At 73.1% G+C, this 57031-nt stretch carries 51 protein-coding genes (1 of these 51 only partly in view); 32 read left to right on the top strand and 19 right to left on the bottom strand.

The window, feature by feature from the left end; translation table 11 throughout:
• Positions 1–249 precede the first annotated feature (249 nt).
• On the top strand, positions 250–1713 hold the full coding sequence (locus tag ACF08W_RS07660) for a hypothetical protein (protein WP_392278750.1): 1464 nt from the start codon (positions 250–252) through the stop codon (positions 1711–1713).
• A gap of 92 nt (positions 1714–1805) precedes the next feature.
• On the opposite strand, the gene erpA is transcribed toward ACF08W_RS07660, so the two are convergent.
• Positions 1806–2162, bottom strand: a complete 357-nt coding sequence (gene erpA / locus ACF08W_RS07655; RefSeq protein ID WP_189540679.1) for an iron-sulfur cluster insertion protein ErpA — start codon at positions 2160–2162, stop codon at positions 1806–1808.
• A gap of 269 nt (positions 2163–2431) precedes the next feature.
• Here erpA and nadA point away from each other — a divergent pair, with 269 nt between their 5' ends.
• The gene (gene nadA, locus ACF08W_RS07650; RefSeq protein ID WP_352280372.1) at positions 2432–3640 is read left to right on the top strand and encodes a quinolinate synthase NadA; all 1209 of its coding nucleotides are present in this window, start codon (positions 2432–2434) and stop codon (positions 3638–3640) included.
• 167 nt (positions 3641–3807) lie between these two features.
• A complete protein-coding gene (locus ACF08W_RS07645) occupies positions 3808–5958 on the top strand; it encodes a tetratricopeptide repeat protein (RefSeq protein ID WP_392278749.1) in 2151 nt (716 codons plus the stop codon).
• A 177-nt stretch (positions 5959–6135) separates the two neighbouring features.
• Here the strand turns inward: ACF08W_RS07645 and ACF08W_RS07640 are convergent, their stop codons facing one another.
• The 5 genes from ACF08W_RS07640 to ACF08W_RS07620 form a co-directional block, all read right to left on the bottom strand.
• Positions 6136–9282 (bottom strand): efflux RND transporter permease subunit, encoded by a 3147-nt coding sequence (locus ACF08W_RS07640; RefSeq protein ID WP_392278748.1) that lies wholly within the window; start codon positions 9280–9282, stop codon positions 6136–6138.
• Positions 9283–9537: 255 nt separating this feature from the next.
• Positions 9538–10251 (bottom strand): response regulator transcription factor, encoded by a 714-nt coding sequence (locus tag ACF08W_RS07635; RefSeq protein ID WP_352280375.1) that lies wholly within the window; start codon positions 10249–10251, stop codon positions 9538–9540.
• The gene (locus tag ACF08W_RS07630) at positions 10248–11516 is read right to left on the bottom strand and encodes a sensor histidine kinase (RefSeq protein ID WP_385205141.1); all 1269 of its coding nucleotides are present in this window, start codon (positions 11514–11516) and stop codon (positions 10248–10250) included. The genes ACF08W_RS07635 and ACF08W_RS07630 overlap by 4 nt, the downstream gene beginning before the upstream one ends.
• A 146-nt stretch (positions 11517–11662) precedes the next feature.
• Positions 11663–11941, bottom strand: coding sequence for a hypothetical protein (locus ACF08W_RS07625; protein ID WP_352280377.1), 279 nt, complete (start codon positions 11939–11941; stop codon positions 11663–11665).
• A 10-nt stretch (positions 11942–11951) separates the two neighbouring features.
• Positions 11952–12734 (bottom strand): PspA/IM30 family protein, encoded by a 783-nt coding sequence (locus ACF08W_RS07620; RefSeq protein WP_352280378.1) that lies wholly within the window; start codon positions 12732–12734, stop codon positions 11952–11954.
• Between the two features lie 272 nt (positions 12735–13006).
• Between ACF08W_RS07620 and ACF08W_RS07615 the strand changes: the two genes are divergently transcribed.
• From ACF08W_RS07615 to ACF08W_RS07605, 3 genes are all read left to right on the top strand, one after another.
• The gene (locus ACF08W_RS07615; RefSeq protein ID WP_352280379.1) at positions 13007–13606 is read left to right on the top strand and encodes a DUF3043 domain-containing protein; all 600 of its coding nucleotides are present in this window, start codon (positions 13007–13009) and stop codon (positions 13604–13606) included.
• 146 nt (positions 13607–13752) lie between these two features.
• Positions 13753–14460 (top strand): methyltransferase domain-containing protein, encoded by a 708-nt coding sequence (locus ACF08W_RS07610; RefSeq protein WP_352280406.1) that lies wholly within the window; start codon positions 13753–13755, stop codon positions 14458–14460.
• A 115-nt stretch (positions 14461–14575) separates the two neighbouring features.
• A complete protein-coding gene (locus tag ACF08W_RS07605) occupies positions 14576–15706 on the top strand; it encodes a S1C family serine protease (protein ID WP_385205134.1) in 1131 nt (376 codons plus the stop codon).
• A 48-nt stretch (positions 15707–15754) separates the two neighbouring features.
• Here the strand turns inward: ACF08W_RS07605 and ACF08W_RS07600 are convergent, their stop codons facing one another.
• Positions 15755–15964 carry a hypothetical protein gene (locus ACF08W_RS07600; protein WP_352280381.1) on the bottom strand — a complete coding sequence of 70 codons (210 nt, stop codon included), beginning with the start codon at positions 15962–15964 and terminating at the stop codon, positions 15755–15757.
• 126 nt (positions 15965–16090) lie between these two features.
• Between ACF08W_RS07600 and ACF08W_RS07595 the strand changes: the two genes are divergently transcribed.
• The 4 genes from ACF08W_RS07595 to ACF08W_RS07580 all read left to right on the top strand — a co-directional run bounded on the left by ACF08W_RS07595 (position 16091) and on the right by ACF08W_RS07580 (position 21190).
• Positions 16091–17293, top strand: coding sequence for a bifunctional adenosylcobinamide kinase/adenosylcobinamide-phosphate guanylyltransferase (locus tag ACF08W_RS07595; RefSeq protein ID WP_392278747.1), 1203 nt, complete (start codon positions 16091–16093; stop codon positions 17291–17293).
• Between the two features lie 143 nt (positions 17294–17436).
• Positions 17437–18522, top strand: coding sequence for a nicotinate-nucleotide--dimethylbenzimidazole phosphoribosyltransferase (cobT, locus tag ACF08W_RS07590; protein ID WP_392278746.1), 1086 nt, complete (start codon positions 17437–17439; stop codon positions 18520–18522).
• 149 nt (positions 18523–18671) lie between these two features.
• Positions 18672–20474: a phosphatidylglycerol lysyltransferase domain-containing protein gene (locus tag ACF08W_RS07585; protein WP_385205125.1), complete on the top strand. Its 1803-nt coding sequence runs from the start codon at positions 18672–18674 to the stop codon at positions 20472–20474.
• The gene (locus ACF08W_RS07580; RefSeq protein WP_385205123.1) at positions 20471–21190 is read left to right on the top strand and encodes a resistance to Congo red protein; all 720 of its coding nucleotides are present in this window, start codon (positions 20471–20473) and stop codon (positions 21188–21190) included. The genes ACF08W_RS07585 and ACF08W_RS07580 overlap by 4 nt, the downstream gene beginning before the upstream one ends.
• Here ACF08W_RS07580 and ACF08W_RS07575 read toward each other — a convergent pair.
• Positions 21133–21894, bottom strand: coding sequence for a hypothetical protein (locus ACF08W_RS07575; protein ID WP_385205121.1), 762 nt, complete (start codon positions 21892–21894; stop codon positions 21133–21135). The two genes, ACF08W_RS07580 and ACF08W_RS07575, sit on opposite strands and share 58 nt — an antisense overlap.
• An 88-nt stretch (positions 21895–21982) precedes the next feature.
• On the opposite strand from ACF08W_RS07575, the gene ACF08W_RS07570 reads away from it, so the two are divergent.
• Complete coding sequence (locus ACF08W_RS07570) at positions 21983–22762, top strand: adenosylcobinamide-GDP ribazoletransferase (RefSeq protein ID WP_392278745.1); 780 nt, start codon at positions 21983–21985, stop codon at positions 22760–22762.
• Positions 22763–22777: 15 nt separating this feature from the next.
• Here ACF08W_RS07570 and ACF08W_RS07565 read toward each other — a convergent pair whose 3' ends face one another.
• On the bottom strand, positions 22778–23620 hold the full coding sequence (locus ACF08W_RS07565; protein WP_392278744.1) for an endo alpha-1,4 polygalactosaminidase: 843 nt from the start codon (positions 23618–23620) through the stop codon (positions 22778–22780).
• A gap of 239 nt (positions 23621–23859) precedes the next feature.
• Between ACF08W_RS07565 and ACF08W_RS07560 the strand changes: the two genes are divergently transcribed.
• From ACF08W_RS07560 to ACF08W_RS07530, 7 genes are all read left to right on the top strand, one after another.
• Entirely contained in the window at positions 23860–25416 is a 1557-nt protein-coding gene (locus tag ACF08W_RS07560) for a leucyl aminopeptidase (RefSeq protein WP_392278743.1), read from the top strand.
• 401 nt (positions 25417–25817) lie between these two features.
• On the top strand, positions 25818–27206 hold the full coding sequence (gene lpdA / locus ACF08W_RS07555) for a dihydrolipoyl dehydrogenase (protein ID WP_352280390.1): 1389 nt from the start codon (positions 25818–25820) through the stop codon (positions 27204–27206).
• Positions 27207–27267: 61 nt separating this feature from the next.
• A complete protein-coding gene (sucB, locus tag ACF08W_RS07550) occupies positions 27268–29067 on the top strand; it encodes a 2-oxoglutarate dehydrogenase, E2 component, dihydrolipoamide succinyltransferase (protein WP_392278742.1) in 1800 nt (599 codons plus the stop codon).
• A 154-nt stretch (positions 29068–29221) separates the two neighbouring features.
• Positions 29222–29845, top strand: a complete 624-nt coding sequence (locus tag ACF08W_RS07545) for a GntR family transcriptional regulator (protein ID WP_352280392.1) — start codon at positions 29222–29224, stop codon at positions 29843–29845.
• A gap of 280 nt (positions 29846–30125) precedes the next feature.
• Positions 30126–32795, top strand: a complete 2670-nt coding sequence (gene aceE / locus ACF08W_RS07540) for a pyruvate dehydrogenase (acetyl-transferring), homodimeric type (RefSeq protein WP_352280393.1) — start codon at positions 30126–30128, stop codon at positions 32793–32795.
• A gap of 43 nt (positions 32796–32838) precedes the next feature.
• On the top strand, positions 32839–33810 hold the full coding sequence (locus tag ACF08W_RS07535; protein ID WP_392278741.1) for a helix-turn-helix transcriptional regulator: 972 nt from the start codon (positions 32839–32841) through the stop codon (positions 33808–33810).
• Between the two features lie 61 nt (positions 33811–33871).
• A complete protein-coding gene (locus tag ACF08W_RS07530; RefSeq protein ID WP_392278861.1) occupies positions 33872–34390 on the top strand; it encodes a DUF4240 domain-containing protein in 519 nt (172 codons plus the stop codon).
• 209 nt (positions 34391–34599) lie between these two features.
• Here the strand turns inward: ACF08W_RS07530 and ACF08W_RS07525 are convergent, their stop codons facing one another.
• Positions 34600–35370 (bottom strand): SDR family oxidoreductase, encoded by a 771-nt coding sequence (locus ACF08W_RS07525; protein ID WP_352280395.1) that lies wholly within the window; start codon positions 35368–35370, stop codon positions 34600–34602.
• A 155-nt stretch (positions 35371–35525) separates the two neighbouring features.
• On the opposite strand from ACF08W_RS07525, the gene ACF08W_RS07520 reads away from it, so the two are divergent.
• Entirely contained in the window at positions 35526–36164 is a 639-nt protein-coding gene (locus ACF08W_RS07520; protein WP_392278740.1) for a TetR/AcrR family transcriptional regulator, read from the top strand.
• A gap of 68 nt (positions 36165–36232) precedes the next feature.
• On the opposite strand, the gene ACF08W_RS07515 is transcribed toward ACF08W_RS07520, so the two are convergent.
• Both ACF08W_RS07515 and ACF08W_RS07510 read right to left on the bottom strand, forming a co-directional pair.
• Entirely contained in the window at positions 36233–37522 is a 1290-nt protein-coding gene (locus ACF08W_RS07515; protein ID WP_392278739.1) for an SdrD B-like domain-containing protein, read from the bottom strand.
• Between the two features lie 205 nt (positions 37523–37727).
• Positions 37728–38246, bottom strand: coding sequence for a GNAT family N-acetyltransferase (locus ACF08W_RS07510; RefSeq protein ID WP_392278738.1), 519 nt, complete (start codon positions 38244–38246; stop codon positions 37728–37730).
• 125 nt (positions 38247–38371) lie between these two features.
• Here ACF08W_RS07510 and ACF08W_RS07505 point away from each other — a divergent pair, with 125 nt between their 5' ends.
• The gene (locus ACF08W_RS07505) at positions 38372–39271 is read left to right on the top strand and encodes a TIGR01777 family oxidoreductase (protein WP_385205090.1); all 900 of its coding nucleotides are present in this window, start codon (positions 38372–38374) and stop codon (positions 39269–39271) included.
• A 240-nt stretch (positions 39272–39511) separates the two neighbouring features.
• Positions 39512–40813 carry an NAD(P)/FAD-dependent oxidoreductase gene (locus ACF08W_RS07500; protein ID WP_392278737.1) on the top strand — a complete coding sequence of 434 codons (1302 nt, stop codon included), beginning with the start codon at positions 39512–39514 and terminating at the stop codon, positions 40811–40813.
• Positions 40814–40924: 111 nt separating this feature from the next.
• Here the strand turns inward: ACF08W_RS07500 and ACF08W_RS07495 are convergent, their stop codons facing one another.
• Positions 40925–42568: a regulator gene (locus ACF08W_RS07495; protein WP_392278736.1), complete on the bottom strand. Its 1644-nt coding sequence runs from the start codon at positions 42566–42568 to the stop codon at positions 40925–40927.
• 262 nt (positions 42569–42830) lie between these two features.
• Here ACF08W_RS07495 and lipB point away from each other — a divergent pair, with 262 nt between their 5' ends.
• The 4 genes from lipB (at position 42831) to ACF08W_RS07475 (ending at position 46001) form a co-directional block, all read left to right on the top strand.
• Positions 42831–43676, top strand: a complete 846-nt coding sequence (lipB, locus tag ACF08W_RS07490) for a lipoyl(octanoyl) transferase LipB (RefSeq protein WP_392278735.1) — start codon at positions 42831–42833, stop codon at positions 43674–43676.
• Between the two features lie 144 nt (positions 43677–43820).
• The gene (gene lipA, locus ACF08W_RS07485; protein WP_385205078.1) at positions 43821–44786 is read left to right on the top strand and encodes a lipoyl synthase; all 966 of its coding nucleotides are present in this window, start codon (positions 43821–43823) and stop codon (positions 44784–44786) included.
• Between the two features lie 278 nt (positions 44787–45064).
• A complete protein-coding gene (locus tag ACF08W_RS07480) occupies positions 45065–45274 on the top strand; it encodes a hypothetical protein (RefSeq protein WP_352280404.1) in 210 nt (69 codons plus the stop codon).
• A 19-nt stretch (positions 45275–45293) separates the two neighbouring features.
• On the top strand, positions 45294–46001 hold the full coding sequence (locus ACF08W_RS07475; protein ID WP_352280405.1) for a DUF4191 domain-containing protein: 708 nt from the start codon (positions 45294–45296) through the stop codon (positions 45999–46001).
• 341 nt (positions 46002–46342) lie between these two features.
• Here ACF08W_RS07475 and ACF08W_RS07470 read toward each other — a convergent pair whose 3' ends face one another.
• The gene (locus ACF08W_RS07470; protein WP_352277608.1) at positions 46343–46810 is read right to left on the bottom strand and encodes an RDD family protein; all 468 of its coding nucleotides are present in this window, start codon (positions 46808–46810) and stop codon (positions 46343–46345) included.
• Between the two features lie 243 nt (positions 46811–47053).
• Between ACF08W_RS07470 and glnA the strand changes: the two genes are divergently transcribed.
• Entirely contained in the window at positions 47054–48463 is a 1410-nt protein-coding gene (gene glnA / locus ACF08W_RS07465) for a type I glutamate--ammonia ligase (RefSeq protein WP_352277609.1), read from the top strand.
• A 180-nt stretch (positions 48464–48643) separates the two neighbouring features.
• On the opposite strand, the gene ACF08W_RS07460 is transcribed toward glnA, so the two are convergent.
• Entirely contained in the window at positions 48644–49606 is a 963-nt protein-coding gene (locus ACF08W_RS07460; protein ID WP_392278734.1) for a hypothetical protein, read from the bottom strand.
• Between the two features lie 191 nt (positions 49607–49797).
• Here ACF08W_RS07460 and ACF08W_RS07455 point away from each other — a divergent pair, with 191 nt between their 5' ends.
• The 3 genes from ACF08W_RS07455 (at position 49798) to ACF08W_RS07445 (ending at position 53195) form a co-directional block, all read left to right on the top strand.
• Entirely contained in the window at positions 49798–51210 is a 1413-nt protein-coding gene (locus tag ACF08W_RS07455) for a hypothetical protein (RefSeq protein WP_392278733.1), read from the top strand.
• A gap of 186 nt (positions 51211–51396) precedes the next feature.
• Positions 51397–51564 carry a hypothetical protein gene (locus ACF08W_RS07450; protein ID WP_392278732.1) on the top strand — a complete coding sequence of 56 codons (168 nt, stop codon included), beginning with the start codon at positions 51397–51399 and terminating at the stop codon, positions 51562–51564.
• Between the two features lie 266 nt (positions 51565–51830).
• A complete protein-coding gene (locus ACF08W_RS07445) occupies positions 51831–53195 on the top strand; it encodes a lipase family protein (protein ID WP_392278731.1) in 1365 nt (454 codons plus the stop codon).
• 22 nt (positions 53196–53217) lie between these two features.
• Here ACF08W_RS07445 and ACF08W_RS07440 read toward each other — a convergent pair whose 3' ends face one another.
• Entirely contained in the window at positions 53218–53703 is a 486-nt protein-coding gene (locus ACF08W_RS07440) for a hypothetical protein (RefSeq protein ID WP_385205065.1), read from the bottom strand.
• A gap of 143 nt (positions 53704–53846) precedes the next feature.
• Between ACF08W_RS07440 and ACF08W_RS07435 the strand changes: the two genes are divergently transcribed.
• The gene (locus tag ACF08W_RS07435; protein WP_392278730.1) at positions 53847–54281 is read left to right on the top strand and encodes a hypothetical protein; all 435 of its coding nucleotides are present in this window, start codon (positions 53847–53849) and stop codon (positions 54279–54281) included.
• Between the two features lie 92 nt (positions 54282–54373).
• Here the strand turns inward: ACF08W_RS07435 and ACF08W_RS07430 are convergent, their stop codons facing one another.
• Positions 54374–54643 (bottom strand): hypothetical protein, encoded by a 270-nt coding sequence (locus tag ACF08W_RS07430; protein ID WP_352277618.1) that lies wholly within the window; start codon positions 54641–54643, stop codon positions 54374–54376.
• 130 nt (positions 54644–54773) lie between these two features.
• On the opposite strand from ACF08W_RS07430, the gene ACF08W_RS07425 reads away from it, so the two are divergent.
• Complete coding sequence (locus tag ACF08W_RS07425; protein ID WP_385205058.1) at positions 54774–55133, top strand: arsenate reductase family protein; 360 nt, start codon at positions 54774–54776, stop codon at positions 55131–55133.
• Between the two features lie 18 nt (positions 55134–55151).
• On the opposite strand, the gene ACF08W_RS07420 is transcribed toward ACF08W_RS07425, so the two are convergent.
• Positions 55152–56006, bottom strand: a complete 855-nt coding sequence (locus ACF08W_RS07420) for an alpha/beta fold hydrolase (RefSeq protein WP_385205055.1) — start codon at positions 56004–56006, stop codon at positions 55152–55154.
• Positions 56007–56093: 87 nt separating this feature from the next.
• Here ACF08W_RS07420 and ACF08W_RS07415 point away from each other — a divergent pair, with 87 nt between their 5' ends.
• The gene (locus tag ACF08W_RS07415; protein WP_392278860.1) at positions 56094–56576 is read left to right on the top strand and encodes a MarR family transcriptional regulator; all 483 of its coding nucleotides are present in this window, start codon (positions 56094–56096) and stop codon (positions 56574–56576) included.
• 75 nt (positions 56577–56651) lie between these two features.
• On the opposite strand, the gene ACF08W_RS07410 is transcribed toward ACF08W_RS07415, so the two are convergent.
• A protein-coding gene (locus ACF08W_RS07410; protein ID WP_352277623.1) for a Gfo/Idh/MocA family oxidoreductase crosses the window boundary here: on the bottom strand, positions 56652–57031 show its final stretch. It continues 532 nt past the right edge of the window; 380 of the gene's 912 nt are visible here — the last part of the coding sequence; its start codon lies beyond the right edge, outside the window — the gene reads right to left on this strand; the stop codon is at positions 56652–56654.

Here is a 57031-nt window from a genome sequence, read left to right as displayed (position 1 = left end):
GTCCCGCCTCCACGGGGTCACCGGTCCGGCCGCCTCCGCCCGGGGGTTAGCCGGGGGGGGGGGCGCCCCCCCCGCCCCCCCCCCCCCCCCCCCCCTCCCCCGCCCGTCGAGGGCCCCCGCCGCACCGCCGTGGAACCGTCCGCGCCGCTGCCCCGTCCCACTGCCGTCCCCGGACACCTCGGGGGCCGACCCACGGGCCGGGCGACGGCGCGTGACGGTCGTCGTACGTCAGGTGAAGGAGCGGATCCGGTGAGCACCGAGCGACCCGACAACGATGTGACCGGCCCCCGGCGGCGTTCGCCGCTCGCCGTGGCCTCGGTGGCGGCGGCCGTCCTGCTGGCCGGAGGCGGTGGGGCGTACTGGGCCGCGACGGCGGCCGACAACGGCGGCGCCGGATCCGGCAGCGGTGCGGACGCGGGCGGGCGGGCCGACCCGCCCCCGCTGGCCCTGGACGGGCCGGCCCGTACCGGCTCCGACACACCGCCCGAGGGCGCCTCGCGCGGCATCGCGCCCGGCGAGCCCGACCCGAGCGGCGGCCGGACGCTCTACCGCGCCTCCGGTGAGCTGCCCGACGGCCCGCGCACGGCCGCCGTGCGGCGGGCGGCCGGGACGGTATCGGCCGCCGAGGTGGCCCGGCTGGCGAAGGCCCTGGGCCTGGCGGGCGCTCCGCAGGAGGAGGCCACGTACTGGAAGGTGGGGTCCGAGGGCGACGGGACGGGTCCGGTCCTCCGGGTGGAGAAGCGGGCCCCGGGCACCTGGAGCTTCGCCCGCTACGGCTCGGGCGGAACGGACAACTGCAAGAAGGGCGCGACCTGTTCGGGCGGGCAGCAGTCCCCGGACGGCGGCGCCTCCCCGGTGAGCGCGAGCGCCGCACGGGCCGCCGCGGCCCCCGTCCTGAGGGCGACCGGGCAGGACGGCGCCGCCCTGGACACCCGCCAGCTCATGGGGTCCGTACGCGTGGTGAACGCCGACCCGACCGTGGACGGCCTGCCCACCTACGGCTGGTCGACCGGCATCCAGGTGGGCCCGGCCGGCCACGTGGTGGGCGGCAGCGGGCACGTGAAGGGCCTGGAGAAGGGCGACAGCTATCCGGTGATCGGCGCGGACGAGGCGCTGGCGGAGCTGAACGGCCCGGAGCCCCGCAGGAGCGCGGGCGGCTGCGCCGACCCCGTACCGACGGCGGACGGCAAGGCGCACTGCGGGGCGCTGACCGGGGCGGAGCCGTCGAAGGCCGCGGCCATGACGGTGGAGAAGGCGGTGTTCGGCCTGTCGGCGCAGTACGTGGCGGGCCGGCAGATGCTCGTGCCGTCCTGGCTCTTCTCGGTGCGCCCGGCCGCGGGTGGGGCGGCCAGCACGGTGGCGCAGGTCGCGGTGGAGCCCTCGTACCTGGCGAGGAACGCGCCCTCGACGGGGTCGGCGGTGCCCACTCCCCCGGGCAACGCGGCGAAGGGGCAGCGGCAGTCGCTGTCGTACCGGGCCGAGGGGCGGGAGCTGTCGGTGACGTTCTGGGGCGGGGTGTGCAGTACGTACACCGCGAGCGCGACCGAGACCGCGGACACCGTGACGGTGGAGATCGCGGAGTCAGCGCAGCCGGGGAAGCAGGCCTGCGTCATGGTCGCCAAGGAACTGACCCGGACGGTGACGCTCAAGGCCCCGCTGGGTGACCGGAAGGTCGTCGACGCCGTCTCGGGCGGCGAGGTGCCCCGGGGCTGAACGGGCGAAGCAACGACGACGGCGGCGGTCCCGGTTTCCGGGAACCGCCGCCGTCGTCGTTGCCGCTTCGATCGCTCCGGCCGGCCGGTGGCTCAGCTGAAGGAGTCGCCGCAGGCGCAGGAGCCGGTGGCGTTGGGGTTGTCGATCGTGAAGCCCTGCTTCTCGATGGTGTCGACGAAGTCGATGGAGGCGCCGCCCAGGTAGGGGGCGCTCATCCGGTCGGTGACGACCTTGACGCCGTCGAAGTCCTTCACCACGTCACCGTCGAGCGAGCGCTCGTCGAAGAAGAGCTGGTAGCGCAGGCCGGAGCAGCCGCCGGGCTGGACGGCGACGCGCAGCGCCAGGTCGTCGCGGCCTTCCTGCTCCAGCAGGCTCTTGACCTTGGCTGCGGCGGCGTCGGACAGGAGGATGCCGTCGCTCACGGTGGTGGTCTCGTCCGATACGGACATCTGCTTCTCTCCCGGGTTGTGTGGAGACTGCTTGCCGACGTTGCAACCGTCGGCACCGCGGATTCATTCCGGGCCGAGCGCTTGCCTGCCCTTTCATGCTCGCACACCGGCCCGCCGAGGGGATGCGTCACATCGACGCTATGGACATCGTCAAAGTGACGTGAAACGGATATGATAGATAGCGTCAATTAGACGAAAAGCATGCGGAGCTCCACGGCACCGCAGAAGCCCTCAGCAAGACCCAGCGGATTTTCAGCAGAGAAGAAAGGGTGCGTGACGTGACCACGGCCCACCCCGTCCAGGACCTCGACGTCCAGCCGACGCCCCTCGCCCTGCTCCTGCTCGGCCGGGAGGCCGACCCCAGGAGCGAGCGCGGCGTCGAGTGCCCCGGCGACCTGCCCTCCCCGTCCGACCCGGACCTGGTGGAGCGCGCCCGCGCGGCCAAGGAGAAGCTCGGGGACAAGGTCTTCGTCCTGGGCCACCACTACCAGCGTGACGAGGTCATCCAGTTCGCCGACGTCACCGGTGACTCGTTCAAGCTCGCCCGCGACGCCGCGGCGCGGCCGGAGGCCGAGTACATCGTCTTCTGCGGTGTCCACTTCATGGCGGAGTCGGCGGACATCCTGACCACCGATGCCCAGAAGGTCGTGCTCCCCGACCTGGCGGCGGGCTGCTCGATGGCCGACATGGCCACCGCCGAGCAGGTCGCCGAGTGCTGGGACGTGCTGGCCGACGCCGGGATCGCCGAGCAGGTCGTGCCGGTCGCGTACATGAACTCCTCCGCCGACATCAAGTCCTTCACCGGGCGGCACGGCGGCACGATCTGCACCTCCTCCAACGCCAAGCGGGCGCTGGAGTGGGCCTTCGAGCAGAAGGAGCCCTCGGAGGCCAAGGTCCTCTTCCTGCCCGACCAGCACCTGGGCCGGAACACCGCCGTCCGCGACATGGGCATGTCGCTGGAGGACTGCGTCGTCTACAACCCGCACAAGCCGGGCGGCGGCCTGACCGCCGAGGAGCTGCGCGGCGCGAAGATGATCCTCTGGCGCGGGCACTGCTCGGTGCACGGCCGGTTCTCGGTGCAGTCGGTCGACGACGTGCGCGAGCGGATACCGGGCGTCAACGTGCTGGTGCACCCCGAGTGCAAGCACGAGGTCGTGGCGGCGGCGGACTACGTCGGCTCGACCGAGTACATCATCAAGGCCCTGGAGGCGGCCCCGGCCGGCTCGAAGTGGGCGATCGGCACCGAGCTGAACCTGGTCCGCCGCCTGGCGAACCGTTTCGCCGCCGAGGACAAGGAGATCGTCTTCCTCGACCGGACGGTCTGCTTCTGCTCGACGATGAACCGGATCGACCTGCCGCACCTGGTGTGGACGCTGGAGTCGCTGGCGGAGGGCACCCTCGTCAACCGGATCGAGGTCGACCCCGAGACGGAGAAGTACGCCAAGCTCGCGCTGGAGCGGATGCTGGCGCTGCCGTAGCGCACCGGGCCCCGGCGGGCGGGGCGGGCCGCTCCCGCCCGCCCGCCGGGGCCGGGGCTCCCGCCCCCCGTATACCGGCAAAGCGGCCCGTACCCCGACGTCATTCGGGAGTGGCACATTCGAGGAATCTCCTGCCGGGCCGGACCATCCCCTTGCACAATCGCCCCATGGAAAGTCCCTACGCCGGAGATCATGAGAAGGCCCTCGCCACCGCGCGGGAGGCGGTCCTCGTCCAACGCGAACTCGCCGCACAGCAACCGGATGTGCTCCGGCCCGAACTGGCCGCCGCCCTCGGCACCCTGTCGGACCGGCTCGCCGACGCGGGCGACCCGGAGGGCGCGCTCGCCCCGGCGCAGGAGTGTGCCCGGCTGTACGCCAGACTCGCCGTGGGTGATCCCGAAGCGTTCAAGGCCGTCCTCGCGCTGTCCCTGGACACCCTGGCCAACCGGACGGCGGCCACGGGGGACGGGGACACCGCCGCGCAGTTCGCGGGCGAAGCCGTGCGGCTCCAGCGGGAGTTGGCCGCGGACCACCGGAGCGCGACGCTGCTCCCCCTGGCCCGGTTCCTCCGCAACTCCGCCGCGCATCACGCCTCTTCCACCGGATCCGCCGCCGCGCTGCCCCTCATCGAGGAGGCGGTCGGCATCTTCCAGCGGATCGTGTCGGAGGACCCGGCCCCGGACCCGCTCCGCCCCGAACTGGCCGCCGCGCTGAACGTCCTCGGGACGCATCGCGCGCACGTCGGCGACGTCTCGGGAGCGCTCGACGCCACGCGACGGGCCCTCGCCGTCCACCGCGATCTCGCCGCCGGCCGGCCGGACGCCTTCCGCCCCGAACTGGCCGGCACCCTCAGCAACCTCGCCGGCTGCCTCAACGACGCCGGCGACCCCGGGGCGGGGCGGCAGGCGGCGGAGGAGGCCGTCGCCCTCCACCGCGAGCTGGCCGCGCGGAACCCCGCCGCGTACCGCCCCGCCCTCGCCACCTCGCTCGACGCGCTCGCACGGAGCCTCGCCGGTTCCGGGGACCCGGAGGAGGCGCTGGCACCGGCGGAGGAGGCCGTCCGGATCCTGCGCGAACTCTCCGCCGGACAGGACGGGGTCGTCCCGCCGGAACTGGCCCGGGCCCTCCTCGGTCTCAGTGGCCACCGGGGGCTGGCCCACGACGACGAGGGCGCCGTGGGCGCGGCGCGGGAGGCGCTCGCGGCCTATCGCTCGCTGGCGCTGAGGCTCCCCGACGCCTTCGGGGACTCCTTGGTCGCCGCGGTCACCGCCCTGTCCGGGGCGCTCGTCCGTACCGACGACCAGGCGTCGGCGGTCCGGGCGTTCGACGAGACGGTGGCGGAGTTCGCCCCCGTCCACCCCGCCGTCGCCCGGCGTCTTCGCGTGGAGCGGAGCATCTTCCTGCTGAACCTCCCCGGCCCCCGGGCCGCCACCGGAATGCGCGAACTCGCGGCCTTCCTCGGCAGCGACGACGCATCGGACCCCGTGACCGTGCGGGCCCGGCGGGCGCTCCGTGCCCACGGCGACATCGAGGCCGTGAGCACGGCGTGGAAGGAGGAGACCTTCGCTCCCGTTCCCGCCTGGCTCACCCTGTCGCCGGAGACGCTGGAGGTCGTCGGTTCCTGGATGTTCGCGCCCGACTGGCCCCATTCACGCGACATCTGGTCCCGGAACGCCGAGGTGCTCGGCGGCGAGGAGGCGGCGACGGCCCTGGAGGAGCTGGCCTGCCTGGACCTTCGCACCGCCCACCGGCACGCCATGCTCCGCGAGGCCGTCCTCGTGTACGGCGTGACCGCGGCGTACGACCCGCTGATCCTCGCCGAACAGCTGGCGGTGTGGATGGACTGTGCCGACTGGGCGGAGTCGCGGGCCTTCCTGGAGGAGAACCCCCGCCTCCTCCAGGCCCACCCGCCCGAGACCACCTCTCTCGCCCACGTCGCGGTCCTCGCCGTGGCCCGCGACGAGGGGCTGGACGCCGCGTACCGCCTGGTCGAGGACCGTGCCGCCCTTCAGGCGTACGTGGAGCGGGCGTTGGCGGCCGGGGACGGCAACGCCCTGATGCACGCGGCGGCCGTCGAGGGGCAGGTCTTCGACGACAAGCTGTCCTCCCTCACCCACGCGCAGGCCGGGATGGTGCTCTCCGGGGTCACCGAAGGCATCGAGCCGAGCGATCTGGCCGTGCTCCTCCCCCGCGCCCCCGAGGAGATCCGCGTCCGGCTGCTGGAGGAGATCCAGGACCTCGGCGTCCGGTACGCCCAGCCGCACGGGGAATCGTGGCTCCGGATCGCCGAGGTCCTCACCGGCTCCGCGGCCGGATGACCGGTACCGGCCGGGCCCTGCCGGGCTCGGCCCCGGGTCCGGCACGACCGGTCGGCTCCGTCGCCTCGCTCAGGCGGTGAGGGCGCCGCGCAGCACGAACGGCCTGTCCCCGCTTCCGCGTGGGACAGGCCGTTCGGGTTTCTCGAGGGTCCTTCGGTGGGACCCCGGGAAGGACCGCTACACGCCCGAGGGCTCCGCTTCGCGGATCTCCTCGGCCGGGGCGGCGGGCGGGCCCGCCTTCTTCTCCCGCTTGGCCGCCTTCTTCTTCGCGCGGCGTTCCTTGCGGAGCTCGACCATCGCGTAGAGCGTCGGGACCAGGAGCAGGGTCAGCAGCGTCGACGTGATGAGTCCGCCGATCACGACCACCGCGAGCGGCTGCGAGATGAAGCCGCCCTCGCCGGTGACCCCGAGGGCCATCGGGAGCAGGGCGAAGACCGTGGCGAGCGCGGTCATCAGGATCGGGCGGAGGCGGTGGCGGCCGCCCTCGACGACGGCTTCGACGACGCCCATGCCCTGGGCGCGGTACTGGTTGATCAGGTCGATCAGCACGATCGCGTTGGTCACCACGATGCCGATCAGCATCAGCATGCCGATCATCGCCGGGATGCCCATCGGGGTGCCGGTGGCGACCAGCAGGCCGATCGCGCCGGTGGCCGCGAACGGGATGGAGACCAGCAGGATCAGCGGCTGGATCAGCGACTTGAAGGTGGCCACGAGCAGCATGAAGACGATCGCGATCGCCGCCAGCATGGCGAGGCCGAGCTTCAGGAAGGCGTCGTTCTGGTCCTCCGAGACGCCGCCGATGGTGACGGTGGCGCCGTCCGGGAGCTTCAGCGAGTCGATCCTCTTCTGGAGGTCCATGCTGACGGCGCCGGTGTTGTCGCTGGTGGGCCGGGCGGTGATGGTCGCGGCGCGCTGTCCGTCGATCCGGGTCATCGAGACCGGGCCGGGGACGAGTGCGACGTCGGCGACCTGGCCCAGCCTGACCGGGCCGAGCGGGAGCTTCTTCAGCTCGGCCAGGGTGGTGGCGGGGTGGGCGGACCTGACGACGATGTCGCGCTCGGTGTCGTCCATGACGGCCTTGCCGGCCGGGGTGCCGCGTACCGCTCCGGCGACGGCCGCGCCGAGGGCGGTCTGGTCGAGACCGGCTTCGGCGGCCTTGGGCGTGGCCTTGACGGAGATGCGCGGGACGCTCTGGGCGAGGTCGCTCTGGACGTCGGTGACGTCCTTGATCCCGGCGACCTCCTTGCGTACCGCCTCGGACGCCTTCTTCAGGACGTCCGCGTCGGAGGCCTTCACGACGACGCTGAGGTCCTGGCTGCCGAAGCCGTCGCCCGCGGAGATGGTGGTGTCGCCGATGCCGTCGAGCGCGGCGAGGGACTTCTCGATGCGGTCCTGGACGGCCTCGAACTCGCCCGAGTCCTTCAGGGTGATCTGGTACGACGCCTGGTTGGCGCCGGTGCCGCCGCCGAAGGCCGCCATGAAGCCGGACGAGCCGACGGTGACCTGGTAGTCCTTGACGCCCTTGTCGTCGGCGAGGACCTTCTCGACCTTCTTCGCCGCTTCGTCGGCCGCCGCCAGGCTGGTGCCGGGCGTCAGCTTCTGCTTGATGGAGAGGACTTCCTGCTCGCCCTGGTCGAAGAAGTTCGTCTTCAGCAGCGGGGCCATGCCGAAGGTGCCGAAGAGGACCACGAAGGCGATGACGATGCTGGTGATCCGGCGCCGGGTCGCGAAGCGTAGGACCGGGACGTACAGCCGCTGGAGCCGGCTGCGGGCCTCCTTCTCCTCCGCCTGGCGGCGGGCCTCGTCCGGGTCCTCTACGGTGCCCTTCGGGGCGCGCAGGAACCAGAACGAGAGGACCGGGACCACCGTCAGCGAGACCAGCAGGGAGGCCAGCAGGGCCGCCGTGACGGTCAGCGAGAACGAGCCGAACAGCTCGCCGACCATGCCGCCGACGAGGCCGATCGGGAGGAAGACGGCGACCGTGGTGAGGGTGGAGGAGGTGACCGCCCCGGCCACTTCCTTCACCGCGGTGATGATCGCGGACTGGCGCTCCTCGCCGTAGCCGAGGTGGCGCTTGATGTTCTCCAGGACCACGATCGAGTCGTCGACGACGCGGCCGATCGCGATGGTCAGCGCGCCCAGGGTGAGCATGTTGAGCGAGAGGTCACGGGTCCAGAGCACGATCAGCGCGAGGACCACGGAGAGCGGGATGGAGACCGCGGTGACCAGAGTCGAGCGCAGCGAGGCGAGGAAGACCAGGATCACGATGACCGCGAAGACCAGCCCGAGCGCGCCCTCGGTGGTGAGGCCGGAGATGGCCTTGGAGACGGCGGGGCCCTGGTCGGTGACGACGGTCAGCTCGGCACCGGAGCCGAGCTGCTTGCGCAGCTCGGGCAGCTTGTCCTTGACCGCGTCGGAGATGGCGACGGCGCTGCCGTCCTTGTCCATCGTGGCCATCACGGCGAGGCTCGGGCGGCCGTTGGTGCGGGTGAGGGCGACCGCGTCGGCCTCCTCCTGCTTCACCGTGGCGACGTCACCGAGGCGGACCGGCTTCCCGGCCTTGCCGGTGGCCGCGTCCTTGCCGGCGACCCGCAGGTCCTCGATCTGCTTCAGGGAGGTGAAGGCGGAGCCGACCTGGACGGTGCGGCTCTTGCCGGACTCGGCGAAGGAGCCGGCGGGGACGGTCGCGCCGGCCGACTGGAGCGCCTGGGCGAGCGTCATCGCGTTCAGCCCGGCGGCGGCGAGCTTCTTGTCGTCGGGGGTGACGGAGACGCGGAGGTCGCGCACACCGTCGACGGTGACCTGGCCGACGCCGTCGATGTTCTCCAGGGCGGGGACGACCGTGCGGTCCAGCTGGCCGGCGAGGGCCTGCTGGTCCTTGTCGGAGGTGACGGCGAGGACGACGGCCGGGATGTCGTCCGTCGAACCGGCGATGACCTGCGGGTCGACGTCGCCGGGAAGCTGGGAGCGGGCGCGGTTCACCGCCTGCTGGATGTCGGCGACGAGCTGCTTCGTGCCTTCCGAACCGAAGTCGAAGGTCGCCATGATGACGGCGCTGCCCTCGCTGGCGGTCGAGGTGACTCCGGTGACGCCGTCGACCGCCTTGAGGGAGTTCTCCAGCGGTTCGACGACCTGCTTCTCGACCACGTCGGGGGACGCGCCCGGGTAGGGGGCGAGGACCGACACCATCGGAAGCTCGATGGTCGGCAGCAGCTGCTGCTTGAGCTGCGGTATCGCGATCGCCCCGAACACGAGCGCGACGATCGAGATCAGTCCGATCAGGGCCCGTTGCGCGAGGCTGAATCTGGACAGCCAGGACATGGGTGAGGTCTCTCTTCTGTGGCGTGCGCGGCAGGTGGGAAGCTGACTCGGAGGGCGGAACCGGCCCATGACGCATGTGTCAGGCACCCACTCATACGATCTCCTGCCGATCGGGGTGCGGGCGTCGGCCCCAGGTCGCTTTCTTACGCCGCGCATACCGCAGGTGGAGTACGCCGTCTCTCCACCCCCCACCCCAGCGCGGGCGGCCGTGCGCCCGCCCCCGGGTGGCGTCCCTCTCCACCCCTGGGTGGTGCGTCACTCCGTCCTGGGGCGCACCAGCCCGGATTCGTAGGCGATGACCACCAGTTGGGCCCGGTCCCTGGCCCCGACCTTCGCCATCGCCCGGTTCACATGGGTCTTGACGGTGAGCGGGCTGACCGCGAGCCGTTCGGCGATCTCGTCGTTGGAGTGGCCGCCGGCCACCAGGACGAGCACCTCGCGTTCGCGGCCGGTGAGCGCGGCGATCCGCCCGGAGAACTCCGCGGTGCTCGGGCCCTCCTCCTCCGGACTGCCGCCCTGGGCGAGGAAGGTGGCGATCAGCCCCTTGGTGGCGGCCGGGGAGAGCAGGGCCTCGCCGCCCGCCGCGATCCGGATGGCGTTGAGCAGTTCCTCGGGTTCCGCGCCCTTGCCGAGGAAGCCGGAGGCCCCGGCGCGCAGCGACTGGACCACGTACTCGTCCACCTCGAAGGTGGTGAGCATGACGACCCGTACGCCGGACAGCTCCGGGTCCGCGCTGATCATGCGGGTCGCGGCGAGGCCGTCCGTACCGGGCATCCGGATGTCCATCAGCACCACGTCGGCGCCGGCCGACCGGGCCAGCTCCACGGCCTGGGCGCCGTCCGCCGCCTCTCCGACCACCTCCATGTCGGGCTCGGAGTCGACCAGCACCCGGAACGCGCTGCGCAGCAGGGCCTGGTCGTCGACGAGCAGCACCCTGATGGGCGCCGCGGTGTCGCTGGGCGGTGTCATGTGTTCTCCCCCGTCCGGCCCGCCGTGCCCTCCTGCCCGGACTCCGCGGTGCGGGCCTCGACGGGCAGGATGGCATGGACCCGGAAGCCGCCTCCGTAGCGGGGTCCGGCGGTCAGGGTGCCGCCGAGCGCGGTGACGCGTTCCCGCATCCCGAGCAGGCCGTGGCCGCCGCCGGAACCGTCCTGTGCCGCCGACCCGTCGGTGCCGGAGCCGTTGTCGAGAACCGTTATCTCGGCCGTGGAGCCGACCCGTACGACGCTCACCTCGGCCCTGGCGCCGGGGCCCGCGTGCTTGCGGACGTTGGTGAGCGCCTCCTGGACGACCCGGTACGCGGCCAGGTCGACGGCGGCGGGGAGCGGGGGCCGGTGGTCGGCGCCGACCACCTTCACGGGGAGTCCGGCCCGGCGGACGGTGTCGACCAGGGTGTCGAGCACGGCGAGCCCGGGGGCGGGTTCGGTCGGTGCCTCCGGGTCGCCGGACTGGCGCAGCAGCCCCACGGTGGCCCGCAGTTCGTCCAGGGCGGAGCGGCTGGCCTCGCGGACGTGGGCCAGCGCCTCCTTGGCCTGGTCGGGGCGGCGGTCCATGACGTGGGCGGCGACCCCGGCCTGCACGTTGACCAGGGCGATGTGGTGGGCGACGACGTCGTGGAGGTCGCGGGCGATCCGCAGTCGCTCCTCGGCGACCCGCCGCCGGGCCTCCTCGTCGCGGGTGCGTTCGGCGCGTTCGGCGCGTTCCCGGATGGCGTCGATGAAGGCGCGCCGGGAGCGGACGGCGTCCCCGGCGGCGCAGGCCAGCCCGGTCCAGGCGAAGACCCCGAAGTTCTCCTGGCTGTACCAGGGGGCCGGGCCGAAGAGCATCGCCGTGCCGGTCAGCGCGGCCATCGTGAGCACACCGACCCGCCAGGTGGTGGGCCGGTCGGTGCGGGCGGCGACGGAGAACAGGGCGATGACCGTGCTCATGACGACGGGTGCGGGCGGGTCGAAGCGCAGCAGCTCGACGACGGTCAGCGCGGTGGTGACCGCGAGCACCGGCAGCGGCCGACGGCGCCGCCAGATGAGCGCCACGGCCCCGGCCACCATGAGCAGCAGGCTGGTCGCCGCGGGCGGACGGGTGGCGAGGTCGAGCCCGTCCCGCCGGCCGGGGTGGACGAACGAGCCGATGATCATGGCGACCAGTACGGCCAGTGCCAGGGCGGCGTCGAGCGCGAGGGGGTGGCCGCGCAGCCAGTTCCGCAGGCGCGGGCCCCGGGTTCCGAGGGTGGTCACGTCGGACCACGTTACGGCGTGCCGTCCGAACGTCCTCGCGGGTCCCGTGCTTCCGTACGCGGTCGGGGTCGCCCCCGCGACGCACCCGTGCCCCGTGTCCGGCGGACCGGGCACGGGGCACGAAGGAGTGTGGAGGCGTCCCGGTGTCAGCCGGGGATGAGGCCGTCGTCGCTGAGCATGGCGCGCACCTCGTCGAGGGTCGCGTCGGGTGACGGGAGGATCAGCTCGGACGGCTCCAGGGCGTCGTCCGGCAGAGCCGTGCCGAGTTCGCGCACCCGGGCCAGGAGCGCGTGGAGGGTGGCGCGGAAGCCGGGTCCGTCACCGCTCTCCACCTCGGCGAGCAGTTCGTCGTCGAGCTTGCCCAGCTCGGCGAGATGACTGTCGGCCAGGGCGACCTGGCCCTCCCCCATGATCCGTACGATCATGACCGTCGCCTCAGCTCTTGTCGAACCTGTGGGGGGACTGCGAGGACTGGCGCTGGGCGGCGTCCTGCGGTCCTCCCTCGATCGCCTGCTGCGGGGTCGAGCCGCCGGCCAGCTCGGCCTTCATGCGCTGGAGCTCCAGCTCCACGTCCGAGCCGCCGGAGATCCGGTCCAGCTCGGCGGCGATGTCGTCCTTCGCCGTGCCGGTCGGGTCGTCCAGGGCGCCGGAGGCGAGCAGCTCGTCGATGGCACCGGCGCGGGCCTGGAGCTGCTGGGTCTTGTCCTCGGCCCGCTGGATCGCGAGGCCGACGTCGCCCATCTCCTCGGAGATGCCGGAGAACGCCTCGCCGATCCGGGTCTGCGCCTGGGCGGCGGTGTACGTGGCCTTGATCGTCTCCTTCTTCGTACGGAAGGCGTCGACCTTGGCCTGGAGGCGCTGGGCGGCGAGCGTGAGCTTCTCCTCCTCGCCCTGCAGCGTGGAGTGCTGCGTCTCCAGGTCGGTGACCTGCTGCTGGAGCGCGGCGCGCCGGGAGAGCGCCTCGCGGGCCAGGTCCTCGCGGCCGAGCGCGAGCGCCTTGCGGCCCTGGTCCTCCAGCTTGGCGGACTGGCCCTGCAACTGGTTCAGCTGCAGCTCCAGCCGCTTGCGCGAGGTCGCCACGTCGGCGACGCCGCGGCGTACCTTCTGAAGCAGCTCCAGCTGCTTCTGGTACGAGTAATCGAGGGTCTCGCGCGGATCCTCGGCCCGGTCAAGGGCCTTGTTTGCCTTCGCGCGGAAGATCATCCCCATACGCTTCATGACACCGCTCATGGGCTTCGCGCGCCCCCTTCTGACGGACTGGGCTCCAGCACTCCAACAGAACCCACACTACGGGTCCTGCCTCTATTACCGCACTGTTCGAGCACGGATGTGCTCCTCCCCAAGAACGACTGCGCCTGGTCACCGCTCCGGCCCAGGGAGTAGGAGGGGAGTCCCGGACACCCGGGTACACCGGGCAGGACGCGGGCCGTTGCCGGATCGTTCCCGACCGGTCTGGGGTCGTCGCGATCGAACCCGTACCCTTGGACCTTGTGTTCCGTAGCCGTTCGAAGGAAGAGAAGGCGCCCACCGGCAAGGTGACGGCCGACCTCTCCAAGCAGCCCCGCGACCCGCAGGCTCCCAAGGGTCGCCCCACCCCCAAGCGCAGCGACGCCCAGTCGCAGCGCCGTCGCGCCTCCAGTGGCGCGCCGCTCGACCGCAAGGAGGCGATGCGGCGGCAGCGGGAAGCGCGCCGTGCGGACCTGGCCAAGCAGCGCGAGGCGCTCTCCAACGGGGACGAGCGGTATCTGCCGGCCCGTGACAAGGGGCCGGTGCGGCGCTTCGTCCGCAACTACGTGGACTCGCGCTTCTGCGTCGCGGAGTTCTTCCTGCCGCTGGCCGTGATGATCCTGATCCTCAGCGTGATCCAGGTGCAGAACATCCAGACGATCTCGCTGCTGCTCTGGCTCGTCGTGATCGTGCTGATCGTGCTCGACTCGATCGGTCTCTCGATCCGGCTGAGGAAGCAGCTCAGGGAGCGCTTCCCCGACACCCCCAAGCGCGGCGCGGTCGCCTACGGCCTCATGCGCACGCTCCAGATGCGTCGCCTCCGGCTGCCCAAGCCGCAGGTCAAGCGGGGAGAGCGGCCCTGAGTACGCACATCTCCGGCCCGGTCGGCGGTCCCTCCGCCGACCGGCCGGACGATGCCCCGCCGGTTCCCGTCAGCGGCTTCACCGGGGCCTCCTCGGTGTGGCTGAAGGGGCTCGGCGGGTTGCGCAACACCGTCCGCCAGGAGCTGGTGGCCCGCCAGCTCGACGAGCAGATAGCCGCCCGCTTCCCGGTGGGGCAGCGGCTGCGGGTCCTCGACGTGGGCACCGGCCAGGGCACCCAGGCGCTGCGCCTGGCGCGGGCCGGGCACACGGTGACCGGCCTGGAGTCCGACCCCGAGATGCTGCGGGTGGCCCGGGAGGCGCTCGGCGGCGAGCCGGCCGGTATCCGCGAGCGGGTCCGGCTGATCGAGGGCGACGGCCTGGACACCGGGGTGCACTTCCTGCCCGGCAGCTTCGACGTGGTGCTCTGCCACGGGGTGCTGATGTACGTGCGGGACCGGGACGCGATGCTGGCGGGGCTGGCCCGGATGCTGGCCCCGGGCGGGCTGCTGTCGCTGCTGGTGCGGAACGCGGACGCGCTGGCGATGCGCCCGGGGACCGCCGGGGACTGGGACGCGGCGCTGGCCGCCTTCGACTCGGACACGTACACCAACCGGCTGGGCCTCGATGTGCGGGCCGACCGGCTGGAGGCCCTGACGGCCACCCTCGCCGGGATCGCGGCGCCGCTGCACGCCTGGTACGGGGTGCGCGTCTTCACGGACAACGTGAGCAACGACGTGGAGCTCCCGGCCGCCGCCGAGCTGGAGCAGGTCCTGGCCGCGGAGGACCGGGCCGGGCGGACCGACCCGTACCGCCGGGTCGCCGCGCTGCTGCACCTGTGCGGGGTACGGGGCTGAGCCCGGCCGCCGCCCGGGGCGGTGCGGCCGTACCCGACGGGCCGTATCCGTCAGGTCCTACCCGACAGGCCGTATCCAGCGGGCCGAAGTCGCGGCCGAACGCGACAATCCAGACATGGATGCATCCCTCACGCTCCGCCGTGCCCGACGGCTGCTGCCGCCCCTGACCGCCGGTCTCTGCGCCCTCGCCCTGGTGAGCGGCTGCTCGGGCACGTCCTCCGGTCCGTCGGCGACCTCGGCCGCGTCGCGGACGGCGGCCGGCCGCGCGGACTCCGGCGCTTCGCGGACCGGGGCCGAGGCCGCGGCCACCCCGTCCCAGGCCCTCACCGACCTGCAGAACGACTACCAGGCCGTGATCAAGAACGTGCTGCCGTCGGTCGTGCAGATCGAGGCGTCCGGCGGGCTGGGCTCGGGCGTCGTCTACGACTCCAAGGGCCATGTCGTCACCAACGCCCATGTGGTCGGCAGCGCGAAGAAGTTCAAGGTCACCGTCGCCACCGGGGAGAAGGTGGTGAGCGCCTCGCTGGTGTCCGCCTACCCGGAGCAGGATCTGGCCGTGATCAAGCTCGACCAGGTGCCGGACGGGCTCAGGCCCGCGAAGTTCGGCGACTCGGCGAAGGTCGAGGTGGGGCAGATCGTGCTGGCGATGGGCTCGCCGCTCGGGCTGTCCTCCAGCGTCACCCAGGGCATCGTCTCGGCGCTCGGCCGGACCGTCAGCGAGAGCCGGGCGGGCGGCGGCACCGGCGCGACGATCGCGAACATGGTGCAGACCTCGGCCGCGATCAACCCGGGCAACAGCGGGGGTGCGCTGGTCAACCTGGACAGCGAGGTGATCGGCATCCCGACCCTGGCGGCCACCGACCCGGACCTGGGCGGCAGCGCCGCGCCCGGCATCGGGTTCGCGATCCCGGTGTCGATGGTGAAGACGGTGGCGGACCAGATCATCAGGACCGGCCGGGTCACCGACTCGGGCCGGGCGGCCCTGGACATCACCGGGCGCACGGTCGTCGACGACAACTACCAGCCGGCCGGGGTCGCGCTGGTGAGCGTCGCGCGGGACGGCGCGGCCGACAAGGCGGGACTGCGCCCCGGTGACATCGTCACCAAGCTGGGCGACCGGCCGGTCACCACGATCACCTCGCTCCAGGAGGCGCTCGCCGCCGACAAGCCGGGCGAGAAGGTGACGGTGACCTATCTGCGCGAGGGCGCGGAACGGACCGCGAAGGTCACCCTGGGCGAGATCTAGATCCCGACCGTCCCGGTCCCCCGACTAAGGGGCCGGGACGGTACCGGGTCAGCCCTGGTCGGCGCTGAGGCTCATGGGGCCGTAGATCTTCGTCGCATCCTCGAAGAGCGTCACCTGTTCCGCCCCGCCGTCGAGGAGTTCCTTCCAGTACTCACCGATCCAGGACTCGGCGTCGCCCTGGGTGGTGAACTCCTCCGGCTGGAGGGCCGGCTCCGTCTCCGTACCGTCGGACTTCTCGAACCGCCACGTCCACGCCATGTCCGCCTCCTGAAGTCATTTCGCTGTCCCGCAGCCTAGTGCCTGGGGCGGCCGGGCGGACCGGGTCCGTCCGGCCGGAAGGCCCCAGGTCGCGCACCGTGCGCGCGTACGCGGGAGGATCGTCTCGTGGAACTGACTCTGCTCGGCACCGGAGCCCCCGACGGGCTGCCGCGGCCCGAATGTCCCTGCGCCGCCTGTGCCGCCGCCCGTGGGCCGGGGGCGCGGGCGGCGACCGCGCTGCTGGTCGACGGCGCGCTGCTGCTCGATCTGACCCCGGGCGCCGGGTTCGCCGCGGCCCGTGCGGGTCACTCGCTCGGCGGGGTGCGTCAGGTGCTGCTCACCCATCCGCACGACGGCCCGGCCGTGGAGCTGCCCGCCGGGCTGCCGCCGGCCGGCCGGGTGCCGGACGGGCGGGAGCTGACGCTGATCAGCGGGCACCGGGTGCGGGCGGTGCCGATGGACGCGCCGGGTACCGGGTACGAGGTCGTGGGGCCGGAGGGTTCCCGGCTGCTGTACCTGCCCCGGGCGGCCGCGCCCGCCGGGCTGCCGGAGCGGGTCGCGGAGCCGTACGACATGGTGGTCGGCGACGTGGTGGGGCGGCCGGACGCGGTGGCGCGGCTGCGGGCCGCCGGGGCGGTCGGCCCGGCCACCGGGATCGTCGCCGTGCACCTGGACCACGACGCGCCGCCCGGCGCCGAGCTGGAGCGGCGGCTCGCCGCGGCCGGGGCGCGGGCCGTGCCGGACGGGACGACGCTGGTGGTGGGCGGGGACGCGGCGGCCCCCGCGGTGCCCCGGCGCACGCTGGTGACGGGCGGGGCCAGGTCCGGCAAGTCGGTGGAGGCGGAGCGGCGGCTGGAGACCTTCCCCGAGGTGGTGTACGTGGCGACCGGCGGGGACCGGGAGGGGGACGCCGAGTGGGCGGCCCGGGTCGGGCTGCACCGGGAGCGGCGGCCGGCCGTCTGGCGGACCGAGGAGACCTGTGAGCTGGCGGAGCTGCTGACGGCGGACGGTCCGCCGCTGCTGATCGACTGCCTGTCGCTCTGGCTGACCGACGCGATGGACCGGGTGGGCGCCTGGGACGACGCGGTGTGGGCGGGCGGCGGCGAGGCGGCGCTGCGGGAGCGGACGGGCGAGCTGGTGGCGGCGGTGCGGGCCACCCGCCGCACGGTCGTCGCCGTCACCAACGAGACCGGTTCGGGGGTGGTGCCCGCGACGGCCGCCGGGCGGCGGTTCCGGGACGAGCTGGGCCGGCTGAACGCGGCGGTCGCCGGGGAGTGCGAGCAGGTGCTGCTGGTGGTGGCCGGGCAGGTGCTGACGCTGCGCGGCTGAGCCCGCGCGGGCGCGGTGAGCGGGTGGCGGAGGGAAGACCTCGCTCCGGGCGGGTGCCGGAAGGGCTGCGGGTACTGTTCCGCAGTGAGCCCGCCGCCGGGCTCGCCGGCCCACCAGACGCATCGACCGCGAGGCAGACCCCCGTGAATCTGGACGACTTCTCCGATCTGATCGAACGCCCCGACGGCGGCGTACGGCGCGATGCCGAGGAACGCCGGGAGCGCATGACCGTTCCCGTGGGCGCCCTCGGCCGCCTGGACGAGCTGGGGGAATGGCTCTCGGCCGCGCAGCAGTCCGTCCCGGTCAAGGCGATCGAGCAGCCGCGCGTGGTGCTCTTCGCCGGTGATCACGGGGTGGCCTCGCTGGACGTCTCCGGGCGTCCGGCCGGGAGCGCGCACGAGCTGGTGCGGGCCACGCTGGAGGGCACGACGCCGCTCGCGGTGCTGGCCCGCCAGTTCGGCGTGCCGGTGCGGATCGTCGACGCCGGTCTGGACTGCGACCCGGAACTGCTGCCCGAGCCGGTGGTGCGGCACCGGGTGCGGCGCGGCAGCGGGCGGATCGACATCGAGAACGCGCTGACGGCCGAGGAGGCCGAGCAGGCGGTCCGGCTCGGCATGCGGATCGCCGACGAGGAGGCCGACTCGGGCACCGATCTGGTGGTGCTCGGCGATCTGAGCGTGGGCGGGACGACGGCCGCGGCCACCCTGATCGCGGCGCTCTGCGGCACGGACGCCTCGGTGGTGACCGGGCGCGGCGGCGCGGGCATCGACGACCTGGCGTGGATGCGCAAGTGCGCGGCGATCCGGGACTCGTTGCGGCGGGCCCGGCCGGTCCTCGGGGACCAGCTGGAGCTGCTGGCCACGGTGGGCGGCGCGGACCTGGCGGCGACGACCGGGTTCCTGCTCCAGTGCGCCGTGCGGCGGCTGCCGGTGATCCTGGACGGGGTGGTCTCCGCGGCCTGTGCGCTGGTGGGGCAGCGGGCCGCGTTCCGGGCGCCGGACTGGTGGCTGGCGGGCCAGAGCAGCGGTGAGCCGGCCCAGGCCAAGGCCCTGGACCGGATGGCGCTCAACCCGTTGCTCGACCACGGCGTCATGGTGGGCGAAGGAAGCGGGGCCCTGCTCGCCCTCCCGCTCGTCCGGGCCGCCGCGGCACTCGCCGCGGAGCTGCCCGAGCGCGAGGCCGACGCGGAGGACGAGGCGGCGGGCGCCGCGTACGACGACGCGACGTAGGTCGCGTCCGGCGGTCTCGGGGCCGGGCACGGCCCGACTCCGGTACCGCCGGGCACGGCCCGGGCTCGCGGACCGGTGGTACCGCGAACCGGGACACCGGGCCGCAGCACGAACCCTCTCGCGCGTTGTGCCCCATATCATCGCTTTTCATGGGAGAGGTCGGCGTGACCACCGAAGTACCCGGACGGGGTGGCGTCCGGCCGCCGAGCACCACACTGTCGCGGCGCGGCGCGGCCTTCGCGATCTGGTACCTGCGGGTCGTCTGCTTCATCAACTTCCTGAGCGCCGTCTGGGTCACGCTCGGGAACGACCTGCGCCGCCACAACACGGAGAACTACTTCACCCCCTACCTGCTCACCGCGGGTTTCTCCTCCGGGGTCGTCGCGCTCTTCCTGGCGATCACGATGCGCCGCCGCAAGCGGGCCGCCTGGATCGTGAACCTGGTGGTCGGCGGCCTCTTCCTGCTGATCTTCGCCCTGGCGCTGATGTTCCCGGACGTCCGGGCGTACGCGCAGAACTGGGTCTCGCTCCTGCTGACCGCCGCCTTCGTGCTGGCGCTGATCCTCGGCCGGCGGGAGTTCTACGCGAAGGGCGACCGGTCCAACCCGAAGCTGGCGGCCGCCGTCGCGGCCGGCGGACTGCTGGTCACCTCGCTGATCGCCGCGGGGCTGGTCACCCTCACCAACACCGCGCCGCACAGCGGCCGGGCGTCCTTCCCGGACCGCTGGCGATACGGGGCGCTGCGGCTGGTCTCGGTCGCCGACAACGACGCCGCCTTCCCCGGGATCGTCACCCCGGGCTGGGTCGACGTCTCGATCAACGTCCTCTCCACGCTGCTGCTGATCGCCGTGGTGTACGCGGCGTTCCGCTCCCGCCGGGCGGTCGACCCGCTCACCCCCGAGGACGAGGCCCGGCTGCGCGCGCTGCTCGACCGGCACGGCGAGCGGGACTCGCTCGGGTACTTCGCGCTGCGCCGGGAGAAGAGCGTCATCTGGTCCCCGACCGGCAAGGCCGCGGTCGTCTACCGGGTGGTGGGCGGGGTGTCGCTGGCCTCCGGGGATCCGATCGGCGATCCGGAGGCCTGGCCCGGGGCGATCGAGCCCTGGCTGGCCGAGGCGCGCGAGCACGGCTGGATCCCGGCCGCGATGGGGGTGAGCGAGGAGGCCGGCACGATCTACGCCCGGCACGGCCTGGACGCCCTGGAGCTGGGCGACGAGGCGATCGTGGAGACCGCCGACTTCACCCTGGAGGGGCGGGCGATGCGTACCGTCCGCCAGGCGTACAACCGGGTCCGCCGGGCCGGGTACGAGGTGACCGTACGCCGTCACGCGGACATCCCCGAGGCGGAGATGGCCGAGCTGGTGCGGTGCGCCGACGACTGGCGCGACGGGGCGACCGAGCGCGGGTTCTCGATGGCGCTGGGCCGTCTCGGCGACCCCGCCGACGGGCAGTGCGTGATGCTGGAGTGCCGGGACGCCCCGGACGCGGACGGGGAACCGGGCCGGCTGCGGGCGGTGCTGAGCTTCGTGCCGTGGGGGCCGCACGGGCTGTCGCTGGACCTGATGCGCCGTGACCGGGACTCCGAGAACGGGCTGATGGAGTTCATGGTCATCGAACTCCTGCGGCGCGCCGACGAGATCGGGATCACCCAGGTCTCGCTGAACTTCGCGATGTTCCGGTCCGTCTTCGAACGGGGTTCGCGGCTCGGGGCCGGACCGGTGCTGAGGCTGTGGCGCTCGCTGCTCAGTTTCTTCTCCCGGTGGTGGCAGATCGAGTCGCTGTACCGCGCCAACGCCAAGTACCGGCCGATCTGGGAGCCACGTTTCATGCTGTTCGAGAAGAGCGCCGACCTGCTGCGCATCGGCATCTCGGCCGGTCGTGCCGAGGGGTTCCTGGAGGCGCCCGGACTGCCCAAGTGGCTGCACCGCTCGCAGCTCGGGACGCGTGGATGAGAGGTCCGGGCGCCCTGCGGCGGGCGGCCCGCCGGGAGTGGGGTCCGCTGGTGGGGACCGTACGCGGGGCGCTGGTGGCCGAGCGCTGGCGGGCGGTGCCCATGACGCTCGCCGCCGTCTGTCTGACCGCGCTGCTCCAGGTGGTGCAGAACCAGTCGTGGGGTGCCGGGCCGGTGCGGACGCTGGGGGCGGTGCGGGCCGAGGACCCGTGGTGGGCGGCGCTGGCGCGTACCCCGCTGTCGCTGTTCGTGCCGGCGCCGGACCTGCCGGTCTGGGGGGCGCTGATCCAGATCCTGGTGGTGTTCGGGACGGCCGAGATCTGCCTGGGCCGGTGGCGCACGCTGACGATCGCGTACCTGGCGACGCTGGTGGGCACGCTGTACGCGCGGCTCGGTGTCGCGCTCGGCCCCGACCTTCCGCTGGGGCTGCCGGGTTCCGACGCCCGGATCGTGGACACCGGCCCGTCCGCCGCGGTGGTCGGCCTCGCCGTCTACGTCTGCTTCGTCCACCGGGCCCGGTTCACCGGGGCCCTGGTGATCGTCGCGATGGCGGTCGAGGTGGTCGTGAAGGACAATCTGGCGGGCAAGGAGCACCTGGTGGCGATCGCCGCGGTGCTCATGCTCTGCGCCTGCGTGGGGCGCCGGGACCGGCGCCGGGCTCAGGACCCGCGGGGCGGGAGCGGCACCCGGTCGGGGGCGCCGCCGATCAGGTCCTGAAGTCTGCGTTCGGGTCCCGCCCAGCGCACGTCGTGGTGGTACTCGCGCAGCAGGGCGCGGGCCCGCGCCCGGGGCCGGCCGCGGTAGCAGCGCTTCGCCCACGCCGAGGCGGGGCGGGCCAGCCGGACCGCCGCGACCAGGGCGACGAACGGGACGAGCGTGCCGACGACCGCGAGCCGCGCCTTGCCCTTGACGAGGGCGATCAGGACGAAGCAGAAGTTCACGGCCACGGTCAGCAGGACCCCGAGCCGGCCCTGCTGCTCGTCGCTGCTCACCTCGTTCACACCGAGCGGCGAGAACCCGGCCAGGACGAGCAGGACGAGCGCGGCGGTGAGGGCGACCACCTCCACGCTCCGGCGCCCCTCCTCGGTCCAGTACACGTCGTCGAGATGGACGATCAGCGCGAACTCGTCCAGCACCAGCCCCGCCCCCGCGCCGAAGATCACGGCGCAGATCCCCGCGGTGACGCCGTGGCGCCCGCTGGCGACCGCGCCGAAGCCGCCGACGACGCTCAGCACCACACCGGGGACCACGTGGTGGATGTGCAGGCCGCCGGGGGTGAAGTCGCGGAACGGGCCCTTCCCCGCCCGGATCATGCGGGTGATGACCCGGGTGACGGCGAAGGTGAGCACGAAGGCGGCCAGGGCGAGGAGCAGCGGCAGCTTTCCCGGCTCGACGATGTTCCGATCGAACCAGTGACCCATGCCACCCACTCCCGATAAGCCGGTTCTGTAGTGTTTTGCCGCGTTACGGGCAATCTATCGGCCGGGGGCAGGGGTTAGCCTGCGCGCCGTGACCTCCCTGAACAGCCACGGCGTCCGTTTCGCCTTCGGCACCCTGACCGTGCTCCCCGTCCGCGTCACCCGCTGGGACCGGGAGACCGCCCGGACCGGGATGCTGTGCGCGCCGCTCGCCGGGCTGGTGGTGGGGGTGCTCGCGGCGGCGGCCGGCTGTCTGTCGCTGCTGCTCGGCTCGAGTCCGCTGATGGCCGCCGTCGCCTCGGCCGCCGTTCCCGCGGTGCTGACCCGCGGGCTGCATCTGGACGGTCTCGCGGACACCGCCGACGGTCTGGGCAGCGGCAAGCCCGCCGACCAGGCCCTGCGGATCATGAAGCAGTCGGACATTGGGCCGTTCGGTGTGGTCACCCTGCTGTTCGTGCTGCTGGCGCAGGTCGCGGCCGGGCAGCAGCTGTACGCGCGGGGCTGGGCGGACGGCGCGGTGGCGACGGTGGTCGCGGCGGTGGCCGCCCGGCTGGCGCTCACCCTGGCCTCCCGCCGGGGTGTGCCGGCGGCGCGCCCGGAGGGGCTGGGCGCGGCGGTGGCGGGCACGGTGCCGGTGGGCGGCGCGGTGGCGGTCGGGGCCGTGGTGGTCGCGGGGTGCGCGGCGGCGGGGGCGCTCCTCGGCGGGTACGGGGCGGTGCGGTGCGCGGGGGCGGCGGCGGTGGGCGCGGCGGTGGCGCTGGTGCTGCTGCGGCGCTGTGGGCGGCGGTTCGGCGGGGTGACCGGCGATGTGTTCGGCGCGCTGGCGGAGACGGCGGCGACGGCCGTGCTGGTGGTGCTGACGTTCGGTTAGTGCGTGTGCGGCGGATCAGGCCGGGCACTCCTGGCGCCAGACGCCGAGCTCGTACTTCTTCAGCAGGGAGCTGAGCCCCAGCCGCCGCGAGTCCGCGCAGAACCGGGCGACCGGCAGCTCGTACTCGACGTGGAAGACGGCCTTGCCCGCCTTCACGAACGGGGAGAGTTCCGCGCACTCCTCGTACTGCGCGCACTGCTCGTTGACCGCGAAGTCGAAGTCCGGCTCCAGCGCGGGGATCTGGCCGAGATCGTTCTTCAGGCCCACGGCGAGGCCGTGGCGGTGGGCGATGCGGGCGACGAGCCGGTTGTAGCGCAGCTGGTCGGCGGCGGTCAGCGGGAAACCGGTGCGGTTGCGGTAGCCGTCCATGTTGTCGGGCTCGACCGCGTCGAAGCCCTTGCGGGCGCACATCGCGATCCGCTTCTCCATCAGCGGTTCCAGGACGTCGGTGCGGCGGATGTCGAGCCAGCGCTCGCCCTTCCAGCCGTTGCCCTCGCCGAGCACCCGGGCGGGGAACTTCCCCGCGTCCGGGCGGAATTCCTCCCAGGCGCCGGTGGAGAGGTAGCAGATCACCTTGCGGCCCCGGCGGTGCAGGTCGTCGACGGCGGCGGCGGCGTGGTCGAAGCCGTCGATGTCGTACACCGGCACGTCCACCGTGGGGTCGAGTTTGCCGGAGAGCTGCCACTGCCAGCCGAGGCCGGGTTTCGGCCGCCAGTGGTCCCGGGCGGTCGGGCGGGGGTCGTCCGGCGCCGGCGCCGGGGCGCAGCCGGTCAGCAGAACGAGAACGGCCAGCAGCAGTACGGCGGCGGGCAGCGGTGCGCCGCCCGTCCTCGGGCGCGCGGCCCCACGGGTGTGCATGGTTCTCCCCCGGTCGGTCCTTCTCCGGCACGACCCTACGTGCTCGCCCGCCGGGTCCGGGCCCCGGAGGCGGGCCGGGAGGCGCTTCGAGCCATCGACGGCCCGCCGCCGTGATCCCGGCGCAAAGGCGCGCGTAGGCTCCTTACCGGCACATTGCGGGGGGCGTCTACGATGCGCCGGGCACGGTCGGCCCATCCCTCGACCGCCATCGAACTCAACGGAAGCGAGATTTCACCACCGTGACTGCTCTCACTCTCAGCACTGCCGGGGCGGCGACGCTGCGTGCCGACGCACTCGTCGTCGGCGTCGCCAAGGGCTCTGCATCCAAGACCGGGAGCCTGGTCCTCGCGCCGGGCGCCGAGGCCGTGGACCAGGCGTTCGGCGGGAAGCTCGCCGCCGTCCTCGAAGCCCTGGGCGCCACCGGTGCCGAGGGCGAGGTGACCAAGCTCCCCGCGCCCGAGGGCCTCAAGGTCCCGGTCGTCATCGCGGCCGGTCTCGGCCCCGCCCCGGAGAAGGGCCGGGCGTACGACGCCGAGGCGCTGCGCCGCGCCGCCGGTTCGGCCGCCCGCGCCCTGACCGGTGCGAAGAAGGCCGGCTTCGCGCTGCCCACCGAGTCCGCCGAGGACGCCGGGGCCATCGCCGAGGGCGCCCTCATGGGCGCGTACGCCTTCACCGCGTACCAGCAGGGCGAGAACAAGCTCGCCCCCAAGGGCAAGAAGAACGGCAACGGTCCGAAGCTGCCGCTCGGCGAGGTCGCCCTGATCGGCGCCAAGCCGCGCGACAAGGCGTTCAAGGCGGCCACCGAGCGCGCCGTCGCGCTGGCCGAGGAGATCAACCGCGCCCGCGACCTGATCAACACCCCGCCGAACGACCTGTACCCCGAGTCCTTCGCCGCCGTGGCCACCGCCGCGGGCAAGGAGCACGGCATCAAGGTGCAGGTGCTGGACGAGAAGGCGCTCGTCAAGGGCGGCTACGGCGGCCTGCTGGGCGTCGGCCAGGGCTCCACGCACGGCCCGCGCCTGGTGAAGCTGGCCTACACGCACCCGAAGGCGGAGAAGACCCTGGCCCTGGTGGGCAAGGGCATCACCTACGACTCGGGCGGCATCTCGCTGAAGCCGGCCGGTCACAACGAGACGATGAAGTGCGACATGAGCGGTGCCGCCGCCGTGTTCGCCGCCGTCGTCACGGCCGCGCGGCTGGGGCTGAAGGTCAACGTCACCGGCTGGCTGGCGCTGGCCGAGAACATGCCGTCGGGCAACGCCACCCGCCCGGGTGACGTGCTGCGCATGTACAGCGGCAAGACCGTCGAGGTCCTCAACACGGACGCCGAGGGCCGGCTCGTCCTCGCCGACGCGCTCACCCGCGCCTCGGAGGAGAACCCGGACGCGATCGTCGACGTGGCGACCCTGACCGGCGCGATGGTGCTGGCGCTGGGCAACCGCACCTTCGGCATCATGGCGAACGACGACGCCTTCCGTACCTCGATCCACGAGATCGCCGAGGAGGCCGGCGAGGCGTCCTGGCCGATGCCGCTCCCCGCCGACCTGCGCAAGGGCATGGACTCCCCGACCGCCGACATCGCCAACATGGGCGAGCGGATGGGCGGCGGCCTGGTGGCCGGTCTCTTCCTCCAGGAGTTCGTGGGCGAGGGCATCGCCTGGGCGCACCTGGACATCGCCGGTCCGGCCTTCCACGAGGGCGCGCCGTACGGCTACACGCCGAAGGGCGGCACCGGCTCCTCGGTCCGCACGCTGGTCAAGCTGGCCGAGCGCACCGCCGCCGGCGACCTCGGCTGAGGTCGCGAGCCCCGCAGCACGGGCCCGGCACCGGCCGGACGGCATCGCGCGTGTGATGCCGTCCGGCCGGTGCCCCGGGCCCGCCGTACGGCCCCGGGCATGATTCCGGGGCCGTTCGGCGTTGTCCCGTCGGTACCACCGCGCGGGAATCCGGCCGGTTTCGCTCTCGACGAAATCCACGGGCGTCCGCGTGGCGGCGACCGGCCGGGACGGATGATCATTCGCCCCGGACCCGGGCCCCGCGTCCCGCTCACCGTCAACTAGTGCGAAGATGGGTTCTCGGCAGGACAGGGCCCCCACCACAGGGCCGAAAAACACAAAGCGGCCGAACACCAGCCGACCGGCGGTCATCCCCCAGCGACGGGGCCCGGCGTACGGCGCACATGCATGGAGGACGTGACGTGGCGAACGACGCCAGCACCGTTTTCGACCTAGTGATCCTCGGCGGCGGTAGCGGCGGTTACGCCGCGGCCCTGCGCGGGGCGCAGCTGGGCCTGGACGTCGCTCTGATCGAGAAGGGCAAGGTCGGCGGCACCTGCCTGCACAACGGCTGCATTCCCACGAAGGCCCTGCTCCACGCCGGCGAGATCGCCGACCAGGCGCGCGAGTCGGAGCAGTTCGGTGTCAAGGCCACTTTCGAGGGCATCGACATCGAGGCCGTCCACAAGTACAAGGACGACGTGATCTCGGGCCTGTACAAGGGTCTGCAGGGTCTCATCGCCTCGCGCAAGGTCACCTACATCGAGGGCGAGGGCCGGCTGTCCTCCCCCACCTCGGTGGACGTGAACGGCCAGCGCGTCCAGGGCCGCCACGTGCTGCTCGCGACCGGCTCCGTGCCGAAGTCGCTGCCGGGCCTGGAGATCGACGGCAACCGCATCATCTCCTCGGACCACGCGCTGAAGCTGGACCGCGTCCCGAAGTCGGCGATCGTGCTGGGCGGCGGCGTCATCGGTGTCGAGTTCGCCTCGGCGTGGACGTCCTTCGGCACCGACGTGACGATCATCGAGGGCCTGAAGCACCTGGTCCCGGTCGAGGACGAGAACAGCTCGAAGCTTCTTGAGCGCGCCTTCCGCAAGCGCGGCATCAAGTTCAACCTCGGTACGTTCTTCCAGAGCGCCGAGTACACGCAGGACGGCGTCCGCGTGACCCTCGCCGACGGCAAGACCTTCGAGGCCGAGGTGCTGCTGGTCGCCATCGGCCGCGGCCCGGTTTCGCAGGGCCTGGGCTACGAGGAGGCCGGGGTCGCGATGGACCGCGGCTACGTCCTCGTCGACGAGTACATGCAGACCAACGTGCCCACCATCTCGGCCGTGGGCGACCTGGTCCCGACGCTCCAGCTCGCGCACGTCGGCTTCGCCGAGGGCATCCTGGTGGCGGAGCGGCTGGCCGGTCTGAAGACCGTTCCGATCGACTACGACGGTGTCCCGCGGGTGACCTACTGCCACCCCGAGGTCGCCTCCGTCGGCATCTCCGAGGCCAAGGCCAAGGAGCTCTACGGCGCGGACAAGGTCGTCGCTCTCAAGTACAACCTCGCGGGCAACGGCAAGAGCAAGATCCTGAAGACCGCGGGCGAGATCAAGCTCGTCCAGGTCAAGGACGGTGCCGTGGTCGGCGTCCACATGGTCGGTGACCGTATGGGCGAGCAGGTCGGCGAAGCCCAGCTGATCTACAACTGGGAGGCGCTGCCGGCCGAGGTCGCGCAGCTCATCCACGCCCACCCGACCCAGAACGAAGCGATGGGCGAGGCCCACCTGGCCCTGGCCGGCAAGCCGCTTCACTCCCACGACTGATCCAGTCGACCGGGCGCGACGACGACCTACTTCCGCACTTTCGTAAGGAGCAACTGAAACCATGTCGGTTTCCGTAACCCTTCCGGCGCTCGGCGAGAGCGTCACCGAGGGCACTGTCACCCGCTGGCTGAAGGCCGAGGGCGAGCGCGTCGAGGCCGACGAGCCGCTTCTCGAAGTGTCGACCGACAAGGTCGACACCGAGATCCCGGCCCCCGCCGCCGGCATTCTGGCGTCCATCAAGGTCGCCGAGGACGAGACCGTCGAGGTCGGCGCCGAGCTGGCCGTCATCGACGACGGCACGGGCGCCCCGGCCGCCGCCGCGGCTCCGGCCGCCGAGCCCGCCGAGGCCCCCGCCCCCGCCCCCGCCCCGGCGCCTGCCGCCGAGGCCCCCGCCGCTCCGGCTCCGGCCCCTGCGGCCGAGGCTCCGGCCGCCGCCCCGGCCGGTGGCGCCGCCGGTACCGACGTCACCCTCCCGGCGCTCGGCGAGAGCGTCACCGAGGGCACCGTCACCCGCTGGCTGAAGGAGGTCGGCGAGGAGGTCACGGAGGACGAGCCCCTCCTGGAGGTCTCCACGGACAAGGTCGACACCGAGATCCCGGCCCCGGTCTCCGGCGTGCTGCTGGAGATCGTCGTCGCCGAGGACGAGACCGCCGAGGTCGGCGCCAAGCTCGCCGTCATCGGTGCCCCGGGTGCCGCTCCGGCGGCTGCCCCGGCTCCGGCCGCTCCGGCGCCCGCCGCCGCTCCGGCTCCGGCTCCCGCGCCGGCTCCGGTGGCCCCGGCCGCCCCCGCTCCGGCCCCGGCCCCGGCGGCGCCCGCCGCTCCGGCTCCGGCCCCCGCCCCGGCCGCTCCGGCCGCCCCCGCCCCGGCTCCGGTGGCCGCCCCGGCTCCGGTCACCCCGGTGGCCCCGGCCGCGACCTCCGGTGACGACGGCGCGTACGTCACCCCGCTGGTCCGCAAGCTCGCCGCCGAGAACGGCGTCGACCTGGGCGCGGTCAAGGGCACCGGTGTCGGTGGCCGGATCCGCAAGCAGGACGTCGTCGCCGCCGCGGAGGCCGCCAAGGCCGCCGCGACCCCGGCTCCGGCCCCGGCCGCCGCCGCTGCTCCGGCGGCCTCGAAGGCGCCGAAGCTGGAGGCGTCCCCGCTGCGCGGCCAGACGGTCAAGATGACCCGCATGCGCAAGCTCATCGGCGACAACATGATGAAGGCGCTGCACTCGCAGGCGCAGCTGACCACGGTCGTCGAGGTCGACGTCACCAGGCTGATGAAGCTGCGCAACCTGGCGAAGGACGCGTTCGCCGCCCGCGAGGGCGTCAAGCTGTCCCCGATGCCGTTCTACGTCAAGGCGGCGGCCCAGGCGCTGAAGGCCCACCCGGTCGTCAACGCCCGGATCAACGAGGACGACTCGACCGTCACGTACTTCGACTCGGAGAACATCGGCATCGCCGTGGACGCCGAGAAGGGCCTGATGACCCCGGTCATCAAGGGTGCGGGCGACCTGAACATCGCGGGCATCGCGAAGAAGACCGCCGAGCTGGCCGGCAAGGCCCGCGGTGGCGGCCTGACCCCGGACGACATGTCCGGTGCCACCTTCACCATCAGCAACACCGGCTCGCGCGGCGCGCTCTTCGACACCGTCATCGTGCCGCCGAACCAGGCCGCCATCCTGGGCATCGGTGCCACGGTGAAGCGTCCGGCGGTCATCGAAACCGAGGAGGGCACCGTGATCGGTGTCCGCGACATGACGTACCTGTCGCTCTCCTACGACCACCGTCTGGTGGACGGCGCCGACGCCGCCCGCTACCTGACCTCGGTCAAGGCGATCCTGGAGGCCGGCGAGTTCGAGGTCGAGCTCGGCCTCTGAGCGCGGCTGTAACCAGCCTCACCAACGGTGCCCCCGTCCGGAACACTTCCGGGCGGGGGCACCGCCGTATTGTCTAGGGCACGCCCCAGACACCGCCGGTCGGCCCGGCCGCCGTGATGACGCGGAAGCACCGGTTCGCCCCGAAGGAGCCCTCATGACCCCGCCCGTCGTCCACTCGCTGCGCGAACAGATCCGCGAGCACATCGTGGAGGGGATCGTCAGCGGGCGCTGGAAGCCCGGCGAGCGGATCGTGGAGCGCCGCATCGCCACCGAGCTGGAGGTCAGCCAGACGCCGGTGCGCGAGGCGCTGCGGGAGCTGGAGACGCTCCGGCTGATCGAGTCGGCCCCCAACAAGGGCGTCCGGGTCCGCAACCTCACCGCCGCCGACCTGGAGGAGAGCTACCCGGTGCGGGCCGGTCTGGAGCAGATCGCGGCGGAGCTGGCGGCCCCATCCCTCGGCGAGGACTGCTCGCGCCTCACCCCGCACGTGACGGCGCTCTACGAGGCGGACCGGCTGGCCGACGGCGAGGCGCAGGTCCGGCACACCGTGGCCTTCCACCGCGAGATGGTGCGGGCGGCGGGCAACGCGGTCCTGCTGCACACCTGGGAGGGGCTGGGCATCGAGGTGTTCACGGCCCTGTCGATCCGCTGGCTGGGCACGGTGCAGAAGTCGTACGCGGAGGAGCACGAGGCGCTCATCGAGGCGTTCCTGCGCAAGGACCCGGACATCGGCGTGCTGGCTAAGGCGCACGTCCTGGGCTGCGCCCCGCGCGCCTGAGAAGCCCTTCCGGACCGCCTCCGAGGACGTACGCATCTGTCGGGACGGGTGCTCTTCCGTGCAGGTCAGCGCCCTTTTTGTACCCGTAGATCCCGTCACTCCGTGCCCCGTTTCGCGGCACCGAATGCCAATTTCTTCATATCGAGAAGTTTTGCCCTTCACCCTTTGATCGATCATCGATCGGCGCCTTACAGTTCATCTCGCGGGCTCACCGCCCGATCGCCCTGTCCTGCCAGTCAGGGCCTTCTCCACCCCCCTCCCACTCCGGAAGGCGGCGATCATGACCGACCCCGTAGGAAAGCTTCCGAGCGAGCTCGATCAGCTCCCGGACCGCGACCCCGAGGAGACCGCCGAATGGGCGGCCTCCCTGGATGCCGTCACCAGGGCCGCCGGCCCGCACCGCGCCGCGTACCTGATGCGCCGCTCGCTGGAGCACGCCGAGGGCGCCGGTCTCGCGCTGCCCAAGCTGCTGGAGACCGACTACGTCAACTCCATCCCGACCGCCGCCGAGCCCGAGTTCGACGGCGACCTGGAGATGGAATCCCGGATCACCGCCTGGAACCGCTGGAACGCGGCCGCGATGGTCACCCGCGGCTCCCGCTTCGGCGTCGGCGGCCACATCGCCACGTTCGCGTCGGCGGCCTGGCTGTACGAGACGGGCTTCAACCACTTCTTCCGGGGCAAGGAGGGGGACGGATCCGGTGACCAGCTCTACATCCAGGGCCACGCCTCCCCCGGCATCTACGCCCGCGCCTTCCTCGACGGCCGCCTGAGCGAGCAGCAGCTCGACAACTTCCGCCAGGAGGCGGGCGGCGACGGTCTGCCGTCCTACCCGCACCCGCGGCGGCTGCCCTGGCTGTGGGAGTTCCCCACCGTGTCGATGGGGCTCGGCCCGCTCTCCGCGATCTACCAGGCGCGCTTCAACCGCTACCTGGCCAACCGCAACATCAAGGACACGTCGAACTCGCACGTCTGGGCCTTCCTGGGCGACGGCGAGATGGACGAGCCCGAGTCGACCGCCGCCCTGGCCCTCGCGGCCCGCGAGGGGCTCGACAACCTGACCTTCGTCATCAACTGCAACCTGCAGCGCCTCGACGGCCCGGTCCGCGCCAACTTCCGCGTGGTCCAGGAGCTGGAGGGGGCCTTCCGCGGCGCCGGCTGGAACGTCGTCAAGACGCTCTGGGGCACCGCGTGGGACGAGCTGTTCCAGCTGGACACCACCGGTGCGCTGGTCCGCCGGCTCCGGGAGGTCCCGGACGCGCAGTTCCAGACGTACGCCACCCGCGACGTCGCGTACATCCGCGAGCACTTCTTCGGTGCCGAGCCCGCCCTCGCCGAGCTGGCGAAGCTGCTCACCGACGCGAAGATCGGCGAGTGCTTCTACACCTCGCGCGGCGGCCATGAGGCCCGCAAGGTGTACGCGGCCTACCGGGCCGCCCTGGCGCACAAGGGCGCGCCGACCGTGATCCTCGCGCAGACCGTGAAGGGCTTCACGCTCGGCAAGGGCTTCGAGTCCAAGAACGCCAACCACCAGATGAAGAAGCTCTCGGTGGACGAGTTCAAGGACATGCGCGAGCTGCTCGGCCTGCCGATCCCGGACAGCGCGTTCGCCGACGGCCTGGTGCCCTACGGCCACCCGGGCGCCGACTCCCCCGAGGTCCGCTACCTCCAGGAGCGCCGCGCCGCCCTCGGCGGCCCCGCCCCGGCCCGCCGCGTCCACGCGGTGGCGCTGCCGGAGCCGGAGGAGCGCGCGTTCGCCGCCCTGAAGAAGGGGTCCGGCAAGCAGGAGATGGCCACCACCATGGCCTTCGTCCGCCTGGTCAAGGACCTGATGCGGGACAAGCAGACCGGGAAGCGCTGGGTGCCGATCGTCCCCGACGAGGCGCGCACCTTCGGCATGGAGTCGCTGTTCCCCTCGGCCGGCATCTACTCGCCGCTGGGCCAGACGTACGAGCCGGTCGACCGCGACCAGCTGATGTACTACAAGGAGGCCAAGGACGGCCAGATCCTCAACGAGGGGATCACCGAGGCCGGGGCCATGGCCGACTTCATCGCCGCCTCGACGTCGTACGCGACGCACGGCGAGACGATGATCCCGTTCTACATCTTCTACTCGATGTTCGGCTGGCAGCGGACCGGCGACCAGATGTGGCAGCTCGCCGACCAGCTCGGCAAGGGCTTCATCGTCGGCGCCACGGCGGGCCGTACGACGCTGACCGGTGAGGGGCTCCAGCACGCGGACGGCCACTCGCACCTGATCGCGGCCACCAACCCGGCCTCGCTCAACTACGACCCGGCGTTCGCGTACGAGATCGCGGTGATCGTCAAGGACGGTCTGCGCCGGATGTACGGCCCCGAGGCCGAGAACGTCTTCTACTACCTGACGGTCTACAACGAGCCGAAGCCGCAGCCCGCGATGCCGGAGGGCGTCGAGGAGGGCATCGTCAAGGGCCTGTACCGCTTCAAGGAGGGCGTGCCCGCCTCGGCGGACGCGCCGCGGGTCCAGCTGCTGGCCTCCGGTACGGCGATCCACTGGGCGCTGGAGGCGCAGGAGCTGCTGGCCGCGGACTGGGGGGTCACGGCCGACGTCTGGTCCGCCACCTCCTGGGGCGAGCTGCGCCGCGAGGCGCTGGAGTGCGACGCCGCGCTGCTCCGCGGTGAGCAGCGGGTGCCGTACGTGACGCAGGCGCTGGAGGGCGCCCCGGGTCCGGTCGTCGCGGTCAGCGACTGGATGCGCCAGGTCCCCGACCAGATCAGCCAGTGGGTGGAGCAGGACTGGTCCTCGCTCGGCACGGACGGCTTCGGCCTCTCCGACACCCGGGACGCGGCCCGCCGCCACTTCGGCGTCGACGCCCGTTCGATCGCCGTCGCGGCCCTGGCCCAGCTGGCCCGCCGCGGCGAGGTCAGCGCGACCTCGGTCAAGGAGGCCCGGGAGCGGTACGGCCTCTGAGACACCGGAAACGGAGCGGCGCGCATGCGGACACAATGGCCGTATGCGCGCTGCCCGTCTCATCAGAATGGTGCTGCTCCTGCAGTCCCGCCCGGCCATGACCGCCGCGGAGCTCGCCCGGGAGCTGGAGGTGTCGGAGCGGACCGTGACCCGGGACGCGCAGGCCCTCTCGGAGGCGGGCGTCCCGGTCTACGCGGACCGGGGCCGGGCCGGCGGCTACCGGCTGGTCGGCGGCTACCGGACGGGGCTGACCGGTCTCGCCCGGGACGAGGCCGAGGCGCTCTTCCTGTCCGGGCTGCCGTCCGCGCTGCGCGAGATGGGGCTGGCGGACGCCGCCTCGACCGCCCGGCTCAAGGTGGCGGCGGCCCTGACGCCCGCGCTGCGGGACGCCCCGGACCGCACCGTGCACCGGTTCCATCTGGACGCGCCGGGCTGGTACCAGGAGCCGGTCACCCCCGAGCAGCTTCCGGCCCTGGCCGGGGCGGTGTGGGGCGACCGGACGGTGCGGGCCCGCTATCTCCGCAACGGCGCGGACGCCCCGGCCGAGCGGGAGCTGGAACCGTACGGGCTCGTGCTGAAGGCGGGGGTCTGGTACGTGTGCGCACGGGTGGCGGGGGATTTCCGGGTGTACCGGGTCGACCGGTTCTCGGACGTGGTGGTGACCGAGGAGCGGTTCGAGCGGGACGAGCGGTTCGACCTGGCGGGTTTCTGGGCGGAGCGGGCCGCGCAGTTCGCCCGGTCGCTGCTGCGGGCGGAGGTGACGGTGCGGTTGTCCCCCGAGGGGGTACGCCGACTGCCGTACGTACTGGACCGTTCGGCGGTCGGGGCGGCGCTGGAGACGGCCGGTCCGCCGGATGCCGAGGGGTGGCTGACCCTCACCGTGCCGGTCGAGTCGGAAGAGATCGCGTACGGCCAACTCCTGGGCCTGGGGCCGGAGTCGGAGGTGCTGGAGCCGGTCGCGCTGCGGGAGCGGTTCGCGGCGGCGGCCGCGGCGCTGCACGGGCTGTACGGCTGAGCGCGGCGCCGCCCGGCGTCCGCGTGCGCCGTGCCCCGCCAGGGCCGATGCTTGATCCGTGATGGACGAGACGGAGTTCTGGGAGATCGTCGACAGCACGCGCACGGCCGCCGAGGGTGACCCGGAGGACCAGGCCGAGCTGCTCGTCGAGCGGCTGGTGCGGCTCGACCCCGACGCGGTGCTGGACTTCGCCCGGCACTTCGAGGCCCGTTTCCACCGTGCCTACCGCTGGGAGCTGTGGGGCGCCGCCGCACTGCTGCTGGGCGGCGCGGACGAGGGCGCCTTCGATTTCTTCCGGTGCTGGCTGATCGGCCAGGGCCGGGAGGTCTTCGAGGGCGCCCTGCACGAGCCGGACGCGCTGGCCGATCTCCTCGACGACTTCGACGAGGAGATCGACGGGGACGGCGAGGAGCTGGGTTACGCCGCCGACGAGGCGTACGAGCAGCTCACCGGCGTGGTGGCGCCGGACCTCGGGCTGCCGCCCCAGCCGGCCGAGCCCGGGGGCGCCCCGGTGGGCTTCGACGACGAGTCCCTGGCGAAGCGGTTCCCCGGGCTCTGGGCACGGTTCGGGGCCGGCTGAGGGGCCCGGCGGCCAGGGTGTGTTTCCAGCCCCTGGGACCTGTCTTCAAACTGCCGTCGTCCGGCCGGAGGCCGGGCCGTGCGGTGTCCGGTGCGTGCGATCGCAAGGCGGAGGGTCGCTCCGATACTGGATGTATCGGGGTGACCCCGACAACGCGGCGAGCGTGCGTGCCGGGCGCCGCACGGCAGGCGGCAGTTTGAAGACAGGTCCTAGAAGTGGGTGCCGCCGTCGATGCGGATCTCCGTACCGGTGATGAACGCGCCGTCCCGGGAGCCGAGCATCGCGACGACACCGGCCACGGTGTCCGGGCTGGCGAAGCCGGTGCCGAGCGCCGGGGAGAGCTTCATGAAGAGCGACATGTCGGCGTCGGCGGGCAGTCCCGGGCCGTGACCGCTGGTCATGTCGGAGGAGATCGAGCCGGGCGCGACGGCGACGAACCGCACCCCCTGCTTGCTGTACTCGCTGGCCAGCGCGTGCGTCATCGACTGGATGCCGCCCTTGCTCGCCGCGTACGCGGACATGTACGGGTGGGCGAAGGCCGCGGAGGTGGAGGAGAAGTTCACCACGGCCGGCTCGTTGCCCTCGATCAGCGCCGGTATCGCCTCGCGGATCATCAGGAAGGTGCCCGTGAGGTTGACCGCGATGATCTTGTTGAAGAACTCCAGCGTGGTCTTGTGGGTGTGCTCGGAGCGCAGGATCCCGGCGGCGTTGACCAGGACGTCGAGCCCGCCGAGGGTCTCCACGGCGGAGGCGACACCGGTCCGTACCGCGGCCTCGTCCGCGATGTCCAGGGCCAGGGTGGTGAGGCGGTCCGCGGTGCCGTTCGCCTCGGCGGTCGCCCGGGTCTCCGCCAGGCCGGCCTCGTTGACGTCGGCGGCGACGACCCGGCCGCCCTCGGCGAGGACGCGGTGGACGGTGGCCCGGCCGATACCGGAGCCGCCTCCGGTGATGAGGACGCGGCGGCCTTCGTAGCGGTTCATGTCTGTCCCTCCGATCCCGGTGACTGGTGTCCCGGAGCGTGTCGACGGCGCCCCCATGGGCGTCCCGATCACTGTCCACCGTACGCCTAGGTGGCACGTTTTGCCATCACGACATCGCGCGCATGCCCCTGGCCCCCGGGGGTAATGTCCTGGGAATGAGCACCGAGCCGCCGCAGCCGTCCCTCACCGAGCGCCGCAAGGCCGCGACCCAGCTGGAGATCGCCCGCGCCGCGGCCGCGCTCTTCGCCGAGCGGGGCCCCGACGGCACCACGGCCGAGGACATCGCGCAGCGGGCGGGCGTGGCGCTGCGCACCTTCTACCGGTACTTCCGCTCCAAGCAGGACGCGGTGGGCCCGCTGCTCTCCGGGGGCGCCGAGCGCTGGCGCTCGCTGCTGGCGACGGCCGAGCCGGGGGACGCGTTCGCCGAGGTGCTGGAGCGGGCGGTCACCGAGGCGTTCCGGATGCCGGACGGGGACGCCGACGAGCAGTTGGGCTGGACGCTCGGGCTGCTGCGGGCGGCCGAGCGGGACCCGGCGCTGCGCGCGGTCTGGTACCGGGTCAATCAGGATTCGGAGGAGCGGCTGCTGCCGGTGCTGGCCCGGCTGGCCGGCGAGGAGGCGGACCCGCTGGAGGTCCGGCTGGCCGCGGCCGCCGCCACGGACTCGGTACGGGTCGCGCTGGAGTCCTGGGCGGCGACGACGGACGCGCCGACGGACGGGCCCGGCTCACCGGCCGAGCTGGCCGTCCGCTGTCTGCACGAACTCATGGGCGGTATGCGGCTGTTCAGGGGCTGAGGCAGCCGCCGCGCCCCGGCGGGTCACCGGGCCGGGGCGCGGCGGCGCGGACGGGACGCGCCCGCCGTTCACCAGCTCCCGTGCGGGTGGGCCGTCGGCTTGGGCTTTCCGTGCGGGTGGGGGTGGGCCGTCGGCCTGGGGCCGGGTGCGTGGGTCGGCGGCGGGGTGGGGGGACAGGTCCGGGTCGGGGAGGGGCTCGGCGGCGGCGTGGGGATCGGGAAGACCGGAGGGATCGTCACGACCGGCGAGGGAAGCGGGGGCACCTCGGGGACCGGCGGGATGGAGACGACCGGCGACGGGAGCGGGGGCACCTCCGGGACCGGGGGCACCTCGGGAACCGGCGGCACGGACACGAGCGGGGACGGCAGCGGGGGCACCTCCGGAACCGGCGGGATCGACAGGGTCGGCGAAGGCGTGGGGACGGGCCGGCAGGTCAGTGCCAGGTCGGCGTCGGTGACGCTGCTCCCGTCGCTCGTGTCGGCCGGGCGGGAGCTGGTCGGCGGGGTGTAGGCGTCCGATTCCGTACTGACCTGGTAGTGACCGGGCGCCAGGTCCGTGAAGCCGTAGTTCCCCTGGTCGTCGGTGGTCGTGGTGACGGGCTGACCGTCGGCGCCGAGCACGGGCTGCCCGTTCTCGTCCAGGAGCCGCACCTCCAGCCCGGCGGGGGTACCGCAGTCGGCGGTGACCTGGCCGGCGATCCGCGAGGACAGCGACGAGGTCCACAGCTGGTAGACCGGGAAGCCGCTCTGCCGGGTGAAGGTCAGGGTGATGGTGGAGACCGGCACGGTGGGCTGGAACCAGCCGGAGGCGCCCGTGGTGTCCGAACCGTTGCCGACCAGGGTGCTCGTGGCGGGGTCCCAGTTCGGTACGTCGGTGTCCGTCCCGGCGGCCCCGCACGCGGACGGCTTCGGGGTGGACTGGCAGTAGTTGAAGGCGCCCTGCCAGCCGAGCTGGTCGGTGGTCAGGGGCTGCCCGTCCGCGCCGGTCGCGGTGACCCGGACGGTGTCGGCGTCGATGTCGCCTAGGGTGAAGGCGAAGGTCCCGGCGTTGGTCGGTTGCTCGAACGTGAGGGTCGTCGTGGACGGCGCGAGGCCCGCGGCGGTCCGCAGGGTGACGTACTCCTTGCCCTGCGACGTTCCGTACCGCTCCCCCACCGGCGTGCCCGGCCCCAGGAAGACCGAGGTCCCCGACTGCACGGTCGCCGTGGTGCTGTCCGTCGTCACCGCGGCGGACGGGAAGTCCGTGAGCGGGATGTCCACCGTGCCGGTGGTGCCGCTCATCGACCAGTCCCCGTACGCCGAGGTCGCGTCCGCGTACGCCACTCCCGGCGGCCAGCACAGCACCGCGGCGGCCAGCACGCCGGCACAGGCGGTCCGGGCGACGCTGCGAGCGGGGACACCTCTGCCGAAAAACCCCATAACCGCCATGCCGCGATATTCACGTCACGCCCCGCGGTTTCGGCCGAGGCCGGGCTCGGACACGCGGGCGCTCAGCCGATCGTCGTACCGGATGCGCGGAGCCTGCCCGGTGTCCGCCTTTCCCGTGTCCCCTCGCCCCGGCCGGTCACGGGGCGAGCGAACGGCCCATCAGGATGTCGTCGACGTACCGCCCGTCCAGGAAGAACTCGCCGGGCAGCACGCCCTCGACGGTGAACCCCTCGGACGCGTACAGGGCGCGGGCGGGCGTGTTGTGCCCGAGGACCCGCAGGGTGATCCGGTTGGCCCCGTCGTCCCGCGCCGTCGCGCAGGCGGCGCGCAGCAGGGCGCGGGCGACGCCCCGGCCGCGCGCCCGGTCGGCGACGGCGAGGCCCTGTATCTGTCGGACGTGGGAGTTGCAGGCCAGGGGGGTCGGTGGGACCAGCCTGATGTATCCGGCCGGGCGCGGGTCGTCCGCGACCTCGGCCACCAGGAAGTCACCGGGTACGTGGCGCTCGTCGAAGAAGGGCGCGTAGGGCGGCTGGGGGCGCGGCATGACGGCGTGCAGGGTGGACCAGGTGGCGCGGTCGAGCTCGCCGAGCGCGGCCTCGTCGGCGAGGACGGCGGGGCGGACCCGGCAGGCCGGGTGCGGATGGATCTTGGACATGCCCGCCACTGTGTCAGAACCGGTCCGGGCGGTCAGTCCCTTTCTTCGCGCGGTACGCCGGTGACACGCGGCGCGGCGCACACCAACGGTGGGCCCGGCAGGGCCGTTGGGGCAGGATGGGACCCATGGTTCACTCCCGTATCGCTGTCACCGGAGCGTCCGGACTCGTCGGAGCGGCGCTGGTGCGTTCGCTGCGGGCCGACGGGCTGGAGGTGGTCCGTCTCGTCCGCCGCCCGGCCCGGTCCGGGGACGAGGCGGAGTGGGATCCCCGGCGCGGCTACGTCGACGCGGCGGGTCTGGTCGGCTGCGACGCCGTCGTCCACCTGGCCGGGGCGGGGGTCGGCGACCACCGCTGGTCCCAGGCGTACAAGCGGGAGATCCGGGACAGCCGGGTACTGGGCACGGCCGCGATCGCCGAGGCCGTCGCCTCCCTGGACCCGGCGCCGAAGGTCCTGGTGTCCGGTTCGGCGATCGGCTACTACGGCGACACCGGGGACCGCGCCGTCGACGAGAGCGCCCCGGCCGGGAAGGGCTTCCTGCCGTCCGTCTGCGTGGAGTGGGAGGCCGCCACGGCCGCCGCCCAGGCGGCGGGCGTGCGGACGGTGCACGCCCGCACCGGACTGGTCGTCGCCCGCGAAGGCGGGGCCTGGGGCCGGCTCTTCCCGCTGTTCCGGGCGGGGCTCGGCGGCCGGCTGGGCGACGGGCGGCAGTACTGGAGCTTCATCGCGCTGCACGACGAGGTCGCGGCGCTGCGCCACCTCCTGGAGACGGAGTCGCTGTCCGGCCCGGTGAACCTGACCGCTCCCTCCCCGGTCACCAACCGCGAGGTGACGGCCGCGATGGGGCGGGTGCTGCACCGCCCCACGCTCCTCACCGCCCCGGCCCCGGCCCTGCGGATCGCCCTCGGGGAGTTCGCCCAGGACGTGCTGGGCAGTCAGCGGGTGGTGCCGCACCGGCTGCTGGAGTCGGGCTTCGCCTTCGCCTTCCCGGGCATCGACGGAGCGATCCGCGCCGCCCTGCGCTGAGCGCCCCGGTGGATGCGCCGCCCCCGCCACCGAATCGGACAGACATGCGACCCCGTGCAACGGTGCCCCGGGTGCGCGCGACTGCGTCCGCGCCCGCCGCGCTCCTAACCTCCCGGTAGTGCCGTCGGCCGCCCGTCCTCCGGGCGGTGGTCCGAAGGCACGGTCCGGCGAACCCGGTCGTTCCGGGAGGCCCGTCGGGGCCGCGGTCCCCCACGGCCGCGCCGACTCGGGGAGGGGCACATGCTCAGCACGGCACACCACGCGGACGTCGTCATCATCGGGGCCGGGATCGCCGGCCTGTCCGCCGCCCACCGATTGACCAGCGCGGGGCTGAGCGTCAGCGTCCTGGAGGCCGCCCCCCGGATCGGCGGACGGATGAGCACCGCCGAGGTGGACGGCTTCCGGCTCGACCACATCGGCCCGCTCCTCACCACCACCTGCCCGCAGCTGCGCGTGACGCCCGGCCTCGAAGGGCTGGTGCTGCGCACCTTCGCCCCGGGGGTGCTGGTGCACAGCGAGGGCCGCCAGTACCGCACCGGCGACGTACGGGGCGCTCGGGGCGCACTCAAGGCGGCGCGCGCCCTCGCGAGCGCCCCCCGGCCGCCGATGGGCGGGCCGATCGACCAGGCCCGGGTGGCCGCCGCGCTGAGCCGGCTCGCCGCCACCCCGGCGGCCCGCATCCTGGCCCGCCCCGAGCAGTCGGCACTGGCCGCCCTGTCCCACCGCGGGCTGCCCGCCCGTACCGTCAACGGCTTCCTGCGCCCGCTGCTCGCCGCGCTGCTCGCCGACCCCGGGCTCACCACCTCCAGCCGGTGCGCCGACCTCGTCCTGCGCGACTACGCGCGCGGCAGGCTCTGCGTCCCCGAGGGCGGTTCGGCGGCGCTGCCCGAGCTCCTCGCGGCCGCGCTGCCGCCGGGCACCGTGCGTACCGGGGTGCATGTCACGGCCGCCGACATCACCTCGGTCCGCACCGAGGAGCACGGCGAGCTGGGGTGCCGTTCCCTGCTGGTCGCGACCGGCGCCGGGGCCGCCGCCGAGCTGCTGCCCGGTCTCCGGGTGCCGTCCTTCCACCCCGTGACGGTCCTTCACCACACCGCGCCCGCTCCCCCGCCGACCGGCACCGCCCTGCTGCTGGACGCCGACGGCTCCGGCCCGGTGGCGCACACCGCGGTGATGAGCGCAGTCGATCCCACGCGCGCCCCGCACGGCCGCACGCTGATCAGTTCCACGGTGCTCGGCACCCCGCCGCCCGGCCTGGAGCGCGCGGTCCGCACCCATCTCGCCGCGCTCTACGGGGTCCGCACCGACGACTGGGAGCTGCTGGCCGTCCACCACGACCCGGAGGCGGTCCCCGCGATGCCCGCCCCGCACGACCTGCGCCGCCCGGTGCGGCTGCTGGCCGGTCTCTACGTGTGCGGCGACCACCGGGACACCAGCACCGTCCGGGGCGCCCTGTACTCGGGGCGCCGCGCCGCCGACGCCGTCCTCGCCGACCTGGGCGTACGGCCGGCCGGCCACACGCCGCTGCCCGAGGCGGCCTGACGGAGGGGAACACCAAGCTCGCGGCTCCGGCCCGGTGAGGTCTGTGGACCCGGCCCGGAGCCGCGCTCGAACAGCCAGGGGGCGCACCGGCGTGCGCCCCCTGTGCCGTGCTCAGCCCAGCGCGGCGACCCGGTCGCGGTAGCCGCGTACGGCGGCGGCGTCCCGGTAGGGCTCCAGCCGCCGCTCGAAGTCGTGCAGGTACTCCGTGGCCCGCACCGATCGCATCTCCGCGGCCTGCTGGGCGGCCTCCACACCGAGCGCGCACGCCTGGTCGAGCTCGCCGAGCCCGAGCCGGGCGGAGGCCAGCACCACCTGGCAGAACAGCCGGCTGCGGGCGTACGCCGGGGAGCGCAGCTGGAGCGAGCGCTCCGCGTACTGCGCCGCGGCCCGGTACTGCTGGAGGTCGCGGTGGCAGTGGCCGAACTCGTCGGCGAGCTGGGCCTCGTCGAAGTGGCGCGCCCAGTGCGGCACCTCGTCCCCGGGCCGGGCGATGTCCAGCGCCCGCTCGGCCCGCGCCAGCGAGGTGGTGCAGGCCCGGGACTCGCCGAGCACCCCGTGGCCGCGCGCCTCGACGGCGTGCAGCAGGGCCTGGACGACGGGGGGCGCGGAGGAGCCGATGCCCTGCTGCGCGACCCGGGCCAGTTGCACGGCCTCCCGGCCGTGGCCCAGGTAGACCGCCTGCCGGCTCATCGTCGTCAGCACATAGCTGCCGTAGGCGCGGTCACCGGCGGCCTGGGCGAGCCGCAGCGCCTGGACGAAGTACCGCTGGGCCAGGCCGTGGGCCGCGATGTCGTACGAGGTCCAGCCGGCCAGCCGGGTCAGGTCGGCGGCGGCCGCGAAGAGTCTGCGCCCGGTCGCCTCGCCGTAGGTGCCCCGGAGCATCGGTTCCGCCTCGTGCTCCAGGTAGCGGACGAGCGCCTGGCGGGCGTGGCCGCCGCCGTAGGCGTGGTCGAGGGTGCGGAAGAGCTCGCCGACCGAGCGCAGGGCGGCCACGTCGCCGCCGCTGACCCGCTGGCCGGAGTCCCGCCCGGAACGCCTCTGGCGGGGCAGGCCGAACGCCTCGGACAGCCCGGGAACGGGGCCCTGCGGGGGCGGGGGGCCGCCCGGCGGCCCGGACGGCACGGACGCCCCGGCCGGGCGGGCGGCCGCCGGCCCCCGGGCGCCGGGCACGCCGTACGCACCGTGCGCCCCCGGTGCCGGGCGCGCCCCGCCGGGACGGGGGGAACCACCCGCCCCACCGTCCCCCGCCGCCCCGTGCGCCCCTCCCGTCGCGCCGTGCGCCCGCGGCGCGGGTTCTCCGCCCCGGCCCACCGACTCGTCGGCCCGGCCGATCAGCCAGTCCCGGCTGGGGACGACGAGCCCGGCCGGAGTGAAGGCGATCTTGCGCAGCTCGGCCTGGCTGCCGGAGTCCTTCCGCCACAGCCCGCTCACGATGTCGACCGCCTCCGCGGGCGTGGCCGCGAACTCCAGACCGGCGTAGACCGGGGCGCACGCGTCCAGGCCGAGGTCCTGCGCGGAGAGCCGGCGCCCGAGCCGCCGGGTGAAGACCTCGGCGATCAGCGCGGGGGTGGTGCCGCGCGGCTGCTGCCCGCGGAGCCAGCGGGTCACGGAGGTCTTGTCGTAGCGGAGGTCGAGGCCGTGTTCGAGGCCGAGTTGGTCGACTCTGCGGGCCAGACCGGCGTTGGAGAAACCTGCCTCGGTGATGAGCGCGGCCAGCCGGCGGTTGGGGGTGCGCTGCGGAGGTCGTTCCGACATCAGCTGTACGGTCTCCTGCCTTCCGGGCCGGGCGGGCAGCCCTTGGGGAACGGCGCGAATTTAGCGGCCTCCGCCCCGGTCACAGCCGCCTTCGCTTCACTTTCATCCGATCGTGTGAGGATTGGGGGCGGTGCTGACGGGAAGACCTGCCGGACCACCGCCCGCGGACCGGTCGTACAGTGGCCAAAGGCGTGAATCAGTGCATGGTGACGCGGCTCCGGGTACCCCGCCGCCCGCGCACTACAAGAGGAAGGCATCTGTCGTGGCTGAGCTTCGGTTCGTCCGGCTGGGATTCGGTGAGGAAGCCGTCGACTACCAGGAGGCCTGGCAGAAGCAGCGCGAGGTGCACGCGGCCAGGTTCGAGGACACCGTCCCGGACACCTGCCTGCTGGTGGAGCACCCGCCCGTCTACACGGCCGGCCGGCGTACGGCCGACAGCGAACGCCCCCTCGACGGCACCCCCGTCATCGACGTGGACCGCGGCGGCAAGATCACCTGGCACGGCCCCGGTCAGCTGGTGGGCTACCCGATCCAGAAGCTGCCCCGCCCGGTGGACGTCGTCGCGCACGTCCGCCGCCTGGAGGAGGCGCTGATCCGGACCGCCGCCGAGTTCGGCGTGGAGACCACCCGGGTCGAGGGCCGCAGCGGGGTCTGGGTGCTCGGCGACCCGGTCGAGGAGCGCCCGGCGATCGGCGGGCTCTCCCTCGACTTCGACCCCCGGCTCCAGGACGAGGAGTTCGACGCCCGGCTGAACGGCCCCGAGTACGCCCCGTCCAACGCCGGCCAGCGCCGCGAGGACCGCAAGCTGGCGGCGATCGGCATCCGCGTCGCCAAGGGGGTGACGATGCACGGCTTCTCGTTCAACGTGAACCCGGACAACACCTGGTTCGACCGGATCGTGCCGTGCGGCATCCGGGACGCGGGCGTCACCTCGCTGGCGTACGAGCTCGGCCGCGACATCACCGTCGCCGAGGTGCTCCCGGTCGTCGAGAAGCACCTGCGGGACGTCCTGGAGAACGCCGCACCGGCACCGCGCGTCGTCGAGCGCCCGGCCGCCGAGCCGTCGGGCACGCCGGACGCCCCGGCCGATGCCGTGGCCACGGCGTGACGGCCGGATCACGCGGCCGGGAATAGGCCCCGCCTGCCACAGGTTGGCCGGACGTAAAGCCGTGCGAACCACGGGCGTACCCTGGTGTTCGCCGAAGAATCCAAAGAAGCATCCGACGCAGTACAAGCAAAGGGGAGTGCCGGAGTGTCCGCTGTCGCACCCGACGGGCGCAAGATGCTGCGCCTGGAGGTCCGGAACAGCCAGACCCCCATCGAGCGCAAGCCCGAGTGGATCAAGACCCGGGCGAAGATGGGCCCCGAGTACAACCAGCTGCAGAAGCTCGTGAAGAGCGAGGGCCTGCACACGGTGTGCCAGGAGGCCGGCTGCCCCAACATCTTCGAATGCTGGGAGGACCGCGAGGCCACCTTCCTCATCGGGGGCGACCAGTGCACCCGGCGCTGCGACTTCTGCCAGATCGACACGGGCAAGCCGCAGGCGCTGGACCGGGACGAGCCCCGCCGGGTCGGCGAGTCCGTGGTCACGATGGACCTGAACTACGCCACCATCACCGGCGTCGCCCGCGACGACCTGGAGGACGGCGGTGCCTGGCTGTACGCGGAGACCGTGCGCCAGATCCACGCGCTGACCGCCGGGCGGGAAGCCGGCCGCACCAAGGTCGAGCTGCTGATCCCCGACTTCAACGCGGTGCCCGAGCAGCTCGCCGAGGTCTTCTCCGCCCGCCCCGAGGTCCTCGCGCACAACGTGGAGACGGTGCCGCGGATCTTCAAGCGGATCCGCCCCGGCTTCCGGTACGAGCGCTCCCTGGAGGTCATCACCCGGGCCCGTGAGGCCGGTCTGGTGACCAAGTCCAACCTGATCCTCGGCATGGGCGAGACCCGCGAAGAGGTCAGCGAGGCGCTCCAGGACCTGTACGACGCGGGCTGCGAGCTGATCACGATCACGCAGTACCTGCGCCCCTCGGTGCGCCACCACCCGGTGGAGCGCTGGGTGAAGCCGCAGGAGTTCGTGGAGCTGAAGGAGGAGGCCGACGAGATCGGCTACTCCGGTGTGATGTCCGGGCCGCTGGTCCGTTCCTCGTACCGCGCGGGCCGTCTCTTCCAGCAGGCGATGGACCGTCGCGGCGCCGCCGCCGCGGTGCCCGCCGTGTGAGTCCCGGCACAGCGAACCACTGACCGGTCATGACCGACGCGAAGCGGTCCGTACGCTCCCCCGCAGGTCGGGGGCGGGTACGGGCCGCTTCGGCGTGCGCGCCCGCCGGATCGGGGTTTTCATTGGTGTTTGACCGTCCGGTCACGCGCTGGTAACACCGAGCAGTGACGCTGGGTGCACACGCCGCGCGGTACGGGCCCGGACCGTCCGGGCCGCCGGGTCCGCGCGAGCCACCCGCCCGCCCCTTCGCGCACATCCGCTCCGAGGAGATCTCCACGATGCAGGCCGTGCCGGTACGTGCCGCCGCCCTCCCGTCCGTCACCGCGGCCCTCCGCGCCGTCGAGTCGCTCGTCCTGGCCGGCGGCCAGCGCACGGCCCGCCGCAACGCCTGGTCAGCCGTCCAGGAGGACCGGCGCCGGGCCAAGGACCGGGTCGAGGCCGAGTCCGTGCTGTCCGTACTGGAGGCCGCGGCCGACCGCCGTTCCTGAGCCACGTAAACTTCTTTACATGGCGAGGAAGGCAAAGACTGAAGGCGCGGACAGCGCCGAGAACGCGGGGCGGCTCAAGCAGATCGCCCTGACCTACAAGATGGCCAGGCGGACCGACCCGAAGATCGGTCTTGTCGTCGCGGGCGTGGGAATCGTCACCTTCGGCGTCCTCCTCGGGATCGGTTTCGCGATCGATCATCCGGTCTACCTGGGCATCCTGGGCTTCGTACTGGCCCTCCTCGCGATGGCGATCGTCTTCGGACGGCGTGCCGAGCGTGCGGCCTTCGGACAGATGGAGGGGCAGCCGGGCGCCGCCGCGGCGGTGCTGGACCGGGTGGGCCGGGGCTGGACGACGACCCCCGCGGTCGCGATGAACCGCAGCCAGGACGTGGTGCACCGCTCCGTGAGCAAGGCTGGCATCGTGCTGGTCGCCGAGGGCAACCCGAACCGGGTGAAGCCGCTGCTCGCGTCCGAGAAGAAGAAGATGGCGCGCATCCTGGTCGACGTACCGGTGCACGACATCATCGTCGGCAACGGCGAGGGCCAGGTCCCGCTCAAGAAGCTGCGCACCAAGATGCTGAAGCTGCCGCGCGTCCTCACCGGCCCGCAGGTGACGGCCGCCAACGACCGGTTGCGCGCGATGGGCGACCTGATGAGCAACATGCCGCTCCCGAAGGGGCCCATGCCGAAGGGGATGCGGATGCCGAAGGGCGGAAAGACCCGCTGAGACGCGTACGCGCCTCGGAGACACGAAGAGGCGGGGGGGGGGGGGGGGGGCCGGGGCCCCCCCCCCCCCCCAGGCCCGGGGACGGGGGGTTGGGCGGGCGCGGGGTGGTGGGCGCCCCCGGCCCCCCCCCGGGGGCGCACCCCCGCCCCCGAACCCCCCCGGGGGGGGGGGGGGGGGGGCGGGGGGGGGCCCCCCCCCCGGGGGGGGGGCCCCCCCCCCGGCCCCCCCGGGGGGGGGGGGGGGGGCCCCCCCCCCCCCCCCCCCCCCCCCGCCTCTTCGCCGTTTCACGGGATGTTCGCCGTTCACGGGATGTTCCCGGCCCCGGGCCCCTACGGGGCTTCCTAGCTCCGGACCTGTACCGAGCGGGACAGCCGGTCGTGCAGGCCGCGGCCGTCGCGGTCCCAGACCAGGGCGGGGATCACCAGGCAGACCAGCACGCTCCGGACGACCGCGCGCCCGAACGTCAGCCGGTCGCGGTTCTCGGCGACGACCCGGATGCCCAGGACGCGCTTGCCCGGGGTGCAGCCGATGGTGCCGACGGTGAGCACGCTCAGTACGAAGAAGATGCCCAGCGCCCAGTTTCCGGCCGCCTGCTGGTCACCGCGAGCGAACAGCCCGTATGCGATCAGCAGGCAGAGCGCCCAGTCGATGAAGATCGCGCCGAACCGGCGGCCGAGGGGGGCCATGGACCCCGGGCCGTGCTCGGGCAGGCCGAGCCGCTTGCCCCGGTAGCCGAAGTCGGCCCCCATCTCCTCGGCGGCCGCGCGCGGGCCCGAGAGCCACGATCCGATTGCTTGCCTGTTGTCCACCCGAACACGGTACTGCGCCCGCCCCTCCGCCCGGCCCGGCGGGTGCCGCTACCGGGCCCGCCGCCGGGTGCGTAGCGGCTCGCGAGGCGCCGGTCACACCCGCCCCGGTTAACTTCTGCGAAACAAATGGGTCATGCTTGAGAAATCCGGCCTGCCTATGGTCAGGTCCAGCGTGTGCAGGCGCACTGGCCGCACCACGAGCCGCAACCCCGTCCCGCCCGGGCCGGGAGTAGGAGGAGTTGGATGTTCCAGAACGCCGAGGACGCGAAGAAATACATCGCCGACAACGACGTCAAGTTCATCGATGTCCGGTTCTGCGACCTGCCCGGTGTGATGCAGCACGTCACGGTTCCGGCTCCGACCTTCGACCCGACCGAGGAGCTGGCCTTCGACGGCTCGTCGATCCGCGGCTTCCAGGCCATCCACGAGTCCGACATGTCGCTGCGCGCGGACCTGTCGACCGCCCGGCTCGACCCCTTCCGCCGGGACAAGACCCTCAACATCAACTTCTTCATCCACGACCCGATCACCGGCGAGCAGTACAGCCGTGACCCGCGCAACGTGGCGAAGAAGGCCGAGGCGTACCTCGCCTCCACCGGCATCGCCGACACCGCGTACTTCGGCCCCGAGGCCGAGTTCTACGTCTTCGACAACGTCCGCTTTCAGACGTCGGCGAACGAGAGCTTCTACCACATCGACTCCGAGGCGGGCGCCTGGAACACCGGTGCGGTCGAGAACAACCGCGGCTACAAGGTCCGCTACAAGGGCGGCTACTTCCCGGTCCCGCCGGTCGACCACTTCGCCGACCTGCGCGCCGAGATGTCCCTGGAGCTGGAGCGCAGCGGCCTCCAGATCGAGCGCCAGCACCACGAGGTCGGCACCGCCGGCCAGGCCGAGATCAACTACAAGTTCAACACGCTGCTCGCCGCGGCCGACGACCTGATGCTCTTCAAGTACATCGTGAAGAACGTCGCCTGGCGCAACGGCAAGACCGCGACCTTCATGCCGAAGCCGATCTTCGGCGACAACGGCTCGGGCATGCACGTCCACCAGTCCCTGTGGGCCGGCGGCACCCCGCTCTTCTACGACGAGCAGGGCTACGCGGGCCTCTCGGACACCGCCCGCCACTACATCGGCGGCATCCTCCAGCACGCCCCGTCGCTGCTGGCCTTCACCAACCCGACGGTGAACTCCTACCACCGCCTGGTCCCGGGCTTCGAGGCCCCGGTCAACATGGTGTACTCGCAGCGCAACCGCTCGGCCGCGATGCGCATCCCGATCACCGGTGCGAACCCGAAGGCCAAGCGCGTCGAGTTCCGCGCCCCGGACCCGTCGTCCAACCCGTACCTGGCCTTCTCGGCGCTGCTGATGGCCGGCCTGGACGGCATCAAGAACAAGATCGAGCCCGCCGAGCCGATCGACAAGGACCTCTACGAGCTGGCTCCCGAGGAGCACGCCAACGTCCAGCAGGTCCCGACCTCCCTCCCGGCCGTCCTGGAAGCGCTGGAGGCGGACAACGAGTACCTCCAGGCCGGCGGTGTCTTCACCTCCGATCTGATCGAGACCTGGATCGACTACAAGCGCACCAACGAGATCGCCCCGATCCAGCTCCGCCCGCACCCGCACGAGTTCGAGCTGTACTTCGACCTCTAGGAGCACCCCTGTACCCGCGGGAACGCGGTGTGGTCGCTGATCGTCCCCGCAGGTCGGAACAGGCGTGAAGCCGAAGCGGTGGCTGTCCCCCACGGGGTGGCAGCCGCCGCTTTCGTTCTCGTTGCCCCGCCGGGTCCTGTGCCGCCATCGATCGGCGGTACGGGCGGGCACGGGGCGGGGCTACTCCGCGGCGGGCTCGGGGATGCGCCAGAGAATGGGGAAGCGATCCGCGTCCGGCAGGCTGAGCGGGCCGGGTGGGCCTATCTGCTTGATCAGATAGCCGAAGACCATGTGCTGGGCCTCTTCGGACACTTCGTCCCAGGTGTCCGGGGTCACGATCATTACTTCTCTCATCAGGCTCGGATCCGACTCGTTCTCCAGCATCTCCGCCCGGTCGTCCCGGTCCATGGTCTCGTCGGCCCGCATCGCGCGAATCGACTCCGCGAGGAGATTGGGCTCCGTCCGCAGGCGGCGGCGCACTTCCCGGCAGCCGTACTGGAAGGCCGCATACGCGTCCATCGCCTCCCGGTCCATGTTCTGGTAGCCGTACGGTGTGCCTTCGACGGCTCCGATGTAGTCGCCCTTCAGCGTGTGCAGCAGGATCCTCAGCGCGTGTTCGGCCCCGTCCTCCTCGATGAACTTCTCCATCGCCCGGATCCATGTGTCCTCGGAGATGATCGTTTCGTGTGGGGCGGCGAGCCCCGGGGCGATCTGGATGGCGCTGAACGGGTTGACCAGGATGCCCATGACCATTTCAGGTGTCCATCTGCCGTCCTCACCACCCCAGCCGCTGTTGGCCAGTTCCTGGAACGACTTCCGGGCGCCCTTCTCCCCTTCGCGGACCGACCGCCACAGCAGCAGGAATCTCCCGGTCTCGGCCTCCTCGTCCCGAGGGGGACTGCACAGGCCCGCCAGCACCACGACGATGTCGTGCACCGTCTCCCAGCGCGGCATCTGCTTTCCGTTGATCGCGGACCGCACGGTCTCGTGGCTGGGTCCGGACAGCGCGTCGTCCCGCTCACGGATCAGCGCGCTCACCTTCCGGGAACTCAGCTGGCCTGCCGCCCGGTGCAGTTCCTGCAACGCGTCGACCAGCTCCTGGCGCCAGTTCTCCGGCCGGGACTCGTCGGGGGTGTCTTCCACTTGGATCCTCCAGATTCGGGGCCGGTGAACGGGCTCCGGCCAGAAGTGTCAAGTTTCGCTGCCGCGGCGTACACCGCAGTCAGCTTCCGTCAAGTTCGACGCCCCATCCGCCGCCCGGTGACTAACGGCTGAACGCCCAGGTGAGCATGGTGGAAACACCGGCGGAGCACGACACCCGAGGAGTTCGCCCCGTGCACATCCCTGCCTACGCACACGGCACGATCCGTGCCGCCCTGCCCTCCGTGCCGACGGCCCGACAGCTGTCGGGCCTGGACTGCTGCATGTGCGACGCCCCGTTCGGCCGCGATCTGGGGGCGGTGCCGCTCGGCCCCGACCCGGAGACCGGTCCGTCCGGGTGCCGCCCGTGCCTGGGTCGACTGGTCGCCCGGGCGCGGGAGACCCGGGACGCCGGTCTGGCACGGAACGCCGAGCAGGTCCGCAAGGATTCCAAGGCATGGGAATCGGTCCGCGACCACTACATGGCCCGGCTCGACGCGGTCCGGCGAGCCGCGGAAGAAGTCGCCGAGCTGGCAGGGAACGAGGAGGTCCCGCCGTTGCGGATCGCCTGGCTGTCGATATCACTGGAGTCGGCCCACACCTGGATCTCCGAAGCCCCCGAGCCTCCGGCTTCGGTCGACCAGGAGGATCACCCGCTGAGGAACGCGGAGATGCTGATGGGCGGCGCCATGATCGATGCCCGCGCGGCTGTGGCCGACAGGCTTGTCTACCACCTGGTCAATGAGGCGCAGCCCGAGGAACCTGAGATGTGCGAGGAGTTGGAGTGCCCCGAGGGCTGTTCGGGACGGCACGACACGTCGCACATCGACTGCGGACCGGACGCCATCTTCGAGGACCTTCTGGCACACGGCGTCTCCATCGAAGAACCCGGCCCGGCTCCCATGTCCCCGCGGCTCGCGGCACTCTTCGCTCCCGGGCCCGAGGAGCCGCCCCCGTTGTTCCCCGAGTTGGGGGAGCATGCCTCCGCCGCGCTCCCCCAACTGGGAATCGATCCGGACGACCCGGAGGCCCTGCTGAGCGCGGCGGCTGCCGGGCTGGCCGCCGCATCCCTGCTGAACGAACCGCTCGATGCGATCCGCGAGGCACCCGGCGGGCCGGACGCCGGCGATGTCTTCGCGCAGGGCATCGACCTGTACCGCCGGGCCCGCAAGGCGCTCGTCGCCGCCCGTGACGGCGGGCCCGAACGACTGGGCGCCTTCACGGCCGTCGCCTCGGACCTGGACCTCCCGTGGGCAGGTGGCTCCCGGTTCACCCTGCGCGCCGCGTCCGGGCCCGTCGCCGACTTCGTCCAGAACGTCGAGGAACAGGTCGGGATCACCGAGGAGCTGATGCGCCGGCAAGGTTGGCGCGATGCCCTTCTGCACCGGGCGTTCACCGCTGCCTTCCAGGCCGCGGACCACTTCGGCATGCCCGGCTGGCCCGGCGTCGTCGATGCCACGATGAAGCGTCTCGCCTCGCTGGACCGGCGGTCCGCGCCACCGGAGCTCACCGATCTCCGTGCCGTGGAGACCGCACTGCTCCAGAGGCCGGACCGGCTGGGAGCGAACGCCCTTGGGTGGCTCGTCCGTCATGCCCTGCTCGGCTAGCCGCCAACGGCCTCGCGGGCCGCGAAACCAGTCGTGCCGACAGGAGACGCGGAGTGCCGGGCCGTCCCGGGCCACGGCCGGGGTCCCCGGTCCCCTCCGTCCGGAACCTTGCGGCCGGGAGGCGGCCGCGTTCCTGATCACGTCACGTCGGGCCGGTCCGGGTGCCCGGGAAGTGGAGGTCGCGCGGTGAGCTGGGACCAGGTGACCCTTCTCGTTCTCGCGTCGTTCGGCTGCCTCACCCTGCTGCTGACACAGATCAGCGAGGTGCTGTCGAAAGTACCCCCGATCATCCGTGCTTGGCGGCGGGTCCAGGACGAGCTGCGCCGCGGCAACCGCGCCCCGGACGAGGAATAGGACACGGCGCCTCCCGGGGCAAGGGGTGGGTGTCCGGCCGTTCCGCCCTGTGGCGGACGGGACGGCTCGAACCGCTCTGCGCCCGCACGGGTCGCCGCGCGACACCGGGAACGAGGCCGAATCCAGCTCCGGCAGATCCCTTGTCCCGCACCGGCGCGCGGACTTACTCTCAAGTAAGTACCAGCGAGTAACCGCGCTGTTCCCCGGGCGCCCCCTGGTGTGCCGCCCCGGCGCGGTCCTCCCCCACGACGAACGAGGAGCCCGTCATGAGCCGCGTGAAGACCCGTTCTCGTTCCATCCCCGCCCCGGCCTCGCGTCTGGTGGCCTGTGCCGCCGTCGCGGGGGCCGTGTGTGCCGGGGTCCTGGCCGCGCCGGCCTCGGCCACCGCGACGGAGCCCGTTGTCTCGCGCGGGGTGACCATTCCCGCGTTCTATACGCCGCCCACCGAACTCCCGGCGGAGAACGGGGCGTTGGTCCGCACGGAGGCCATGCCGCTCGGGTTGTCCATTCCCGGGCTGGACGGGCGGCCGATGCCGGGGACCGCGACCCGGCTGATGTACCGGTCCACCGACTCCAACGGGGAGCCCGTCGCCGTGACCGGTGCGTACATCGAGCCCTCGGCCGCCTGGAAGGGCGGCGGGCCGCGGCCGCTGGTCGCGCTGGCCTCGGGGACCATGGGCCAGGGCGACCAGTGCGCGCCGTCGTTCGCCCTGCAGCACCCGCTCACCCTCACCGGCGACACCCTGTCCGTGGGGTACGAGGCCCTGGCGGTCTACCGGCTGCTGGCGAAGGGGGCCGCGGTCGTCGTGACCGACTACGTCGGCCTCGGCGCCACCGACCGCCTGCACACCTACGTCAACCGCGTCGACGAGGCGCACGCCCTGCTGGACGCGGCCCGCGCCGCCCGTGCCGTGCCCGGCGCGTCGGTCACCGCGGCCTCGCGGACCGGGCTGTACGGGTACAGCCAGGGCGGCGGCGCCAGTGCCGCGGCCGCCGAACTCCAGCAGTCCTACGCGCCCGACGTCCCGCTCTCCGGCACCTACTCCGGCGCTCCCCCGGCGGATCTGACCGCGGTCATGAAGGGCATCGACGGCAGTGCGCTCGCCGGTGCGCTGGCCTGGTCGATCAACGGTTTCGCCCAGTCCGACCCCGATCTGCGGGCGGTCGTGGACGCGAACGTCAACGCCGCCGGGCGGGCCGCCCTGGCCGACGCCTCGACGATGTGCGTCGGTGACGCGATCCTCGGCTACGGCTTCACCAAGAGCAACAAGTGGACCAACAGCGGCGCGTCCCTCGGGGAGGTCATCGCCCGCGATCCCCGGGCGCAGGCGGCCCTGGACAAGCAGCGGATCGGCACGCTCGAGCCGGCCGGTCCGGTCCGGCTCGCCACTGGCGTCCAGGACGACATCGTCCCCCACGGCCAGGCACGGAAGCTCGCCGTCGACTGGTGCGGCAAGGGCGGCAACGTCACTTACGACGCCGTCGTGCTGCCCAACCTCGGCGACAAGATCCTCACCAACCACCTCGCGCCGCTCATCACCGACCAGGGCAGCGCCGTCTCCTGGCTGACCGACCGCCTCGCCGGGAAGCCGGCCACCTCCAACTGCTGGTCGATGCCGGTCCAGCCCTGATCCCGGGTCCGCCCGGGGGTGGTCAGTGCCGCAGGGCCGTTCCCACCTCGGCCTTCACTCCTCCGGAGAGCTTGCGGTTGCTGCGGGCCGTGGCCTTCCTGGTGGTGTGGGAGGCCACGTCGTCGACGGTCACCACCACGACGTCGAGCAGTTTGCCCTTCGGGTCGCGGAAGTTGACCTGGACCGCGTAGGACTTCGTGGCGTCGGTGCTGTTGTCGACGGTGACCTCGGCGGTGGTGCGGCCGTCGGCGGCGGTGTCCGGGGTGGACAGCTTCACGTCGGGAGTGGCGTCGACGCCGTTCTTGAAGTTCTTCAGCTTCTCGCCCGCGGCGGCCGTCGCGGAGGCCGCCACGTCGGCGCCCCGGGAGGCCGCGGACGCCGCGGCGGACGCGGCTCTGGACGCGGTGCCGGAGGCGCCGGTGCCGCTGTCGTCGCAGGCGGCGGCCGTCGCGGCGAGGGTCGTCGCCAGCAGTGCGGCGCACAGTCCTCGGGTGGCCTTCGCGGTCATCGTGCCTCCAGCGGTCGCTCTCCTCGGGGTGCCCCGTCCAGTGAACGGGGTGGCGGGGCGCGGCGCACCGCCGTGTCTGCCGGTCGGGTGGCGATGGGGCGGCCCGGCGCGCGGCGCGGTGGGCGGCGGGCGAGGCTGGGTGCATGGACGACGGCCTGGCGGACGGTGGACCCGCGGCGGTGCGGTCCCGGCGGCGGTGGCCCTGGGTGCTGCTGGTCGTGGTGCTCGTGCTGACCGCCGGGGGCGCCGCCGCCGTCGCGCTGACCGCCGCCGCGCTGTCGCGGGACGGGACGCGTCCGCGCCTGGTCACCTACCGGGTCACCGGGACCGCCGAGGACGTCACCGTCACCTACCCGTCCTGGCAGGGGGACGGAGTCGCCGCCGCGCGGCTGAGGCTGCCCGCGCTGCCCTGGGCCGGGACCACCCGGACCAGGGGTTTCATGAGCGGCGGCGCCTTCACCGTCACCCTCGGCGCGTCGGGCGGCGAGGCGTCCTGCACCGTACGGGTGGACGGCGGCCCGGTCCGTACCGCCACGGCGTCCGGCGCCTTCGCCACGGCGAGCTGCGCCGGCTTCTGAACGGGGCCGGGCACGGGCCGGACATGGGCCGGACATGGGCCGGACACGTCCGCGCCCCCGCGTACGAGGACACGGGGGCGCGGACGCGGCCGTCAGCGGCCGTAGCGGATCAGTGCGCGCACCATGCGGCAGGTCGTGTCGGACGGCGGGTGGATGCCGGCGCGCTCGGCGGTGGCGCGTATCTTCACGTTGGTCGCCGTCGACGGGTAGTAGACCCCGGCGTCGAGCAGGGCTATCGCGAGCCGCATGGCCTTCAGGCGGCGGTTGTGCGTGACGTACCACTCGCGGGGTCGGCCCGCGGGCAGCGGCTTCTTGGTCAAGGGCTGGTGGAGCGGCTTGGTCGTGACTGCGGCAACGGCCATGAACAACCTCCTGGCACGGTCGTGGAACCCTCACGAACTGCCTCCATTTTACTGCCCGGCACTGACAATCGGCCCTGGCCAGACGGGCTTTCGAGGGTGTTCGCCGGATCCCTCGCGTACCGTTGGCCCCATGGAGATCTGGATCAATCCCGCCTGTTCCAAGTGCCGCAGCGCGGTGCGGCTGCTCGACGAGGAGGGGGCCGAGTACACCGTCCGCCGCTACCTGGAGGACGTGCCCTCGACGGACGAGATCCGGGCCGTGCTCGACCGGCTCGGCCTGGAGCCGTGGGACATCGCCCGGACCCAGGAGGCCGACGCGAAGGAGCTGGGGCTCAAGGAGTGGCCGCGCGAGCCCGGTTCGCGGGAGCGCTGGATCGCGGCGCTGGCCGGGCACCCGAAGCTCATCCAGCGCCCGATCATCACCGCGGACGACGGCAGCGCCGTGGTGGCGCGGACGGACGAGGCGGTACGGGACGCCCTGGGTCGCTGAGGCCGCGGGGGCGGAGCGTCAGTCGGCGGCCAGGAAGTCCGCCGCCCTGCGGTTCACTTCGGCGGCCCCCGGCCCGTGCAGCGGCAGGGTGTGGTGGGTCGCCCCGGGGATCGTCGCCGTCCTGGCGTGCGGCAGCAGCCGGGCCGCCCGGGCGGCGACGCGGGCCGGGTCGTGCACCCGGCTCTCCCCCGCCAGCAGGATCAGGGTCGGCACGTCGAGGCGGCGCAGGGCCTCGGCGCCGGGTCGGCGGCCGGTGACGGGGCGGGCGGAGGGGAAACCGGCCGCCTCGCAGCGCAGCCTCAGCCACGTCGGGTCCAGCGCCGCGCCGCCCGTCTCCCACGCGAGGAAGGCGCGGATCCGCCGTGCGTCGGGGCGCAGCAGCATCGGCAGGGCGCGCAGCAGATAGCCGGGGCGGAACCCGGCGAAGCACTGGGTGGGGTCGAGGAGGAGCAGCCTCCGGACGCGCCGGGGCGCGTGCAGCGCGTACTGGAGGGCGATCCAGGCGCCGTACGAATGCCCGCACAGGTCGGCGCGGTCGGCGGCCAGCCCGTCCAGCACGGCGTCGAGCCAGGCCGTCAGGTCGTCCGCGGTGCGGACTGGTCGCCGCCCCGCGACACTGCGGCCCGGTTCGCCCACGAGGTCGACGGCGTGCACCCGGTGGGTCCGGCCCAGGTGGGCGGCCTGGGCGTACCAGACGGTGGAGGTGGCGCCGCCGCCCGCCAGCAGCACCAGGGGCGGGGCGTCCTCGGGGCCGTGGCTGTTGACCCGGGTGGTGCCGTACGGGGTGGGGAGGTCCGAGGGGGTCGTCGCGGCGGGCCACGCGGTGGCCAGGACGTCGTCGTAGGCCGTACGGAAGGACGTGCTGACGGTCATGGGTGTGCCTCCGCGGTCGGGTGCCGTGGGCCGATATTATCTCGCTGAGCGAGATAATATCGGTGGACGACCAGGAGGTGTGCTGTGGTGGGCGACGAGGGTCCCGAGCTGGAGCTGGTCCATCTGCTGCGCAGGGTGACCGTCGAATTCGGGCTCCTGCAGGCCGAGTTCGCGAGTCTGCACGGAATGCACAGCACCGACGTCCGGGCACTGATCTGCCTGCTGGACGCGGAGCGGGCCGGTACGGCGGCCACCGCCGGGTGGCTCGGTTCGCAGCTCGGGCTGAACTCCGCGGGCACCACCTCGCTCATCGGCCGGCTGGAGCGGCTGGGGCATGTCGCCCGGGTGCGCGACGACCGGGACCGGCGGCGGGTGCTGCTGAGTGTGACGCCGCGGGCGAGGGAGCTGGGGCGGGCGTTCTTCGGTCCGCTGATCGAGGACACCACGAGCGTGCTGCGCGGTCTCGACGGGGACGGGACGGCGGCCGTCCGGCGCTTCCTGGAGGCCGCGCACCGGGCGGTCGCCACACCTCCGCCACCGCCTCCGCCACCGTCCGGCCCCACGGCCTGAGCCCGTCCCCGCCTCCGCCACCGTCCGGGCCCCACGGCCCGAGCCCCGCCCCGTCCCGCTCCCGCCGTACGCGGTCTAACGGGCCAGCTGCGCCTCCGCCTCGGCCAGCAGCTCCGTCAGGCGCAGGCCGAACCGTACGTCGCAGGGGTGCGGTTCACCGGTCCGCGCCGAGTGGATCAGCGCGTCGACCGCCGAGCGGAACGAGCCCACCGCGTCGCCCCAACGGGGCAGCACGACCCGGCCCTGCTCGCCGCGCAGCTCGATCTCCGTACCGGCCGCGGCCTGCGGGGCGCCCAGGGAGAGCGTCACCGTGCTGGAGGCGCCGGAGGTGTGGCGGAGCACCAGATGGGTGGTGCCGGACGGGCCGGCGGCCGCGGTCAGCCGGGTCACGTCACCCAGCACCGGGATGAGCACCGACAGCACGTGCGGGCCGACGTCCCACAGCCCGCCCTTCT

This window comes from Streptomyces sp. NPDC015144, assembly GCF_043079735.1.
Lineage (GTDB): Bacteria > Actinomycetota > Actinomycetes > Streptomycetales > Streptomycetaceae > Streptomyces.
The sequence above is the reverse complement of the archived record's forward strand: the minus strand, read 5'-3'. Positions and strand labels throughout refer to the sequence as shown.

Bases quoted from the DNA above. Each gene is read 5' to 3' on its own strand.
- erpA (WP_189540679.1), bottom strand. From the start codon at position 2,162: ATGTCCGTATCGGACGAGACCACCACCGTGAGCGACGGCATCCTCCTG.
- ACF08W_RS07645 (WP_392278749.1), top strand. From the start codon at position 3,808: ATGGAAAGTCCCTACGCCGGAGATCATGAGAAGGCCCTCGCCACCGCG.
- ACF08W_RS07640 (WP_392278748.1), bottom strand. From the start codon at position 9,282: ATGTCCTGGCTGTCCAGATTCAGCCTCGCGCAACGGGCCCTGATCGGA.
- ACF08W_RS07635 (WP_352280375.1), bottom strand. From the start codon at position 10,251: ATGACACCGCCCAGCGACACCGCGGCGCCCATCAGGGTGCTGCTCGTC.
- ACF08W_RS07625 (WP_352280377.1), bottom strand. From the start codon at position 11,941: ATGATCGTACGGATCATGGGGGAGGGCCAGGTCGCCCTGGCCGACAGT.
- ACF08W_RS07620 (WP_352280378.1), bottom strand. From the start codon at position 12,734: ATGAAGCGTATGGGGATGATCTTCCGCGCGAAGGCAAACAAGGCCCTT.
- ACF08W_RS07605 (WP_385205134.1), top strand. From the start codon at position 14,576: ATGGATGCATCCCTCACGCTCCGCCGTGCCCGACGGCTGCTGCCGCCC.
- ACF08W_RS07600 (WP_352280381.1), bottom strand. From the start codon at position 15,964: ATGGCGTGGACGTGGCGGTTCGAGAAGTCCGACGGTACGGAGACGGAG.
- ACF08W_RS07585 (WP_385205125.1), top strand. From the start codon at position 18,672: ATGGGAGAGGTCGGCGTGACCACCGAAGTACCCGGACGGGGTGGCGTC.
- ACF08W_RS07580 (WP_385205123.1), top strand. From the start codon at position 20,471: ATGAGAGGTCCGGGCGCCCTGCGGCGGGCGGCCCGCCGGGAGTGGGGT.
- ACF08W_RS07575 (WP_385205121.1), bottom strand. From the start codon at position 21,894: ATGGGTCACTGGTTCGATCGGAACATCGTCGAGCCGGGAAAGCTGCCG.
- ACF08W_RS07565 (WP_392278744.1), bottom strand. From the start codon at position 23,620: ATGCACACCCGTGGGGCCGCGCGCCCGAGGACGGGCGGCGCACCGCTG.
- sucB (WP_392278742.1), top strand. From the start codon at position 27,268: ATGTCGGTTTCCGTAACCCTTCCGGCGCTCGGCGAGAGCGTCACCGAG.
- ACF08W_RS07545 (WP_352280392.1), top strand. From the start codon at position 29,222: ATGACCCCGCCCGTCGTCCACTCGCTGCGCGAACAGATCCGCGAGCAC.
- aceE (WP_352280393.1), top strand. From the start codon at position 30,126: ATGACCGACCCCGTAGGAAAGCTTCCGAGCGAGCTCGATCAGCTCCCG.
- ACF08W_RS07535 (WP_392278741.1), top strand. From the start codon at position 32,839: ATGCGCGCTGCCCGTCTCATCAGAATGGTGCTGCTCCTGCAGTCCCGC.
- ACF08W_RS07530 (WP_392278861.1), top strand. From the start codon at position 33,872: ATGGACGAGACGGAGTTCTGGGAGATCGTCGACAGCACGCGCACGGCC.
- ACF08W_RS07525 (WP_352280395.1), bottom strand. From the start codon at position 35,370: ATGAACCGCTACGAAGGCCGCCGCGTCCTCATCACCGGAGGCGGCTCC.
- ACF08W_RS07520 (WP_392278740.1), top strand. From the start codon at position 35,526: ATGAGCACCGAGCCGCCGCAGCCGTCCCTCACCGAGCGCCGCAAGGCC.
- ACF08W_RS07510 (WP_392278738.1), bottom strand. From the start codon at position 38,246: ATGTCCAAGATCCATCCGCACCCGGCCTGCCGGGTCCGCCCCGCCGTC.
- ACF08W_RS07505 (WP_385205090.1), top strand. From the start codon at position 38,372: ATGGTTCACTCCCGTATCGCTGTCACCGGAGCGTCCGGACTCGTCGGA.
- ACF08W_RS07500 (WP_392278737.1), top strand. From the start codon at position 39,512: ATGCTCAGCACGGCACACCACGCGGACGTCGTCATCATCGGGGCCGGG.
- ACF08W_RS07495 (WP_392278736.1), bottom strand. From the start codon at position 42,568: ATGTCGGAACGACCTCCGCAGCGCACCCCCAACCGCCGGCTGGCCGCG.
- ACF08W_RS07480 (WP_352280404.1), top strand. From the start codon at position 45,065: ATGCAGGCCGTGCCGGTACGTGCCGCCGCCCTCCCGTCCGTCACCGCG.
- ACF08W_RS07475 (WP_352280405.1), top strand. From the start codon at position 45,294: ATGGCGAGGAAGGCAAAGACTGAAGGCGCGGACAGCGCCGAGAACGCG.
- glnA (WP_352277609.1), top strand. From the start codon at position 47,054: ATGTTCCAGAACGCCGAGGACGCGAAGAAATACATCGCCGACAACGAC.
- ACF08W_RS07445 (WP_392278731.1), top strand. From the start codon at position 51,831: ATGAGCCGCGTGAAGACCCGTTCTCGTTCCATCCCCGCCCCGGCCTCG.
- ACF08W_RS07440 (WP_385205065.1), bottom strand. From the start codon at position 53,703: ATGACCGCGAAGGCCACCCGAGGACTGTGCGCCGCACTGCTGGCGACG.
- ACF08W_RS07435 (WP_392278730.1), top strand. From the start codon at position 53,847: ATGGACGACGGCCTGGCGGACGGTGGACCCGCGGCGGTGCGGTCCCGG.
- ACF08W_RS07430 (WP_352277618.1), bottom strand. From the start codon at position 54,643: ATGGCCGTTGCCGCAGTCACGACCAAGCCGCTCCACCAGCCCTTGACC.
- ACF08W_RS07425 (WP_385205058.1), top strand. From the start codon at position 54,774: ATGGAGATCTGGATCAATCCCGCCTGTTCCAAGTGCCGCAGCGCGGTG.
- ACF08W_RS07420 (WP_385205055.1), bottom strand. From the start codon at position 56,006: ATGACCGTCAGCACGTCCTTCCGTACGGCCTACGACGACGTCCTGGCC.